The 56,431-nt window shown below is 69.3% G+C and carries 58 protein-coding genes (2 of these 58 running past the window's edge); 41 read left to right on the forward strand and 17 right to left on the reverse strand.

From position 1 onward, the window contains the following. A protein-coding gene (locus N5095_RS21440) for a hypothetical protein (RefSeq protein WP_267625227.1) crosses the window boundary here: on the forward strand, positions 1-43 show its end. The gene continues 167 nt to the left of window position 1, outside the view; the window shows 43 of its 210 coding nt (coding positions 168-210); the start codon falls outside the window, past its left edge; its stop codon occupies positions 41-43. Positions 44-72: 29 nt separating this feature from the next. Here the strand turns inward: N5095_RS21440 and N5095_RS21445 are convergent, their stop codons facing one another. From N5095_RS21445 to N5095_RS21460, 4 genes are all read right to left on the reverse strand, one after another. Further along, on the reverse strand, positions 73-693 hold the full coding sequence (locus N5095_RS21445; protein WP_267625228.1) for a hypothetical protein: 621 nt from the start codon (positions 691-693) through the stop codon (positions 73-75). Positions 694-916: 223 nt separating this feature from the next. Further along, positions 917-2,524, reverse strand: a complete 1,608-nt coding sequence (locus N5095_RS21450; RefSeq protein ID WP_267625229.1) for a TrkH family potassium uptake protein — start codon at positions 2,522-2,524, stop codon at positions 917-919. 135 nt (positions 2,525-2,659) lie between these two features. Next, the gene (gene trkA, locus N5095_RS21455) at positions 2,660-3,997 is read right to left on the reverse strand and encodes a Trk system potassium transporter TrkA (RefSeq protein WP_267625230.1); all 1,338 of its coding nucleotides are present in this window, start codon (positions 3,995-3,997) and stop codon (positions 2,660-2,662) included. A 99-nt stretch (positions 3,998-4,096) separates the two neighbouring features. Further along, positions 4,097-4,636: an SRPBCC family protein gene (locus tag N5095_RS21460; protein ID WP_267625231.1), complete on the reverse strand. Its 540-nt coding sequence runs from the start codon at positions 4,634-4,636 to the stop codon at positions 4,097-4,099. A 119-nt stretch (positions 4,637-4,755) separates the two neighbouring features. On the opposite strand from N5095_RS21460, the gene N5095_RS21465 reads away from it, so the two are divergent. The 14 genes from N5095_RS21465 (at position 4,756) to N5095_RS21530 (ending at position 22,128) form a co-directional block, all read left to right on the forward strand. Next, positions 4,756-5,967 carry an ABC transporter substrate-binding protein gene (locus N5095_RS21465; RefSeq protein WP_267625232.1) on the forward strand — a complete coding sequence of 404 codons (1,212 nt, stop codon included), beginning with the start codon at positions 4,756-4,758 and terminating at the stop codon, positions 5,965-5,967. Between the two features lie 79 nt (positions 5,968-6,046). Further along, positions 6,047-7,288, forward strand: a complete 1,242-nt coding sequence (locus N5095_RS21470) for an ABC transporter substrate-binding protein (RefSeq protein WP_267625233.1) — start codon at positions 6,047-6,049, stop codon at positions 7,286-7,288. 6 nt (positions 7,289-7,294) lie between these two features. Then, positions 7,295-8,257, forward strand: a complete 963-nt coding sequence (locus N5095_RS21475) for an FAD-binding protein (protein ID WP_267625234.1) — start codon at positions 7,295-7,297, stop codon at positions 8,255-8,257. A gap of 416 nt (positions 8,258-8,673) precedes the next feature. Next, positions 8,674-9,822 (forward strand): FecCD family ABC transporter permease, encoded by a 1,149-nt coding sequence (locus N5095_RS21480; RefSeq protein ID WP_267625235.1) that lies wholly within the window; start codon positions 8,674-8,676, stop codon positions 9,820-9,822. After that, on the forward strand, positions 9,822-10,724 hold the full coding sequence (locus tag N5095_RS21485) for an ABC transporter ATP-binding protein (protein ID WP_267625236.1): 903 nt from the start codon (positions 9,822-9,824) through the stop codon (positions 10,722-10,724). The genes N5095_RS21480 and N5095_RS21485 overlap by 1 nt, the downstream gene beginning before the upstream one ends. 107 nt (positions 10,725-10,831) lie before the next feature. Next, the gene (locus tag N5095_RS21490) at positions 10,832-12,799 is read left to right on the forward strand and encodes an ABC transporter ATP-binding protein (protein ID WP_267625237.1); all 1,968 of its coding nucleotides are present in this window, start codon (positions 10,832-10,834) and stop codon (positions 12,797-12,799) included. 138 nt (positions 12,800-12,937) lie between these two features. Beyond that, a complete protein-coding gene (locus N5095_RS21495) occupies positions 12,938-13,603 on the forward strand; it encodes a DUF7344 domain-containing protein (protein ID WP_267625238.1) in 666 nt (221 codons plus the stop codon). A 114-nt stretch (positions 13,604-13,717) separates the two neighbouring features. Beyond that, positions 13,718-14,581, forward strand: coding sequence for an FAD-binding protein (locus N5095_RS21500; protein ID WP_267625239.1), 864 nt, complete (start codon positions 13,718-13,720; stop codon positions 14,579-14,581). Positions 14,582-14,675: 94 nt separating this feature from the next. Then, complete coding sequence (gene gatB, locus N5095_RS21505) at positions 14,676-16,166, forward strand: Asp-tRNA(Asn)/Glu-tRNA(Gln) amidotransferase subunit GatB (protein WP_267625240.1); 1,491 nt, start codon at positions 14,676-14,678, stop codon at positions 16,164-16,166. 127 nt (positions 16,167-16,293) lie between these two features. Beyond that, complete coding sequence (locus N5095_RS21510) at positions 16,294-17,097, forward strand: hypothetical protein (RefSeq protein ID WP_267625242.1); 804 nt, start codon at positions 16,294-16,296, stop codon at positions 17,095-17,097. A gap of 108 nt (positions 17,098-17,205) precedes the next feature. Next, positions 17,206-18,642, forward strand: coding sequence for a serine hydrolase domain-containing protein (locus N5095_RS21515; RefSeq protein WP_267625243.1), 1,437 nt, complete (start codon positions 17,206-17,208; stop codon positions 18,640-18,642). Positions 18,643-18,916: 274 nt separating this feature from the next. Next, positions 18,917-21,421 (forward strand): DNA topoisomerase I, encoded by a 2,505-nt coding sequence (locus N5095_RS21520; protein WP_267625245.1) that lies wholly within the window; start codon positions 18,917-18,919, stop codon positions 21,419-21,421. Positions 21,422-21,487: 66 nt separating this feature from the next. Then, the gene (locus tag N5095_RS21525) at positions 21,488-21,739 is read left to right on the forward strand and encodes an antitoxin VapB family protein (RefSeq protein ID WP_267625247.1); all 252 of its coding nucleotides are present in this window, start codon (positions 21,488-21,490) and stop codon (positions 21,737-21,739) included. After that, the gene (locus N5095_RS21530; RefSeq protein ID WP_267625248.1) at positions 21,736-22,128 is read left to right on the forward strand and encodes a PIN domain-containing protein; all 393 of its coding nucleotides are present in this window, start codon (positions 21,736-21,738) and stop codon (positions 22,126-22,128) included. The genes N5095_RS21525 and N5095_RS21530 overlap by 4 nt, the downstream gene beginning before the upstream one ends. Before the next feature lie 69 nt (positions 22,129-22,197). Here the strand turns inward: N5095_RS21530 and N5095_RS21535 are convergent, their stop codons facing one another. Together N5095_RS21535 and N5095_RS21540 are read right to left on the reverse strand one after the other, a co-directional pair. Continuing rightward, positions 22,198-22,326: a hypothetical protein gene (locus N5095_RS21535; RefSeq protein WP_267625249.1), complete on the reverse strand. Its 129-nt coding sequence runs from the start codon at positions 22,324-22,326 to the stop codon at positions 22,198-22,200. Between the two features lie 42 nt (positions 22,327-22,368). Continuing rightward, positions 22,369-22,569, reverse strand: a complete 201-nt coding sequence (locus N5095_RS21540) for a DUF433 domain-containing protein (RefSeq protein ID WP_267625250.1) — start codon at positions 22,567-22,569, stop codon at positions 22,369-22,371. Between the two features lie 119 nt (positions 22,570-22,688). Here N5095_RS21540 and N5095_RS21545 point away from each other — a divergent pair, with 119 nt between their 5' ends. Next, positions 22,689-23,420 carry a phosphoglycerol geranylgeranyltransferase gene (locus N5095_RS21545; protein ID WP_267625251.1) on the forward strand — a complete coding sequence of 244 codons (732 nt, stop codon included), beginning with the start codon at positions 22,689-22,691 and terminating at the stop codon, positions 23,418-23,420. Between the two features lie 35 nt (positions 23,421-23,455). Here the strand turns inward: N5095_RS21545 and N5095_RS21550 are convergent, their stop codons facing one another. Further along, positions 23,456-24,544: a DUF7972 family membrane protein gene (locus tag N5095_RS21550; RefSeq protein ID WP_267625252.1), complete on the reverse strand. Its 1,089-nt coding sequence runs from the start codon at positions 24,542-24,544 to the stop codon at positions 23,456-23,458. 254 nt (positions 24,545-24,798) lie between these two features. On the opposite strand from N5095_RS21550, the gene N5095_RS21555 reads away from it, so the two are divergent. Together N5095_RS21555 and N5095_RS21560 are read left to right on the forward strand one after the other, a co-directional pair. Next, positions 24,799-25,197, forward strand: coding sequence for a hypothetical protein (locus tag N5095_RS21555; RefSeq protein ID WP_267625254.1), 399 nt, complete (start codon positions 24,799-24,801; stop codon positions 25,195-25,197). A gap of 96 nt (positions 25,198-25,293) precedes the next feature. After that, entirely contained in the window at positions 25,294-26,142 is an 849-nt protein-coding gene (locus N5095_RS21560) for an inositol monophosphatase family protein (RefSeq protein ID WP_267625255.1), read from the forward strand. A gap of 10 nt (positions 26,143-26,152) precedes the next feature. Here the strand turns inward: N5095_RS21560 and N5095_RS21565 are convergent, their stop codons facing one another. After that, the gene (locus tag N5095_RS21565; RefSeq protein ID WP_267625256.1) at positions 26,153-27,139 is read right to left on the reverse strand and encodes a DUF4349 domain-containing protein; all 987 of its coding nucleotides are present in this window, start codon (positions 27,137-27,139) and stop codon (positions 26,153-26,155) included. Between the two features lie 162 nt (positions 27,140-27,301). Between N5095_RS21565 and N5095_RS21570 the strand changes: the two genes are divergently transcribed. From N5095_RS21570 to N5095_RS21585, 4 genes are all read left to right on the forward strand, one after another. Further along, the gene (locus N5095_RS21570) at positions 27,302-28,021 is read left to right on the forward strand and encodes a YqjF family protein (protein WP_267625257.1); all 720 of its coding nucleotides are present in this window, start codon (positions 27,302-27,304) and stop codon (positions 28,019-28,021) included. Positions 28,022-28,460: 439 nt separating this feature from the next. After that, a complete protein-coding gene (locus N5095_RS21575) occupies positions 28,461-28,592 on the forward strand; it encodes a hypothetical protein (protein WP_267625258.1) in 132 nt (43 codons plus the stop codon). Further along, positions 28,589-29,050: a PH domain-containing protein gene (locus N5095_RS21580; protein WP_267625259.1), complete on the forward strand. Its 462-nt coding sequence runs from the start codon at positions 28,589-28,591 to the stop codon at positions 29,048-29,050. Before N5095_RS21575 ends, N5095_RS21580 begins: the two co-directional genes overlap by 4 nt. Then, positions 29,047-30,783, forward strand: a complete 1,737-nt coding sequence (locus N5095_RS21585) for a PH domain-containing protein (protein WP_267625260.1) — start codon at positions 29,047-29,049, stop codon at positions 30,781-30,783. The genes N5095_RS21580 and N5095_RS21585 overlap by 4 nt, the downstream gene beginning before the upstream one ends. A gap of 12 nt (positions 30,784-30,795) precedes the next feature. Here the strand turns inward: N5095_RS21585 and N5095_RS21590 are convergent, their stop codons facing one another. After that, positions 30,796-31,131, reverse strand: coding sequence for a VOC family protein (locus N5095_RS21590; RefSeq protein ID WP_267625262.1), 336 nt, complete (start codon positions 31,129-31,131; stop codon positions 30,796-30,798). Between the two features lie 60 nt (positions 31,132-31,191). Next, complete coding sequence (locus N5095_RS21595) at positions 31,192-31,857, reverse strand: bifunctional 4-hydroxy-2-oxoglutarate aldolase/2-dehydro-3-deoxy-phosphogluconate aldolase (protein ID WP_267625263.1); 666 nt, start codon at positions 31,855-31,857, stop codon at positions 31,192-31,194. A gap of 223 nt (positions 31,858-32,080) precedes the next feature. Between N5095_RS21595 and N5095_RS21600 the strand changes: the two genes are divergently transcribed. The 3 genes from N5095_RS21600 to N5095_RS21610 are packed head-to-tail and all read left to right on the forward strand — an operon-like array spanning position 32,081 to position 34,796. After that, positions 32,081-32,527, forward strand: a complete 447-nt coding sequence (locus tag N5095_RS21600; protein WP_267625264.1) for a DUF5788 family protein — start codon at positions 32,081-32,083, stop codon at positions 32,525-32,527. Between the two features lie 5 nt (positions 32,528-32,532). After that, complete coding sequence (gene polX, locus N5095_RS21605) at positions 32,533-34,281, forward strand: DNA polymerase/3'-5' exonuclease PolX (RefSeq protein WP_267625265.1); 1,749 nt, start codon at positions 32,533-32,535, stop codon at positions 34,279-34,281. Continuing rightward, the gene (locus N5095_RS21610; protein ID WP_267625266.1) at positions 34,278-34,796 is read left to right on the forward strand and encodes a Mut7-C RNAse domain-containing protein; all 519 of its coding nucleotides are present in this window, start codon (positions 34,278-34,280) and stop codon (positions 34,794-34,796) included. The genes polX and N5095_RS21610 overlap by 4 nt, the downstream gene beginning before the upstream one ends. A 16-nt stretch (positions 34,797-34,812) precedes the next feature. On the opposite strand, the gene N5095_RS21615 is transcribed toward N5095_RS21610, so the two are convergent. Then, the gene (locus N5095_RS21615) at positions 34,813-35,778 is read right to left on the reverse strand and encodes a cell division protein CdpA domain-containing protein (RefSeq protein ID WP_267625267.1); all 966 of its coding nucleotides are present in this window, start codon (positions 35,776-35,778) and stop codon (positions 34,813-34,815) included. 164 nt (positions 35,779-35,942) lie between these two features. On the opposite strand from N5095_RS21615, the gene N5095_RS21620 reads away from it, so the two are divergent. Both N5095_RS21620 and N5095_RS21625 read left to right on the forward strand, forming a co-directional pair. Further along, positions 35,943-36,236: a DUF5789 family protein gene (locus tag N5095_RS21620; RefSeq protein WP_267625268.1), complete on the forward strand. Its 294-nt coding sequence runs from the start codon at positions 35,943-35,945 to the stop codon at positions 36,234-36,236. A 96-nt stretch (positions 36,237-36,332) separates the two neighbouring features. Then, positions 36,333-36,788 carry a DUF302 domain-containing protein gene (locus N5095_RS21625; RefSeq protein WP_267625269.1) on the forward strand — a complete coding sequence of 152 codons (456 nt, stop codon included), beginning with the start codon at positions 36,333-36,335 and terminating at the stop codon, positions 36,786-36,788. Between the two features lie 35 nt (positions 36,789-36,823). Here the strand turns inward: N5095_RS21625 and N5095_RS21630 are convergent, their stop codons facing one another. From N5095_RS21630 to N5095_RS21640, 3 genes are all read right to left on the reverse strand, one after another. After that, a complete protein-coding gene (locus N5095_RS21630; RefSeq protein WP_267625270.1) occupies positions 36,824-37,777 on the reverse strand; it encodes a hypothetical protein in 954 nt (317 codons plus the stop codon). 107 nt (positions 37,778-37,884) lie between these two features. Next, positions 37,885-39,174, reverse strand: a complete 1,290-nt coding sequence (nreA, locus tag N5095_RS21635) for a DNA repair protein NreA (RefSeq protein ID WP_267625272.1) — start codon at positions 39,172-39,174, stop codon at positions 37,885-37,887. Positions 39,175-39,496: 322 nt separating this feature from the next. Next, the gene (locus tag N5095_RS21640; RefSeq protein WP_267625273.1) at positions 39,497-40,516 is read right to left on the reverse strand and encodes a transcription initiation factor IIB; all 1,020 of its coding nucleotides are present in this window, start codon (positions 40,514-40,516) and stop codon (positions 39,497-39,499) included. A 148-nt stretch (positions 40,517-40,664) separates the two neighbouring features. On the opposite strand from N5095_RS21640, the gene rnhA reads away from it, so the two are divergent. Then, complete coding sequence (gene rnhA / locus N5095_RS21645) at positions 40,665-41,258, forward strand: ribonuclease HI (protein ID WP_267625274.1); 594 nt, start codon at positions 40,665-40,667, stop codon at positions 41,256-41,258. Further along, complete coding sequence (locus tag N5095_RS21650) at positions 41,251-41,988, forward strand: DUF7108 domain-containing protein (protein WP_267625275.1); 738 nt, start codon at positions 41,251-41,253, stop codon at positions 41,986-41,988. The genes rnhA and N5095_RS21650 overlap by 8 nt, the downstream gene beginning before the upstream one ends. Positions 41,989-41,993: 5 nt before the next feature. Here N5095_RS21650 and N5095_RS21655 read toward each other — a convergent pair whose 3' ends face one another. Further along, entirely contained in the window at positions 41,994-42,353 is a 360-nt protein-coding gene (locus N5095_RS21655) for a PadR family transcriptional regulator (protein ID WP_267625276.1), read from the reverse strand. Positions 42,354-42,730: 377 nt separating this feature from the next. Between N5095_RS21655 and N5095_RS21660 the strand changes: the two genes are divergently transcribed. The 6 genes from N5095_RS21660 to N5095_RS21685 all read left to right on the forward strand — a co-directional run bounded on the left by N5095_RS21660 (position 42,731) and on the right by N5095_RS21685 (position 48,061). Then, positions 42,731-43,264, forward strand: coding sequence for an inorganic diphosphatase (locus N5095_RS21660; RefSeq protein ID WP_267625277.1), 534 nt, complete (start codon positions 42,731-42,733; stop codon positions 43,262-43,264). A gap of 449 nt (positions 43,265-43,713) precedes the next feature. Continuing rightward, positions 43,714-44,619 carry a rhomboid family intramembrane serine protease gene (locus N5095_RS21665; protein ID WP_267625278.1) on the forward strand — a complete coding sequence of 302 codons (906 nt, stop codon included), beginning with the start codon at positions 43,714-43,716 and terminating at the stop codon, positions 44,617-44,619. Next, complete coding sequence (locus tag N5095_RS21670; RefSeq protein ID WP_267625279.1) at positions 44,620-45,438, forward strand: endonuclease V; 819 nt, start codon at positions 44,620-44,622, stop codon at positions 45,436-45,438. 78 nt (positions 45,439-45,516) lie between these two features. Continuing rightward, positions 45,517-46,359: an SDR family oxidoreductase gene (locus tag N5095_RS21675; protein ID WP_267625280.1), complete on the forward strand. Its 843-nt coding sequence runs from the start codon at positions 45,517-45,519 to the stop codon at positions 46,357-46,359. Between the two features lie 61 nt (positions 46,360-46,420). After that, positions 46,421-47,776, forward strand: coding sequence for a glycosyltransferase family 2 protein (locus N5095_RS21680; protein WP_267625281.1), 1,356 nt, complete (start codon positions 46,421-46,423; stop codon positions 47,774-47,776). Between the two features lie 57 nt (positions 47,777-47,833). Further along, positions 47,834-48,061 (forward strand): hypothetical protein, encoded by a 228-nt coding sequence (locus N5095_RS21685; RefSeq protein WP_267625282.1) that lies wholly within the window; start codon positions 47,834-47,836, stop codon positions 48,059-48,061. A gap of 30 nt (positions 48,062-48,091) precedes the next feature. Here the strand turns inward: N5095_RS21685 and N5095_RS21690 are convergent, their stop codons facing one another. After that, positions 48,092-49,315 (reverse strand): ArsA family ATPase, encoded by a 1,224-nt coding sequence (locus N5095_RS21690; RefSeq protein WP_390203734.1) that lies wholly within the window; start codon positions 49,313-49,315, stop codon positions 48,092-48,094. A 246-nt stretch (positions 49,316-49,561) separates the two neighbouring features. Between N5095_RS21690 and N5095_RS21695 the strand changes: the two genes are divergently transcribed. The 4 genes from N5095_RS21695 to N5095_RS21710 all read left to right on the forward strand — a co-directional run bounded on the left by N5095_RS21695 (position 49,562) and on the right by N5095_RS21710 (position 52,052). Next, complete coding sequence (locus tag N5095_RS21695) at positions 49,562-49,837, forward strand: hypothetical protein (RefSeq protein ID WP_267625286.1); 276 nt, start codon at positions 49,562-49,564, stop codon at positions 49,835-49,837. Between the two features lie 106 nt (positions 49,838-49,943). Continuing rightward, positions 49,944-50,927 carry a DUF7972 family membrane protein gene (locus N5095_RS21700; protein WP_267625288.1) on the forward strand — a complete coding sequence of 328 codons (984 nt, stop codon included), beginning with the start codon at positions 49,944-49,946 and terminating at the stop codon, positions 50,925-50,927. Between the two features lie 61 nt (positions 50,928-50,988). Continuing rightward, positions 50,989-51,519: a Mov34/MPN/PAD-1 family protein gene (locus N5095_RS21705; protein WP_267625290.1), complete on the forward strand. Its 531-nt coding sequence runs from the start codon at positions 50,989-50,991 to the stop codon at positions 51,517-51,519. Further along, a complete protein-coding gene (locus N5095_RS21710) occupies positions 51,516-52,052 on the forward strand; it encodes an FAD synthase family protein (protein ID WP_267625291.1) in 537 nt (178 codons plus the stop codon). Before N5095_RS21705 ends, N5095_RS21710 begins: the two co-directional genes overlap by 4 nt. A 36-nt stretch (positions 52,053-52,088) precedes the next feature. Here the strand turns inward: N5095_RS21710 and N5095_RS21715 are convergent, their stop codons facing one another. Beyond that, entirely contained in the window at positions 52,089-52,589 is a 501-nt protein-coding gene (locus N5095_RS21715) for a DUF5793 family protein (RefSeq protein WP_267625292.1), read from the reverse strand. A 339-nt stretch (positions 52,590-52,928) separates the two neighbouring features. On the opposite strand from N5095_RS21715, the gene N5095_RS21720 reads away from it, so the two are divergent. Together N5095_RS21720 and N5095_RS21725 are read left to right on the forward strand one after the other, a co-directional pair. Beyond that, positions 52,929-54,656 (forward strand): type II/IV secretion system ATPase subunit, encoded by a 1,728-nt coding sequence (locus N5095_RS21720; protein WP_267625293.1) that lies wholly within the window; start codon positions 52,929-52,931, stop codon positions 54,654-54,656. Then, a protein-coding gene (locus N5095_RS21725) for a type II secretion system F family protein (RefSeq protein WP_417337698.1) crosses the window boundary here: on the forward strand, positions 54,653-56,431 show its 5' portion. Its footprint extends 474 nt past the window's final position; only the first 1,779 of its 2,253 coding nucleotides appear in the window; the start codon lies at positions 54,653-54,655; the stop codon falls past the right edge of the window. The genes N5095_RS21720 and N5095_RS21725 overlap by 4 nt, the downstream gene beginning before the upstream one ends.

The raw sequence follows: 56,431 nt of genomic DNA on the forward strand, positions 1-56,431 counted from the left end.
TGTCCTGCTCGGGACGGTGTTGGTGGCGATGGGGCACCGCTGACCGCCCACCTCCAGCCGGGGCGGCGTCGGTTACTGCGGGACCGTCCCCGAAGCCGCCCGTCCCGCTCGGCGCGACCAGAGGGCACGGCAGACGACCACCCACGCGAGTCCGAAGAGCACCAACGGACCGTTCCACGGCGTGTCGCCCTGCCCCAGGACGTACGTCGTGAACGCGACGGAGGCCGGGAGTCCGACGGGTAGCGCCGCGACGAAGAGCCACGCGCCGAGACGGGGGACCGTCAGGCCGTCGCTGCGGAGCATCAGGACGCCGAGGGCGAACGCGCCGAGCATCGCCACGAGCCAGCCGACCAGGAACGTCAGCCCGGCCAGGTCGACGCCGGCCGCCAACAGCGCGAGCGACGCGGCCGTGACGACCCACCCGACGGCGAGAGTGCCGAAGGCGACCCTCGCGAGCGTCCCGAACCAGTGGCGCTCGGCCAGGTACAGGGCGGGGAGGCCGGCCACGACGAGCAGCATCGCGACTGCCCCGACCCAGTTGATGACCGCGAACTGGGCGTCGGTCACCACGACGTGGATGAGGGCCGCGACCGCCGTCAGTAACGCGCCGCCGACCAGTCCGGCGACAGCGCTCGCCCGCATCCGTCGCCACTCGCTCGCCTCGACCGCCCGCATCCGTCCGTACTGCGCCATTTTCGTTCACTCCACTCGCCCGTTCGACGGGTCCGTGTTGAGTCACAGAACAATCGCTCGGTGCGGGCATAACCATGGTGGGATACTAGTCAGCACGGGGAGCGACCTCGATGGAGCGAGTTCACCCGACGACGGTCGCTGTCCCGAGCCACCGATACGTTCCCCGCCCGCCGACCAGGGGTTCCGCCCCCTCCCACCGTTCCGGCATCGCGCCGCTCCGGGCTTACCGCCGCCAGTACTCCGGCGTGAACAGTACGAGCACCGGAATGATCTCCAGCCGGCCGAACCACATCAGCGCGACCATGAACAGCTTCGAGAGGTCCGAGAGGCTGGTGTACCCACCCATCGGCCCGGCGAAGCCGAACGCCGGCCCGACGTTACCGATGGAGGTTGCCGCGATGCTCATCGCCTCGAGTACGGATAGCGACTGCTCGACCCGCAGGGAGTCGAAGAACAGCAGCGCTGCGGCGACGAAGAAGATGACGATGTAGAGGACGGTGAACGCGTAGATGCCGCGGATGGCGCGCTCGTCGACCGGGCGGCCGGCGAGCCGGACCGGGCGGACGGCGTCGGGGTGAGACGTGGTGAACAGCTCCCGGCGGATGGACTTCAGGATGACGTACCAGCGGACGATTTTGATGCCCCCACCGGTCGAGCCGGCGGAGCCGCCGATGAACATCGCAAAGAGCAGGACGTACTGTGCGAGCGGACTCCAGGCGTTGAAGTCGGTGCTCGCGTACCCCGTCGTCGTCACGATGGAGACGACCTGGAAGGCGGCGTGACGGAGCGCGGGTTCGACGTGGCCGATAGCGGCGTCGCGCACCTGCTCCAGGTACGTCAGGTCGTACGTCGAGCCGCCGGGGGGTACCCCCGTCGCGAACCCCGGTCCGGCGAACAGCACGGCGGCGAGGACGGCCGTCAGCGTCGCGAGGATGCCGACGTAGAACTTGAACTCGGAGTCCCGCAGCAGGCGCTTCGGTTCGCCGGTGAGCACGTGCCAGAACAGCGCGAAGTTCGTCCCGGCGGCGACCATGAACGGGATGATTACCCACTGCACCGCGGCGGAGAACGCCTCGATACTGCGGGCCTCGGGGGAGAACCCGCCGGTCGGCATCGTCGTCAGCGCGTGGGCGACGGCGTTGTAGGCGGTCATGTTCGGCGCCATCCCGACGACGTTCAGCCCGTACAGGAGGAGCGCCTGGAGGACGGTGAAGCCGAGGTAGGCGCCCCAGAGCGCCCGGGCCGTCTCGGCGATGCGCGGGGTGAGCTTCTCGATGCCGGGGCCGGGCGCCTCGGCGTCCATCAACTGGGCCCCCCCGACCGAGAGTTCGGGGAGGATGGCGACGGCGAGGACGACGATGCCCATCCCGCCGAGCCACTGGGTGAGTTGGCGCCACATCATCACGCCGCGGGTGTGGGTGTCGAAGCTGATGTCGCCGACGACGGTCGCCCCGGTGGTCGTGAAGCCGGACATGGACTCGAAGAGCGCGTTCGCCGGGCTCCCGAGCGTCGAGGCGGGTGCGACGGGTGCGAGCAGTCCGGGGACCCCGTGGGCCTCGACGAGGTACGGAATGGCCCCGACGAGGGCGACGGCGAACCAGGTCAGGGCGACCATCAGGAACCCCTCGCGGGCGCGGAGGTCGGGGTCGGCGTCGAGCCGTTCGAGGCCGACGCCGAGCAGGAAGGTGACGGTCATCGTGACGAGGAAGGGAGCGACTGTCTCGCCGTAGGCGAGGGCGATGCCGAGCGGGAAGAGCAGCGGGACGGCGAGGTACTTCAGCACGCTCCCGACGAGGCTCAGACTCGCCCGGTAGTCCACGCGGATTCTCATACGACACGCTCCCGGCGGTTCACGTTCGTGGGTCCGGTGTCACCGGCTTGAATGTATTGAAACCCGACAGCCCGCCGCTGACGGCTCGACGGTCGACGGCGTGGCGGGACGGAGCGTGGCGACGCGCGCCGTCGTTCAGAGCAGGAGGCCGACGTCCTCGGCGACGGACGCGTCGACGAAGACGACGACGTGGTCGCCGGCTTCGATGACCGTGTCCCCGCGGGGAGTGATGAGTTCGCGGCCGCGCGTGATGGCGCCGATGACGACCCCCTGCGGGAGTTCGCCGACGGACTCCTGGATGGGTTTCCCGGCCAGCGCCGAGGCGTCGTCGATCTCTATCTCCAACACCTCGGCCTTGTCCGACTCGATGAGCGCGACGTTCTCGGCGCCGCCCTCCCGGGTGAATCGGGTAATCTCCTCGGCGACGACCTCGCGGGGGGAGACGCCCACGTCGACGCCGACGGTCTCGAACAGTTCGACGTAGGCGGTGTTGTCGATGACGGCGACGGTGCGCTCGACGCCCAGTCGCCGGGCGAGCAGACAGACGAGCAGGTTCTTCTCGTCGGAGTCGAGCGCCGAGACGACCATGTCGGCCTCGCCGACGTGCTCGCGTTCGAGGAAGGCCATGTCCGTGGCGTCCGACTCCATGACGACCGTCCCGGGGAGTTCCTCGGCGCACTCCCGAGCGCGGTCGGGGTCCTGTTCGATGAGCCGCGGGCGGAACCCTCGGTCCTCGAGCAGTCGGGCGACGTGGTAACCGATTTCGCTCCCGCCGACGACGACGACTTCCTCCGCCGTTCCGGGGGACTCCTTCGGGGCCACGTCGCGGGCGAACCCCTGGACGGACTTCGGCGAGCCGATGACGACGACGCGGTCGCCGGGGTTGATGACCGTCTCCCCGCGGGGAATCTCGACGGAGCCGTTCCGGAGGATGGCCGCGAAGGTGAGCGAGTCGTAGCGGTCCGCCTCCCGTATCGTCTGGTTTGCGACCGGGGAGCTCTCGCCGACCTCGAACTCGGCCATCTGGACTCGGCCGCCGGCGAAGGGGTCCACGTCGCGCGCGGCCGGGAGGCCGACGACGCGGACGATAGACTCGGCCGACAGGAGGTTCGTACACACCATGAAGTCGATGCCGAACGCCTTCTCGGAGCGCTCCCACGTCCGGAGGTACTCGGTGTTCTTGATGCGGGCGATGGTGAACGCGTCGCTGATGGCCTTCGCCGTCGAGCAGACGACGATGTTGGTCTCGTCGTTGTCGGTGGAGGCAATTACCATGTCCGCCTGGCCGATGCCGGCGTCCTCGAGCGTCGAGACGGCCGTGCCGTCGCCTTGGATGGCGAGCACGTCGAGCGAGTACGTCAGCTCGTCGGCGCGCGCCTGGTCCTGTTCGATGACGACGACCTCGTGGGTGTCGTCCAGGTCTGCGGCGATGCTCGAGCCGACCTGTCCGGCCCCGACGATTATCACGCGCACGGGAGACGACCCCCGGAAATCATGTCGCGCTCTTCAGGTGGCGCAGGTATCACGCTTTCCCTTCGGCCACGACGTCGCAGAACGCGTCCTCCAGGCCCTTCAGACCGAATCCGGCTCCTCGCGCAGTTCGAGGTGGACCTCGCGGTCCCGCCCCTCGAGGTCCCTGACGATGCGTCGGACGACGCGTTCGGCCTCCTTGACGACCACGGGCTTCACCTTCTTCAACACCCAGTCGAAGGAGACGAACCGCGGGAGGTCGAGCGCTCCCTCGTCCGCCGAGTGCGGGTCGAAGACGACCTCCAGGAAGACGCGCGAGCCCGTCTCGGCGTCGTCGGGGGCGTCCGCGGGGAGCTGGTCGAGTTCGGCGACCCGCCACCGGCCGTGGGCGTCGATGTCCTTGACGATGCGCCAGTCGATGCGGGTCGGCGGCTCCACCTCCGTCACCCGGGAGCGGGCGGTGTAGGTGAGCTTCCACCACGCGAGGTGGAGCCCGTACTCCGTGCCGGGGGTCCCGTCGCCGTCCTGCGTGACCTCCGTGAGGTGCTTCGAGTACTTCGCGTATCGCGGGAAGTCTATCAGGAACTCGTACACCTCGTCGGGCGGCAGGTAGACGACGGTGCTGACGACGATTTCGTCCACGAGAGCGCTTCGGATGGGGGCACCAAAGCTGTGTGGGCGTCGAACTGGGGCCGGGGCATATGGATTTCGGCCGGCCTAAAAACCGGTGCCTATTAGTGATTTAGGTGAGCCGAAATCGTATGGACAGACGAAAGTTCCTGGCCGGGGCGGGGACGTTCGCCGCGGCACTGGCTGGCTGTACCGGCGACTCGGGTAGCGGCGCAAACGAGACTGGCGGGTCGAACGCGACGGCGGAGTCGACTACGACCGCCGAGACAACCGCGTCGACGACGGAGTCGACCGCGACTTCGGACGGGGAGGAGACGACGGCGTCCGGCGGCTCCTACACCGTCTCGATGGCGCCGGTCGGCGACGTGACGTTCGAGTCGGTCCCGGAGACGTGGTCGACGTACTTCCCCGGTTACGCCGACATGGGTGTGGCACTCGGGATGGCCGACAGCCTACAGGCGGTCGGCAACGTCGGGCGGTACTACACCAGCTACTACGACGAACTCGACGGCGTCTCCCTCGACAAGGAGCGCCTGACCGAGCAGGTCGGCGACAGCGGCATCGACAAAGAGATTTACTACGAACTCGACAGCGACGTCCACCTGACGGACCCACGCTGGCTGTCGAACAACTCCTTCTTCGGGCTGGAAGCGGCGGACGTCGACGCCATCGCGGAGGAGGTCGGTCCCTTCGTCGGCAACACCATCTTCCGGCGGACCGACGAGTGGCACGACTACCGCTACTACACCATGTACGAGGCCTTCGAGAAGGTCGCACAGGTGTTCCAGCGGACCGACCGCTACGAGGCGTTCTCCGCCGTCCACGACTCGATGCTCTCCAACGTCCAGGGGAAGCTCCCGACCGCCGAGGAGCGCCCGGCCGGCCTGCTGGTGTTCGCCGCGAGCGACGAACCCGAGACGTTCTCGCCGTACCGCATCGCGGACCGGGGGACGAACAAGAAACACTTCCACGACCTCGGCGTGAGCGACGCGCTCGACGGCACCGGCGTCGAGGGGCTGTCGACGACCGAGCGCGGGAAGATAGATTACGAGACCATGCTCCAGGTCGACCCCGAGGTGCTGTTCGTTCGCGGCCACGAGACGAAGAGCCGCGCGGAGTTCCAGGACACCGTCGTCGCGTTCATGGAGAACCACGACGTCGCCAGCGAGCTGACCGCGGTGCAGAACGGCGGCGTGTACCGGGGCGGTCCCATCTACCAGGGCCCCATTCAGAACCTCTTCATCACCGAGCGGTTCGCGAAGCGGCTGTACCCCGACGCGTTCGGTGAGGGCGAGCTGTTCGACCGCGCCGAAGTGGCGGCGGCTATCAACGGCGAGGCCTGAACCCGCCGGCCGAAGGTCACGATTTTAGGCTAGCCTAAAATGCGGCGCATTTTTATACATTTAGGTAGGCCTAAAACACATGACGGACGACAGCGGTCGGACGAGACGGCGGTTTCTGACGGCGAGCGGTGCCATCGTGGGCGCCGGACTCGCCGGTTGTACCGGCTCGACGACCGACTCCCCCGCGGCGGCGAACGGGACGGCGGCGACCGGCACCACGTCGGCAACGACGGGAGACGAATCGACGGAGGGCACGACGACCGACGAAGGGTCGGCGGACGACGGCTCCTACTCGGTGTCGATGGCGCCGACGGGGACCGTCGAGTTCGACGCGGTCCCGGAGGAGTGGGTCACGTACAAGACCGGCTACGGTGACATGGGCATCGCGCTCGGGATGGCGGACGGACTCGTCGGTCTCGACCGGCCCGAGGAGTCGCTCGCGCTGTTGGAGGAGCGCTTCTACAGCCAGCTTCCGGGGTTCGAACTCGACACGGACGGCATCACGAGCATCCGGAGCGACGACGCCATCGACAAGGAGGTGTTCTACGAACTGGGCGCGGACCTCCACCTGATGGACCCGAACCTCCCGCTCGTCTACTTCGAGTGGGACGAGGCCGACGTCGAGGAGGTTTCGGAGACCGTCGCTCCGTTCTTCGGCAACTTCATCCGTCGACCGCGTGACGACGCGTGGGGCGAGGAGTACGCGTTCTACACGCTCTACGAGGCGTTCGAGAAGGTCTCGAAGGTGTTCCGACGAGGAGACCGCTACGAGGCGTTCGCCGAGGTGCACGACGGGATGCACACTCGCATCGCCGACGCGTTGTCCCCGGAAAGCGAGCGTCCCTCGGTGGGCCTCCTCAACGGCGGCTCCGACCCCTCGAAGGGGAAGTTCTACGCGATGGACCCGACGGCGAAGGGGTACGAGATGAAGCAGTACCGCGACCTCGGTATCCGGAACGCCTTCGAGGGCGTCGAGACCGGCGAGTACGGGCTGGTCGACTGGGAGACGCTGCTCGAGGTCGACCCCGAAATCCTGATTTTCCACTGGGGCGTGACGTACCCGACCGACGAGTTCCGGTCGCAGTTCGTCGACCCGATGCGAAACGACGACATCGGCCAGCGGCTCACGGCGGTGCAGGAGGGGAACCTCTACCCCGGCGGCACCGCCGAGCAGGGGCCCATCATCAACCTCTTCCAGACGGAGATGCTGGCGCGCCAGCAGTACCCCGACGAGTTCGGCGAGTTCACCGGCTTCGGGACGCCCGAGGACCCGCTGTTCGACCGGAAGCGCGTCGCCGACATCGTCGCCGGGGACCTCTGAATAGCGATGACGACGAAGCCGACGGAGACTGCCGCGAACCACCCCGAGTCGCCCGTCGACCGCGACGTCGTCGTGGTCGGCGGCGGCGCGGGCGGGCTCTCGGCGGCGGTGTTCACCGCACGCTACGGTCTCGACACGCTGGTGGTCGCTCGCGGCCGGTCGGCCATCCACCAGTGTGCACATCTCGAGAACTACCTGGGGTTCCCGGGCGGCGTCACCCCCGAGCGGTTCGTCGCGCTCGGCCGCACGCAGGTCGAAGGCGAGGGCGGAGAGGTGGTCGAGGACCGCGTCGTCCGCGTCGCTCCGGCGAGCGCGGCGGGGGACGGTGCGTCCGACCCGGTCGACGCGGCCGGCGGCGCCGAACCTGCTCGATTCCGTGTCGAGACCGAAGACGGCCTGACGCTGGGGGCGACGTACGTCGTCGCCGCCTCGGCGTACGACGGCGAGTTCCTCGACGCGTTCGCGGACGACCTCGACCGCGACGAGGAGACGGGGTTCCTCGCGACCGAAGCGGGTCGGACGCCGGTCGACGGCCTGTACGGCGTCGGCTGGTTGACCGACGAGACGGTCCACCAGGCGGTCGTCAACGCCGGTCACGGGGGACGGGTGGGAGTCGCACTCGCCCGTGACGACCTCCGCGAGCGGTACTGGGACGCCGTCGCCGACCGGTACGTCGACTGGGTCGTCGAGGAGGGTCGGTACGGCGGCGACGGCTGGGAGGAACACGTCGACGAGTGGTTCGAGTCGGAGATGCTCGACGGTGTCGACGTGGACCCCGAGACCGCCCGACGTGCCCGGGACGACCTCGCCGCGGAGTTCCTCGACCGACAGCTCTCGTCCGACGAGAAGCGCCGGCGGGACCGACTCGGACAGCGACGCCTGCTCGAAGCGCTCGACGACGAGGTCGTCCGGAACTACGCGGCCGAACTCGACGGCGAGGACGGTACCGTTTCCGTGAACGAGGGCTGACGGGCCTTCTCCGACGCCCGTTCGTACCGCTTCCGGTCGGCTCTGTCGCCGACTCCGAGAACCGAAGGGTCACGTCCTCTCACGGGACAACCCCTCTCACAGGACGAACCGGTGGCAGAGTCGACGGGAGTGGGTTGTTTCTGTCCGGGCTGAAATCACGCGCCGAACGGCGGTGACCGAACGCGTGACCGGCCGCAGAGCGCGGCCGGAACCGCACCCGCGCTCGGCCCCGCCGGGCGTACCGGGACCGAAAACGGGGTCGGAGCGACGGCGAGCGGAGGCACCGGACTCCACGCCGTTCGACCGCCGCCGGCGAAGGCGGTCGCTATCACAGTGCTTTTCAACTCTTAGGTTGGCCTAAAACGTATGTACGAGAGGAGACGTCGGACCCCGCTTCGGCGACGGAGGGGACGCTGATGGCGGGCGACGTCGGGACCACGCAGTCGCGCGAGAAGCGCCGACCGGCCTGGCTCGACGGCTCGCTCGGGCTCGTCGCGGTCGGGAGCCTCGCGGTCGTCGTCGCCGCCGGGCTCGTCCAGGTGAGCTTCGGGGCGTTCACCATGCCCGTCTCGCAGGCGTGGCTGGCCGTCGTCGACCCACAGGTGTGGACCAACCCGCAGTTCCTGCTGCGGCTGTTCCTCGGCGACGGACTCGGGACGACGGTCGCCGGCGCGCTCGGCCTGTCGACGGCCGAAGTGGACTTAGCGAAGGAGACGCTCGTCGTCTGGCGCATCCGGATGCCGCGCGTGCTCGTCGCCGTCCTCGTCGGCGTGAACCTCGCGATTTCGGGGGCCATCTTCCAGGCCGTCACCCGTAACGAACTGGCGAGCCCGTACATCCTCGGGGTCTCTTCGGGCGCCGGCCTCGCAGTCCTCCTCACGCTCGTCGTCTTCTCCGGGTTCGCGACGCTCCTGCCCCTGACGGCCGCCCTCGGCGGCGCGCTCGCGTTCGTCCTCGTCTACGCCATCGCGTGGCAGAACGGCACCAGCCCGGTCCGACTGGTGCTCGCGGGGGTCATCGTCTCGATGGTGTTCCAGTCGCTCCAGACCGCCCTCTACCTGCTCGCCTCGGACCTCGCGGTGGTCCAGAGCGCCATCGCGTGGACGACCGGCTCGCTCACCGGCGTCGACTGGGAGCAGGTGCGGCTCGTCCTCCCGGGGACGGTCGTCTCGTTCGTCCTCGCTCTCGCCGGGGCGCGACAGCTGAACGTGCTCCTGCTCGGCGAGGACACCGCACAGTCGCTGGGCATGTCCGTCGAGCGCGTCCGGTTCGCGCTCTCGGCCGTGGCCATCCTCGCGGCGAGTTCGGCCATCGCCGTCGCCGGCATCGTCGGTTTCGTGGGACTCATCGTCCCGCACGTCGCGCGCATCCTCGTGGGGAGCGACTACAAGCGGCTGATGTTGGCCTGTGCCTTCGCCGGCCCGGCCCTGATGGTCGCGGCCGACGTGGGCGCACGTCTCGCGCTCAACCCCACGCAGCTCCCGGTGGGCATCGTCACGGGACTCATCGGCGGCCCGTACTTCCTCTATCTGATGCGCCGGCGGTCGAACCTGGGTGACCTCTGATGTCGGACGCGACTCCCACCACGGACGGAGAAGAGACGGCGAGCACCGGGGACGCCGGGAGCAACGACACCGACCGCCCGGCCGACGGCGAGTCGGCCGCACCGGAACTCGTCGGCGAGGCTCTGGCGGTCGGCTACCCCGGCACCGAGGAGCCAGTCGTCGAGTGCGAGACGCTCGTCCTCCCCCGGGGGGAGGTGACGGCGCTCGTCGGCCCGAACGGATCCGGGAAGTCGACGCTGTTGAAGGCGCTCTCGAACCGGCTCGACCCCGAGACCGGGAGCGTCGTTCTCGACGGCACCGAGGTTCAGTCGTTCGGCTCGAAGGAGCTCGCCCGCAAACTCGGCCTGCTCTCCCAGGAGAACGAGTCGCCCGGGAGCCTCACCGTCGAGGAGCTGGTCCACCACGGCCGCTACCCCCATCGCGGCTTCTTCGACTCGGTGGACGAGACGGACCGCCGGGCGGTCGAACGCGCGCTCGAACTGGCCGGCGTCGAAGACCTCCGCGACCGGCCGATGGACGGGTTGAGCGGCGGCCAGAAACAGCTCGCGTGGATCGCGATGGCGCTGGCACAGGACACCGACGTGCTCCTGCTGGACGAGCCGACGACGTACCTCGACCTCCACCACCAACTCCGGGTGATGGAGGTGCTGCGGACGCTCGTCGACGTGCGCGAGGTGACCATCGGCGTCGTCCTCCACGACATCGGCCAGGCCGCCCGCTTCGCGGACAACCTCGTCGCGATGAAGGACGGCGAGCCGTACGACTGGGGGCCACCCCGAAAGGTCGTCGACGAGGCGCTCCTCCGGGACGTGTTTCGGGTCGAGGCCGACGTGGACGTCGACCACCCGACCGGCCCACACGTGTCGCCACACCGCGCGCTGGACGAAACCGAGGGACGGTAAACCCCGACTCGGTCGGCGGCCGTCGCGCTCGGCTTTCCGACCTCCCCCACCTCCCTCTCCGGAGCCGTCGGCTACTTGACCTTCGCGTGGGTCGGAGTGGACAGTACGTGAGTTCTTCCGACGAGTCGAGCGCGTTCGACGCCTACCGCGAGCGGGTGGACCGACCCATCTACCGCCTGTTCGTCGAGTACGGCCTCCCGCGCAAGCGGTGGTTCGTCGCCGGGATGACCGCGAACGTGCTCGCCCGGGGAGCGAGCCTCCTCCCGCCGCTCGTGCTCGGTGTCGCCATCGACGCGGTGTTCTCCGGCGACAACCCCTACGACCTCCCGCTCGTCCCCGCCTCGTGGCTGCCGACGACCGACGCGGCCGAGTTCCGCCTCTCGGTCGCGCTCATCGTCGGCTCCTTCCTCGCGACGGCGCTGTTCACGTGGGTGTACGGCGTGACGGCGAACAACTTCGCCCACCGAGTGATGCACGCCGTCCGCACGGACTGTTTCGCGAAGATGCAGCGCCTCGACATGCCCTTCTTCGACGACAAGCAGACCGGGGAGGTGATGGCGATTCTGAACAACGACGCCACGAACCTGGAGCGGTTCCTCGACGACGCGCTCCACGACTCGGCGCGCCTGCTGGTGATGGTCGGCGGCATCGCCGCCATCCTGTTCTGGGAGAACGCCCAACTCGCGGCGCTGACGCTCGTGGCCGTCCCCCTCATGGCGGTGTTCACGCGCTGGTTCATGCGGGCCGCCGAGCCGCGGTACGCCGCCCAGCGCGAGAGCGTCGGCGCGCTCAACACGCGCCTGGAGAACAGCCTCTCGGGAATCGGGCTGGTGAAGACGAGCGGCACCGAGGAGTACGAGACCGACCGCGTCGCCGACGCCTCCTACGACTACTTCCAGAAGACCCTCGCCATGCTCCGGCTCTCGTACGTCTACCGGCCGGGGATGGAGTTGCTCGCCGGGCTCTCGTTCGCGGTCACGTTCGCCGTCGGCGGCTGGTGGCTGGTGAACGGCCCGCCGTGGTTCTTCACCACCCCGCTCTCCCCCGGCGCGTTCGTCACGTTCCTCTTTCTCTCCCAGCGTTTCGTCACGCCCCTCGCCGAGGTGAGCAACATCGTCGACCAGTACGAGAACGCGAAGGCCTCCAGCGAGCGCGTCTTCGGGCTGATGTCGATTCCGGTGACCATCGAGGACGGTCCCGACGCGGTCGACCTCGGGACCGTCGAGGGGCGCGTCGAGTACGACGACGTCGGGTTCGGCTACGGGGACCACGTCGCGCTCGCGGACAGTCCTGCCGGAGGGGGCGCCGACGACGAGGATGACGACCGGTACGAGCGCGTCCTCGACGGCGTCTCCTTCGTCGCCGAACCGGGTGAGACGGTCGCGCTGGTCGGGCCGACCGGGGCCGGCAAGTCGACGCTCCTCAAGCTCCTCCTGCGACTGTACGACGTGGACGAGGGCGCCGTTCGGGTCGACGGCCACGACGTGCGCGACGTGACGCTGTCGAGTCTCCGCGAGTCGGTGGGGTACGTCAGTCAGGACACGTTCCTCTTCGACGGCACCGTCGCCGAGAACCTCCGGTACGGCGAGTTCGACGCCACGGAGGAGGCGGTCGTCGCCGCCGCCGAGGCCGCCGAGGCCCGCGAGTTCATCGAGGCGCTTCCGGACGGGTACGACACCCGCGTCGGCGAACGCGGGGTGAAGCTCTCCGGCGGTCAGCGCCAGCGCCTCTCCATCGCCCGCGCGATGCTGCAGGACCCCGAGGTTCTCGTCCTCGACGAGGCCACCTCCGACGTGGACACCGGGACCGAGCGGCGCATCCAGGAGAGCCTCGACCGGCTCACCGAGAACCGCACCACCCTCGTCATCGCTCACCGACTGTCGACCGTCCGCGAGGCGGACGAGATTCTCGTCGTCGAGGACGGCCGAATCGTCGAGCGTGGCACCCACGAGGCCCTGCTCGCCCGGGAGGGCCGATACGCCGACCTCTGGAACGTCCAGGCGGGGACGCTGGACGCGGCGCGGTCGCGGACCGACGGCGGGAGGCTCGACGACGGCGCCACCGACGACGTGTGACCGACACGACCGAGGCTCCGCGAGGCTCCGCGCCGACGGTGGGTGTCGAGCGCCGCCGACGGAGAAACCGAGCGTCGCTCATAAGCGACCGGATATAGACGGCGGAACGACCTCCCACCACCCGTCCGAGAACCGCACATGAGCTCGTCGAGAGGCACGGCGCAGACCGGAGACGGGAGCGGCGGGGCCGACGCCGCCGCCGATTCGGGGAGCCGGGAGCCGACGGGGAGTCGTCGCCACGACACTCGGTGGGCGGGCCGGGAGCGGCCACGTCGGGAAGGAGCCGACGCCGAGCCGGTCGAGGAGTCGGAGGCCTTTCGACTGCTCGGGAACGACCGTCGGCGGGCTGTGCTCCGGCAGGTGGCCGACGACGGAGGGTCGACCCTCTCGGAGGTGGCGACCCACGTCGCGGCGACGGAGACGGCCGAGACGGCGGACGACGACGCGGCGGCTGGCGGGGTCGACAAGAGCCTGTACAAGAGCGTCTACGTCTCGCTCCAGCAGACCCACCTGCCGAAACTCGACGACGCCGGCGTCGTCGACTACGACACCGAGACGAACGAGATTCGGCCCGGACCGCGGCTGGACGACGTGCGAGCGTACCTCCACCCGTCGCCGCGGCTCCCGTCCCGCCCGTCGGTACGGGCGGTCCTCGCGGCGAGCCTGCTCGGACTTCTCTCGGTCGTCGCGTCGGGGCTGGGGGTGCCCGCCATCTCGGCGGTGAGTGCCGGGGTCTGGAGCGTGTTGAGTCTCACCGTCGTCACGCTCGGACTGGCGCTGACGGTCACCGGCGTGGTCGACTGAGCGCCGGCCGAGGAACGGACTCCCTCGACGGGGGAACGGACTCCCTCGACCGAGAAGCACCGACTCGGGCGCGAGCGGACAGAGTGATGTACTTTGGTGCCCCCAGTGGCGACTATGAGTGGCCGTTCGGAGTCCGACATCGAGTGGAACGGAGCATCGACGACCGGTGTCCGAGAGGTCCTCGTCGTCGGCGGGGGCGTCGCCGGACTGACGGCCGCGCTGTTCACCGCCCGCGCGGGCCTGGACACGCTCGTCGTCAACCACGGGGAGTCGATTCTGCGACGTAACGCCCACTTGGAGAACTTCCCCGGCTTCCCCGCCGGCGTCAACCCGCGGCTGTTCGCGGACATGCTCGAAGCGCAGACGACCCGCAACGGCGTCGACCATCGGACGGGCCGGGTCGCCGGACTGGAGCACTTCGAGTCCGCGGACGGGGAGGGAGACGGCGCGTCCGGCGACGACGCGAGCGGGCCGGGGTTCGTCGCGACCGTCGGGAGCGCCGAGGGCGACGACACCCACGAGGTCGCCGCCGAGCGCGTCGTCGTCGCCTCGTGGTCGGACGTCGACTACCTCGACGGCCTCGACGTCGACCTGCGCGAGGCGGGGAGCAAGACGTACGTCGACGAGGACGGCTTCGGCCGCACGTCGGTCGCGGGGCTGTACGTCGCCGGCCGGAGCGCCGAGCGGTACCACCAGGCAATCGTCTCGGCGGGCCACGGGGCGGAGGTGGGAATCACGCTCGTCCACGACTCCGAGACGCCGTTCTACCACGACTGGGTCACGCCGGAGGGGTACTTCACCGACCGGGGACGGGAGGTGCCCCCGGGCTGTGAGGAGGTGAGCGAGACGGAGCGCCGGGCCCGAGAGCGCGAGTCGATGGCGGCGATGCGGGAGTACTTCTCCGAACTGCACGCGGAACGACAGCGGACACACCCGAGTCTGGTCGAGGACGAGGTGGGGCGCGTAGAGGAGGAGTGAGTTCGAACGGGGTGACAGAAGACTCGGTCGAGAAGCACACGACCGAACTCCGAAACCCGTTACCCTTTACTCCCCGAGAATCGAACCCCTCCCAATGACCGCGCAGACGCTCGAACAGCGGGACCTCGCCGCCGTCATCGGCCTCGAGGTTCACGTCCAGTTGGAGACGGACACCAAGATATTCTGCGGGTGTTCGACCGAAGCGACGGAGGACGAGGAGCCCAACACCCGGACCTGTCCCACCTGCCTCGGCCTGCCGGGTGCGCTCCCGGTGCTGAACGAGGGTGCCGTCGAGGCGGCCGTCAAGATAGGGAAGGCGCTCGACGCCGACATCCCCGAGGAGACCAGCTTCCACCGGAAGAACTACTACTACCCCGACCTCCCCAAGAACTTCCAGATAACGCAGTACGACGCTCCCATCTGTCGGGACGGACGCATCGAGGTCGAAATCGAGGACGAGCGCCGGGAGATTTCGATTCGGCGCGCCCACCTCGAAGAGGACCCCGGAAGCCTCCAGCACGCCGGCGGGAGCATCGACACCGCGGACTACACGTTGGTGAACTACAACCGCGCGGGGACGCCGCTGATGGAGGTCGTCACCAGGCCGGACTTCCGCTCGCCGAAGGAGACCCGCCGCTTCCTCGCGAAGATGGAGGAGGTACTCGAGTACCTCGGCGTGTTCGACGCGACCCGCGACGGCTCCCTGCGCGTGGACGCCAACATCTCGATGGTGCCCGCCGACGAGGTGGCCGAGGACGGCTCCATCGCCGAGGAGACCCTCGAGTCGGCCAACCGGACCGAGGTGAAGAACATCTCCAGTCACAAGGGCGCGGAGAAGGCGCTCGCCTACGAGGTCACCCGCCAGAAGAACGCCATCAAGCGCGGCCGCGCCGTCGAGCAGGAGACGCGACACTGGGACGAGTCCCGCGGTGTCACCGTCTCGATGCGCTCGAAGGAGGAGGAGAAAGATTACCGCTACTTCCGCGAAGCCGACCTCCCGCCCCTCCGGGTGTCGGGCTGGAAGGAGGAGATTCCCATCCCCGAACTCCCGGACGCCCGGCGCGACCGCTTCCGCGAGGAGTACGGTCTCGACGAGGAGTCCGCCGACAAGCTCACCTCGACCAAGGAGGTCGCGGACTTCTACGAGGAGGTCGCGGAGCGTTTCGACCCCGACCTCGCGGCGACGTGGGTCGCCGACAACCTGCTCGGCGAACTCAACTACCGCGACATGCGGATTACGGACGTGACGGACCGCCTCGACGAGTTCGCGCGCCTGGTCGAACTCGTCGACGAGGGGGAAATCACGACGAAGAACGCCGAGGAGGTCGTCCTCCGACGGATGCTCGACGAGGGGGAGGACCCCGACGCCGTCATCGAGGCCGAGGGACTCGGGACGGCGGACGACGACGAGGTCGCCGTGGCGGTCTCCGAGGCCATCGACGAGAACCCCGACGCGGTCGAAGACTACCACGCCGGCGAGGGCGGCGCGCTCAACTTCCTCGTCGGCCAGGTGATGGGAAAGACGGGCGGCAGTGCGGACCCCGGCGACGTGAACCGACTCCTCCGCGAGCGACTGGAGGACTGACCCGCCCGAGCCCCGGCCGTACGGCCCCCGGAGTACCTCACGGTCCTCCCCCCTACGCCGACACCGGCGTATCAGTACTGATACCACCTGGGATACATTTAAGATAGTGAGACTGTTCTACCAGGTGATGACCGTCGGTCCCGTCGCGGTGGTCGGGGCCGAGGGCGAGACCACGGCCCGCTCGAGGGTCGACGGAGGACACATGGCACTACAGGGACTCAGACGATTGCTCGAACCGCGGTCGGCCGACACGGACGAACGTTCATCGGCGTCGAAATCACCGGCGTCGGCCGGAGAGCCGGTCGGCCGGCGCGGACCGGCGGAGGCGACGCCCGACGAGTCGCTCGACGACGTCGCCCGGCGGATGGCCGAGGGGGTCTGTGCGGGGTTCAAGTACCACGACCAACGCCGGCACGAGGAGGCCGTCGAGGCGTTCTACGTCGTGGACATCAACCAGTTCCCGGGAGTCGAAGACGAGGTCGCCTACAACGCCGCGGAGGCGTACGTCGACGCCCTCTGGGAGAAGGACGCGGTCGAAGAGCGCCACCTCGTCGACGGCGAAATCGACCCCGGGTCCATGGCCGACGCGGACTACACGAGCGTCTACGACCCGCTCGCACGCCGGGCGAACCTGCTCGGCGTCGACGAACTGTACGCCAGCCGGACCGCCGAGGCGTGGCACCTCCACAAGACCGGCGACGACTACTGGACCCCGTTTCTCGAAGCACAGGACCTGGAGCTTCAGGTCGCGATGGGCGAGGCGTACCCCGATAAACCTCGCGGCGGACAGGGCGGGTACGGCCCGCTCGCGACCCGCTACCTCGTCGGCGTCGAACTCCACGACATGCACGAGCCGGAGTGTTGGGAGCGAGCGGTCGACGTGATGGCCCCGTACTACCGGCAGATTCTCGACGCCCACGAACGACGCTGAGTTCCGTCCGTCGGACCGCCGACCCGCCGCACTCGGTGTCGAGCCTCGTCTGACAGCGTTTTCGACGCCGACCACCCACCTTTTGTCCTCGGCGACGGAACTCCGGGCATGAACCCTTCGAGCGAGGCGACCGCCGCCGTCGACGCCCTCTGTCGCGACGTGGTCGGCTCCGAACGCGTACCCGGGCTGAGCGTGACCGTCGCCGACGCCGACGGGACGGTCTACGCGTCGGGGTACGGCTCGCGCGACCTCGCGGGCAACCGCCCCGCCACCGCCGACACCCTCTACGGCGTCGGTTCGGTGACGAAGTCGATGACCGCCCTCGCCGTCGCCCAACTCGCCGAGGCGGGGATGCTCGCCGTCGACGACCCCGCCGCCGACCACCTCGACGCCGACCTCGACGGCGCGCTCGACCACGACGGCGAGCCGGTTCGCCTGCGTCATCTCCTCTCACACACGTCCGGTCTCCCCTCGCTCGGAACGAGCGAGACGCTCATCGGTCGTCGCCTGCGCCGGAGCGTCGACACCCTCCCGATGGGCGACCGCGAGGACTTCTACGCCCACCTCCGGGGTGCCGTCGACGAACGGACCGGGCCGCCCGGCGAGCGCTTCGCCTACAGCAACGCGGGGTACGTCCTGCTCGGCCACGTCGTCGAGGAGGCGACGGGCCGGCCGTTCGCCGAGTACGTCGAGGAACACCTGTTCGACCCGCTCGGGATGGAGCGGGCCACGTTCGACGACTTCGCGTTCTCGACCGACGACGACCACGCGACGCCCTATCTCTTGGAAGAGGGCGAACCGACGGCCGCGAGCCTCCCGGTCAGGGAGCTGAGCCACCCCGCCGGCGGCGCGCTCGCCTCGACAGCCGACCTCGCGCGCTACCTCCGACTCTACCTCGGCGACGGTGACCTCGGGGGACAGCGCCACGTCGACTCCGCCACCGTCGGCGACCTGCTGGAGCCGCGGGTCGAGACGCCGTACGGCCCCTACGGCTTCGGCTGGTGGCGCGAGTCGGTCGCCGGTCACACGCTGAACGGCCACGCCGGCGACGTGGCGGTGTCGAGCGCCTACGCCGGCTTCTGTCCGGAGGAGGGGGTCGCCGTCGCGGTCGGGGCCAACACCGCCCCGCCGTTCCCGCTCAGTCGGGTCGGTCACGGCGTCTTCGCCGCGGTCCTCGGCGAGAACCCCTACGAGGCGGTGCCGTACTTCCGGCGGCGGGCGCTGTTCGGCGACGTGACCGGCGAGTACGCCGTCTACCGCGGCGTGAAGCGCGCGGTCGTCCGCCGTGACGGCGGGACGGTGCGGGTCGACTTCGACGGCCCGCTCGGCGGGGAGTCGACGCCGCTGGTCCCGGCCGACGACGCCGGTCGGACGTGGGTCGAGGACGGCGAGGCGGACTTCGAGGCGGTCGACGACGGCGGCGAGCGTCGGCCGGCGCGGTTCGTCGACGGCGAGGACGGCCCCGAGCTGCTGTTCGACCGCTGGCGACTCCACCGGGTGAGCGGGCACGTGCCGAGAGAGTCTCGTGCAGAGAGAGGGAGATAAGGTGGAAAGAGAGAGGGAGGTAAGGTGGAAAGAGAGAGGGAGGTAAGGTGGAGGGGGAGGTAGGTCGAAGTCGACGAGTCGCGTTCGGACGAGCACGGAGTGCAGGGTCCGCACCCCGTCCCGCACGGCATTGGGTCCTCGCGCACGCGCGGCTCGCGGGCCCGCTGCGTCGCGAACGTGTACGGGCGAGAGACGCACGCAGGGGGCCGAATTCGGGCGATGAGTGGGTAGAGTTGCGAAAGGTTTAGGCCCCCCGTCGGCTTAGGGCGGAGCAATGAGTCGTGGGCCCTCGTTGATAATCACGGAGAAGGACAACGCCGCCCGCCGCATCGCGGACATCCTCAGCGGGGAGTCCGCCGAGAGCGAGCGAATCAACGGCGTGAACGTGTACAAGTGGGGTGGAAAGCGCGTCATCGGGCTGTCGGGTCACGTCGTCGGCGTCGACTTCCCGCCGGAGTACAACGACTGGCGGGACGTCGAGCCCGTCGAGCTCATCGACGCGCCCATCGCCAAACATCCGACCCAGGAGAACATCGTCAGCGCCCTCCGACGGTTGGCGCGAAAGGCGGGCAAGGTCACCATCGCGACCGACTACGACCGCGAGGGGGAACTCATCGGGAAGGAGGCGTACGAACTGGTACGCGAGGTCAACGACGACGTCCCCGTCGACCGCGTGCGCTTCTCCTCCATCACGGAGAACGAGGTGAAGAACGCGTTCGACAATCCGGACCAGATAGACTTCGACCTCGCCGCCGCCGGCGAGGCCCGGCAGGTCATCGACCTCGTGTGGGGCGCCGCCCTCACCCGGTATCTCTCCCTGTCGGCGCGCCAACTCGGCGACGACTTCATCTCGGTCGGCCGGGTGCAGGGACCGACGATGAAGCTCATCGTCGACCGCGAGCGCGAAATCGACGCGTTCGACCCCGAGGACTACTGGGAGCTGTTCGCGGACCTCCAGAAGCAGGCCGACGACCCGGCGAACTTCGAGTCGCAGTACTTCTACCTCGACGAGGACGACAACGAGGCCGAGCGGGTGTGGGACGGCGACGAGGCCGAGCGCGTCTACGAGACGCTGTCGGGCGCCACCGCGGCGGAGGTGACGGACGTAAACCGGCGCAGTCGGACCGACACGCCGCCGGCGCCGTTCAACACCACGCAGTTCATTCGCGCGGCCGGCTCCATCGGTTACTCCGCCCAGCGCGCCATGAGCATCGCGGAGGACCTCTACACCGCCGGCTACATCACCTACCCGCGGACGGACAACACGGTGTACCCCGAGGACCTCGACGAGCGCGAACTTCTCGAAGCCTTCGACAACACGCAGTTCGAGGACGACGCCGACCTCCTGCTCGAACAGGAGGAAATCGAAGCCACGGAGGGCGAGAAGGAGACGACCGACCACCCGCCCATCCACCCGACCGGCGAGTATCCGGGCGCCTCCGACCTCGACGAGGACGAGTGGGACGTGTACGAGCTCGTCGTCCGGCGCTTCTTCGCCACGGTCGCGGAGGCCGCCGAGTGGGAGCACCTGCGCGTCGTCGCAGATGTAGAGGGCCTCTCACTGAAGGCCAACGGCAAACGCCTCGTCAAAGAGGGGTACCACGCCGTCTACCCGTACTTCAACAACACCGAGAGCTTCGTCCCCGACGTGGACGTGGGCGAGGCGCTCGACGTGACCGACACCCGCCTCGAAGCCAAGCAGACCCAACCGCCGCGTCGCTACGGTCAGTCCCGGCTCATCGAGACGATGGAAGACATGGGTATCGGGACGAAGGCCACCCGCCACGACGTGATTCAGAAGCTGTACGACCGCGGGTACATCGAGTCCGACCCGCCTCGTCCCACGCGGCTGGCGCGCTCGGTCGTCGAGGCCGCCGAGGAGTTCGCCGAACTCATCGTGAGCGAGGAGATGACCGCCCAACTCGAATCGGACATGGCTGCCATCGCCGAGGGCGAGAAGAACTTCGACGAGGTGACCGACGAGTCCCGCGAGCTACTGGAGGAGGTGTTCGACGCCCTGATGGAATCCGGCGACGAACTCGGCGACCACCTCCAGAAGTCACTCAAGGCCGACAAGACCCTCGGCCCCTGCCCGGAGTGTGGCGAGGACCTCCTCGTCCGGAAGAGCCGCCACGGCTCGTACTTCGTCGGCTGTGACGGCTACCCCGACTGCCGGTACACCCTCCCGCTCCCGTCGACGGGGAAGCCGCTCATCCTCGACGAGACCTGCGAGGAACACGAGTTGAACGAGGTGAAGATGCTCGCCGGGCGCAAGACGTTCACCCACGGCTGTCCGCAGTGTAAGGCCGACGAGGCCGACGAGGCCGACGACGAGGTCATCGGTGTGTGTCCGGAGTGCGGCGAGGAGCACGGCGGCGAGTTGGCCATCAAACAGCTTCGCTCCGGCTCCCGGCTCGTGGGCTGTACGCGCTACCCCGACTGTGACTACTCGCTGCCGCTGCCCCGGCGCGGCGAAATCGAGGTGACCGACGAGATGTGCGAGGAGCACGACCTCCCCGAACTCGTCGTCCACAGCGGCGACGAGCCGTGGGAGCTCGGCTGTCCCATCTGCAACTACCGCGAGTTCCAGGCCCGACAGGTCGACGCCTCCGAACTGGAGAGCATCGAGGGAATCGGCGAGAAGACCGCCGAGAAGCTGAAGGCCGCCGGTATCGAGGACGTGCCCAAGCTGAAGGAGTCGGACCCCGATGATTTGGCGGCGAACGTGGAGGGTGTGAGTCCCGACCGGGTTCGGGACTGGCAGGCGAGCGCGGACTGAACCTTCCTCGCGCTTTCGGGATTCCGGACCGTCCCTGCGACGTAACACCGAAGTATACGTAGACGTATGAGTTCGACGACCATCCGCGTCTCCGAGCGGACCCGCGACTTCCTCGAACGACACAAACGGGAGGGCGAGTCGTTCGACGACGTAATCAACCGGCTGTTGGCGGACGACACCGACCCGATGTCGGGGTTCGGCGCGTGGGCGGACTCGGGCCTCGCCGACGCTGTCGAGGAAGTTCGCGAGGAGATGGACGAGGAGTTCGAACGCGGCGGCGAAGCGGCCTTCGGCGGCCAGGAGCACCCCGACACGTGAAACTTCTCGATACGAGCTTTCTCGTCGACTACCTCCGGGGCCACCCCAGCGCAGGCGAGTACGTGACCGACCACGACGGCGAGGCGTTCGTCGGCTCCGCCGTCGCGTTCTACGAACTGTACCACGGCGCGGTGAAGGTCGGTCGTCCGGTCGAGGACGTCGACCGTGACCTCCAGTGGGTCGACCGCGAACCGTTCGGTTTCAAACACGGACAGGAGGCCGCGCGAATCCGCGAGGAACTCGAATCCTCGGGTGAACGCATCGAGCACTCCGACATGGTGCTCGCAGGCGTCGCCCGGTCCCTCGGCGCGCCGGTCGTGACGGCGAACGCCGAGCACTTCGAGCGGGTTTCCGGAATCGTCGTCGAGAACCACCGAGAGCTGTACTAGCGGGGTGGTTCGAGAGGTGGGCTGATACGGCGCAAGCTTGCAGTGACGACTGGCTTACTCCCGCGACCGCTACTCTCCCGCCGCCTCCTCCACGATCTCGATCTCCTCGTCGGTCAGGCCGTACAGTTCGCACACGATGTCGTTGACGAGGTCGTTCCCACACGGAGCTAAGAAGACGCGTGGACCATCGTACCCCATTCGGCAACATCGTCCGGCCCGCACGTCAAGTAGCTATCCAGTCTACACCGCCACCAACCCGAACTCCTCGGGGTACTCGTAGTAGTACGCCAACGCATCCTCGACCTGCTCGACGGTGAGGCCGTACTTGTGGGCGATGTCCTCTGGACCGAACTTCAGGAACTCGTAGGCGCGGACTACGTCGACGACGCGAACGTCGGTGTCGTCGACGGTCGGAACGGGAGTGTGAACGATGCGGTTCATGCTAGACACTCCGCGCTCTCGGTCGATAACCACCCACCGCGGTTCCCGGGTGGTGGGAACCGCCCCACCACCGGGTCGTTCCGCGCCCTTTTTACCCCCACACGGAGGTAGCTCTGCCAATGAGCGCACCGTGGAGCGAGTGGGACCACGTCACGAAGGTGGACCCCGACAAGTCGCTGGCCGACGGCGAGACGTTCGAGGACGTCTGCGAGACCGGGACCGACGCGCTGGAGATCGGCGGGACGATGGACATCACTCAGGAGAAAATGAACCGGGTCGTCGAGGCCTGCTCGAAGTACGACGTGCCGCTGTATCAGGAGCCGTCGAACCCGGGCGTCGTCGTCGAGTCGGACGCGCTGGACGGCTACCTCATCCCGACCGTCTTCAACGCGGAGGACTCCTTCTGGATAACGGGCGCCCACAAGGAGTGGGTCCGCATCGAGGACGGGATGGACTGGGCGCGCACCCACACCGAGGCGTACATCGTCCTGAACCCGGACGCCTCCGTCGCCGAGCTGACGAACGCCGACACCGACCAGTCCGCCGACGACGTGGCCTCCTTCGCCCGCGTCGCCGAGAAGATGTTCGGCCAGGAGATCGTCTACGTCGAGTACTCGGGCACCTACGGCGACACCGAAATCGTCGGCGCCGCCCACGACGCACTGGACGAGGCCACGCTGTTCTACGGCGGCGGCGTCCGCGACTACGACGCCGCCTACGAGATGGGGGGCGTGTCGGACGTGGTCGTCGTCGGCGACCTGCTCCACGACGAGGGCGTCGACGCGGTCCGCGAGACGGTCGAGGGGGCGAAGGATGCCCACGCCGAGGTCGTCGACGCCACGGCGGAGTAGAACTAGAACACGGGGAGCGTGCGCCGGGACCCCCGTCAGTACTGCGAGTCCCGCAGGATGAACGGTCCGATGTCGAGGGTCCGTTTCGCGACGGTCGCGATGCGGGCCACGTAGGAGATGAGCAGGAGGAAGGGGAGCGACGTGGTCGCGAACGACCCGGAGACGACCCACACGAGGTTCGACACGCCGAGGGTCTCCCCCACGAGCGAGCTCCCGCCGAGGTAGGTCGTCACGAAGCCGGCGACGATGAGCGCCGGGACGGAGAGGTAGAGGATGTTCTGCGAGAGGCTGATGAGCTCCCACTGGAAGTACAGCGTCTTGACGTGCTCGCGCGCCGGGCCGAACATCGAGAGCACCGTCTTCAGTTCGCCGAGTACGTCGGCGGTCTCCGACGGGAGTACGTCCTGGTGGTCGTCGGCGATCCGCTCGACCTGGTAAATCTTCCAGCTGTAGTTGAAGTCGAGCGCCGCCGACAGCACGTCGTAGTCGCCGAACGAGCGCCCTTCGAGCTTCTCTGCCGCCGCGTCGGCGTTCCCGATGAGGCTCTCCGAGAACTCCGCGACCTCGCCGCGGAGCGCCTCGTCGTCGCTCTCGACGACCGTCTCGCGGAGCTGTCGGCCGTACTCCTTCGTCTCCAGGATGAGCGCCCGGAGGAACGCGGAGGGGTCGGCCGGCGTCGGACTCCCGATAATCTGCTCGGTGTACTCCCGAAAGTCCATCGTGTCGCTCATGCGCTGGTGCTGGTCGCCGAGCGGGCCGTTCTCCTGTGAGATGACGATCTGCGAGATAGTCAGGGTGAGCGTGACGCCGGTGATGATGGCGGCGATCATCGTCGAGAACACCGTCTCGACGGTGTCGGCGGTCAGCGCGTCCGTGAGCAGGTACTGATAGAAGAACGTCCCGCCGAAGACGAAGGCGCCGAACACCAACAGACCGAGCAGGCCGGTGACGACCAGCCGGTTGCCCTCGAGGAAGAGCCACACCTTGAGCTTCGTCTCGCCGCTTCGCTCGCGCATGGTGTTGGCCGTGCCGACCTCGTCGACGTCGGTCGCCTCCAAGTTGGGGTCCTCTTCCTTGGTGTCGATGCTGCTCGACGGGTCGTCGGTCGACGTGTCGTCGCTCATCGGGGGCGACACCTCGGTTGCCGGCGGCCGTCCTCACCACGTCGCGTCGCTTCAGGTCGTCGGTGCTGCGGCCGTCCGCGACCGTGGCCGGCCACGGTCGGCCGCCGGTAGTGGCGGGTCATCCGTCGTCACGTGAGGACTGGCGACGACCACTTTACCGCTCGGGCCCCGCCGACAGTTTGCGGAGGGGTACGACTCGGGAGACCGACGCCGGGCCAGCGGAGTCATAAGCCGCCTCGCCGACCACTCGTGTGATGGACTCGAGTTCGACGCACGGAGGTCGCGGAACCGTCTTCCTCTGTCTACTCCTCGTCCTCGGGAGCGGCTGTCTGACGGTCGGGCCGACCGTCGGCTCGGACGCCGCCGACTCGCCGGTGTTCGAGGGCGTCTCGACGACCGACGAGTGGGGGACGAACTCGGTGCAGGTGTCGCTGCGGCTGACGCCGACGGCGACGACCGACTCCGGGGTGACGAAGCTGTCGGTGGTCTCGCCGGACGGCGGGTCGTTCTACTCGACGACGGTCGACGCCGGTCAACAGTCGGTGTCACTCCCGCTTCCCACCGGCGAGTCCCGCATATACGCGGTGAACACCGTCAACGGGACGGTGGTGGGGACGCTGAACGTGACCGTCGAGGGGTCGACGTACCCCTGAGGACGGGTCGGCCAGTCCCGTCGAGCGGCGGGGAACTCCGGACAGCCGCGCCGACGGACCGAACGGCTCTTGTCTTCCAACGGACTGTCCTCCGGTATGAGCGATTCCGACGCCGCCGACGAGACCGGCGGCGACGACACCGCGGGAGACACCTCGGAGTGGTCGCTCCCGCTCGACGACCTGGCCGACGTGGCCGTCGAGGCCGCCCGCACCGGCGGCGAGTACCTCGCCGCGGAGTTCCGGGACGGCCCCGTCGCGGGCGACTACGGCGCCGACGACGTGAAGGCCGTCGCCGACCGGGAGGCTGAGGCGCGCGTGCTGTCGGTCGTCCGCGAGGCGTTTCCCGAGCACGCCCTCCACGGCGAGGAGTCGGGCCACGACGGCAACGGCGACGGGAGCCGGTACGAGTGGGTCGTCGACCCGCTCGACGGCACCAACAACTTCGCGGCCGGACTGCCGGCGTTCGCCACCGCCGTCGCCGTCGTCCGCGACGGGGAGCCGGTCGTCTCGGCCATCTACGAGCCCCTGCCGGACGACCTCTACCTCGCGACCGCCGACGGCGGCGCGACCGTCGGCGGGCGGCGCATCGAGGTCGGCAGCGACGTCTCCCTCGACGCCGGTACCGTCTCGTTCGTGCGGGGCCTACCCGCCGTCCGCGACCCCGACCTGTGCGCCCGCGGCGACGCGATGTACGACGCCCTCGAAGCGCGGTGCAAGCGCGTCGTCTCGACGTGGTCGCCGTGTGTCGACTGGGGACTGCTCGCTCGCGGCTCGCTGGAGGGAATCGTCTGTTACCACCCGGACGTGTACGAACAGTACGCGGGCGAGTTGCTCGCCGAAGAGGCGGGCGCGGTCTCCCACGCCGAGGAGGGGCTGTACGTCGGCGCGGGCGACGAGGAGACGCTGGCGGCGCTCAGAGCGGCGCTCGACGCCGAGGGCGCGTAGTCGGCGTCCCCTACCTCAGCCGGCGCCGGGCCAGCACCGCCACACCCACGACCGGCACGCCGAAGGCCAGCGCGTACGGCGCGAGGTAGGCCGCGGCGACGACCGCGGCTCGCAGGGTCGTCGCCACGCCGTCGACCGACTGGAGAAACGCCGCGACGACCGGCGTGTCGTACCACTGGGGCCGAGGCTGGATTTCACGCTCCGGCGGCTCCTCGCGCAGCGTCACCGTAATCGTCGAGTACGCCACCCGGTTCTCCAGCGTCCGAAGCCGACCCTCCAGGCGCTCTATCTCGGACTGCACCTCCGAGAGTCGCTCCTGTACCTGCAGTACGGACTCGGTGTCGTTGGCCGACTCGTACAGCTCTCGCAGGCGGTCGCGCTGGGTACGGAGGTTCGTCAGCCGCGCCTCCGTGTCGACGACCTCCTCGGTCACGTCCTTCGTCTCGGTGTTCGCCGAGTCGACCCGGCCCTGGGCCTTGGTCTCCTCCATCGCCGCCGAGAAGTTCTCGTTCGGCACCCGAACGACGAGCGTCCCGGTGGTCCAGGAGTCGTTGCCGCGCTCGTGAACCTGCTCGCTCGAGTCGCTGACGAACCCGCCGTAACGCGCAGTCGCGGCGGTGACGTTCCGTCGGGCGGCGTCGTAGTCCTCGACCCGGAGGTCGACCGTCCCCAGCCGAATCTGGACCCGGCCCTCGGCGAACCCCGACGCGCTCGCCGTAGCCGACCCGCTCCGTTCGGCCGCGCTGTCACCGGCGCTGGCCGTCGCCTCGCTCGCCGCGCCGTCCGCCGCGCCGCCGGCGGCGCCCGATTCGGCGCCCGTGTCGACGCTCCCACTGCCCCCTCCGCCAGCCGCGTCGTTGCCGGCACCTGAACACCCCGCGAGCACCACCAGCGCCGCGAGGGCGACCACCGCGACCGCCCGCAAGAGGCGGCGGCCATCCGGCCCCGGTCCGTCGCTCCGTTCGTCGGTTCCACCACACCTTGGCTCCCGTGACATGGATACCAGTCGTCCGTCTGATGTGTTAAGGGCTCGCTTGGCACAAAGGGCCGTTTTACCCTCTCGATAGCCGTCCTGCGTCGACGGTCCCGTGAAGCCCCGAACCCGGCACGCGACTCCGCGGTCGGTAGGCCGAAGGCGGCGCCCTCCGTAGTCGAACCGATGCGCCCGTTGCTCACCATGCGCTGGGAACACCTGCTCTTCCTCCACTGGCCCGTCGACCCCGACCGGGTGGGGGAGACGCTCCCCGAGGGGCTCTCGGTCGCGACCCACGACGGTCGGGCGTGGCTCGGCGTCGTCGCGTTCACGATGCCCGATATTCGTCCCCGAGGGAGCCCCTACGGCCTCTCCTTCCACGAGGTGAACCTCCGGACGTACGTCCGCCCCGAGTCGGGCGGGCCGAAGGGGGTCTACTTCTACAACCTCGACGCGAACGACTGGCTGGGCGTCCTCGGGGCCCGCGCGGCGTTCCGGCTCCCCTACTACCACGCGGAGATGCGCCTCTCTCGGGTGGACGCCGACACGACCGGCGGGAGCGTCGACCACGACCCAACCTTCCGGTTTCTGAGCCGGCGCCGCCACCCGGGGGCCGACCCGGCCCGCGTCGACCTCGTCTTCCGCCCGACCGGCGACCCCGCGCCGGGTGAACCGGGGAGCCTCGACGAGTTCCTCGCCGAGAACTACCGGTTCTACACCGGGTCGCGCCCGTGGTACTGCGAGATACGCCACGACCCGTGGCCGCTCCAGTCGGCGGCCGTCACCGTCCGGGAGAACGGCCTCTTCGAGGCCAACGGGTTCGAGCCGCCGGAAGGCGACCCACTCGTCCACTACACCGCCGCACTCGACGTGCGTGCGGGCCGGCTCCGACGCGTCGACGACTGAGCGGGGAGCAGTCCCGGAAGCGGGCACCGCTCCCCCTCTCCGGAGCACTCCCGAGAGCTGAGGAGGTGGCCGTAACAGTCACCGGTGTTACCCCTCCGCAAATATAATCTGTACGATATCTTTATGACCGAGACGGACGTGGCCTCCACCGATGAGCGTCGACGACTCCCGACCGATGCCGCTCACGATAGAGTTCGACCACGACACCGGCGAAATCCGCATCGAACGGTCCACCCCGTTCGGCACCTACGCCCGAACTGTCGACCGGTAGGCGACGCACCGACGACCGGGTGAGCCGGGACAGGGTGGGGCGGCACGAGGTGGGCCGGAACCCAGTGAGTCGGAGCCCAGCGAGTCGGAACAGGGGTGGCTCGCGACGGGCCGGCGACCCTCACCGATTCCTGTATGTTTTAAGCCACGTCCGCCGGAACGACCGGACATGAACGAACGTCGGGGAGCGACGACGTGGGTCGGGCTCCCGACGAAGCGCGAGGTTCGGCTCGCCGCGGGGTCCGCGACCGCGCGCCGGCCCGAAGTCGGCCGAGGCGTCGGCCGCGGGGCCGAGCGATGAACCGGCTCCACCCACGGGTGCAGGTGCTCTGGGCGGTGCGTGCCGCGCTGCTCGCCGTCGTCCTCGGCGCGATTACGTGGGTCGTGAGCCGCGTCGCACTCGACCTCCCGACGCTGCTCCCCGTCGGCGTGTTCCTCGTCGCGCTCGTCGTCGGTGTCGCCTACGCCGCCGTCAAGTACCGGCTGTGGGGGTACGAGGTGCGCGAGGACTCGCTGTACCTCGAACGCGGCGTGTTCACCCGCGTCCGGACCGTCGTTCCCTTCGTGCGCATCCAGCACGTCGACTCCGCCCGGGGGCCGGCGGAGCGGTTCCTCGGCCTCGCCAGCACTGTCGTCTACACGGCCGGCTCGCGGGGGGCCGACGTGTCGATTCCGGGGTTGACGCCGGACGGCGCCGACAGCCTGCAGGACCGGCTGAAGCGCCTCGCCATCCGCGCGGAGGGCGAGGACGCGGTATGAGCCCCCGGCTCTCCCCGCTGTCGGTGCCGTACCGGGCGGCCCGGAAGGGGGGAAGCCTCCTCTTCACGCTCGTGTTCGCGCTGTTCTCGGGCGCGATGGCGGTCACCAACGACCTGGGCGGGCCGCTGCTCGTCCTCGGACTCGTGGTGCTGCTCGTCCTCGCGCTCGTGGGGTACGAAGTGGCCTACTACCGGCGTTACGAGTACGAGTTGACGGCCGAGTCGCTCGACATCAGTTCCGGCGTGTTCTCCCGGCGGAACCGCGAGATTCCCCTGCGACGGGTGCAGAACGTCGACATCAGTCGCAACGCGCTCCAGCGCGCCCTCTCCATCGCCGCCGTCAACTTCGAGACCGCCGGCGGCTCGACCACCGAGGCGGCCATCCGGTTCGTCTCCTTCGAAGAGGCCAAACGCCTCCAGCGGGAGGTGGCCCGGCTGAAGCGCGGCGAAGAGCCAGGAGCGGGTGAGGCGGGCGAGGAGGACGTCGAGGAGCTGTTCGCCCTCTCGGCGGACGAGCTGGCGCTCGTCGGGCTCCTGTCGTTCGACCTCCGCGGCCCCGGCATCCTGCTCTTTCTCGCCTCCGGGTCGGTGCCGGTGGTGTCGGGGCTGTTCGCCGACGTGGAGGGGCCGCTGCTGGCGCTCGGGGGCGTCGCGGTCCTCCTGCTCATCGTGCTCGTCTCGTGGCTGGCCGGCATCGCGGTCGCCGTCGCCAACTACTACGGGTTCACCCTCTCGCGGGCCGACGACGAACTTCGCTACGAGCGCGGGCTCCTGCGGCGCTACGACGGCTCCATCCCGCTCGACAAGGTCCAGACCGTGACGGTCGAGGACAACCCGCTCAAGCGCCGTTTCGGCTACGCCTCGCTCGCCATCGAGACGGCGGGGTACGGCCCGGGCACCGGTGGCGACCGCGGCTCGGAGTCGGCCGTCCCGCTCGCGAGCGTCGAGCGGGTGCTCCAACTCGCGAACGACGTGGAGCCGTTCGGCGACCCCGCCTTCGAACGCCCGCCCAAGCGGGTTCGCCGACGCTACGCGATGCGGTACCTCATCGCCCTCGCCGCCGTCACGGCGGCCTTCTTCGGCGTCGAGTACGTCCTCGCGGTCGGCTTCCCGTGGTGGATTCCGCTCGTCCTCCTCGCCGTCGTGCCCGTGGCGGCCCACCTCAAGTGGCTCCACCGGGGCTACTGGCTCGGTGCGGACCACGTCGTCACGCGCAACGGGTTCTGGCGCCGGCAGACCAAGGTCGTCCCGTACTACCGTATCCAGACCGTCATCGAGTCGCGGACGCCGTTCCAGTGGCGCTGGGACCTCGCGACCGTCGTCGTCGACACCGCCGGCTCGAACTCGCTCGTGGGCAACGACGCCGCCGCCGTCGACGTAGACGAGTCGACGGCGGCGACGCTCAGAGACGAACTGGACGAACGCCTGCGGGCGTCGCTGGCGACGCGACGCGACCGTCAGCGTGCAGAGGCGACGGAGCGCCGACCGGCCGACGCCGACGAGTCGGTCGGTCGAGCGGCCGACGAGGGAGCCGGTCCAGTGGCCGACGACGACGACGGACGCAATCGCGACCTCGACGGCGACGAAGCGGTCGAAGGGAGCGACCCCGACGCCGACGGCGAAGGCGAGCACGGAACTAGCGACGACAGGAGGAACAAACCGGGCGACGACAGCGAAAACGAAGTCGACGGCGACACCGACGGGGTCGGGTTCGGCGCCGACTCGTCGAACTGAGCACCGGCGCGCTCAGTCCTCGAACACCTGGAACTCCGTCGTTCGGCCGTCCGGGTCCTCGGCGAAGAACTGGTAGATATCGTACGTCTCGTTCCCGTGTGGATCCTCCACGGCCGCGTCGCCGACGCGTTCGTGCATCGCGTCGACCGCCTCGCGGGAGTCGAAGACGAAAGTGAGAATCCCACAGTCGTCGGTGTGGTCGCGGGCACAGAAGCCGAAGCGGAAGCCGTCGTACTCTAAAATCGTGCAGTCGGGCTGTTCGAGCCACACCTCGGCGCCGACGGTCTTGCGGTAGAAGTCGACGACCGCGTCGCGGTTCTCGGTGGCGAAGAAGACGATTCCTGACACGTTGGTGGGTCGGGACGGGCGGTGAAAAAGATGCGCGTAGGGCGCGAGCGCGGTCGGCCGTTACTCGTCCCGGGCGTCGGCGACGACCTGCGAGAACTCGCGGGCGCGCTCGGTGACGGCCTCGAAGTCGCCGGCCTGCACGGCCTCGTCGTCGACGAGGGCGCTCCCGGCGCCGACGCAGACCGCGCCGGCGTCGATGAAGTCGGCGGCGTTGTCGAGGTCGACGCCGCCGGTGGGCATGATGGGAACCTGGCCGAGCGGGCCCTTGATGGCGCTCACGTGCTCCGGGCCGCCGGTCTTTGCCGGGAACACCTTCACGAAGTCGGCGCCGGCCTCGTAGGCGTCGATGGCCTCGGTCGGGGTGAACACGCCCGGCGCGACGGGGACGCCGTAGCGGTTGCAGACGCGGACGACCTCCTCGGAGAAGGTGGGCTGGACGACGAACTCCGCGCCGGCGAGGATGGCCGACCGGGCGGTCGCCTCGTCGAGGACGGTGCCGACGCCGACGACGACGTCGCTCCCGGCGAGCGCGTCGGTCACGTCGTCGAGCATGTCCATGACGCCGGGCGTGTCGGCGGTGAGTTCGATGGCGGTGACGCCGCCTTCGGCGAGCGCCTCGGCGGTGTCGACGACGGTGTCGGCGCCCGCCCCGCGGAGGACGGCGACGACGCCCGAGTCGACTATCTTTCCGATGGTCTCCTGTGTGTCGAGTGTGGGTGCGGTCATCGTGTGTGGCTCCTCGGGGACAGGCCATAAAACGGTCCGTCCCGGTCCTTTTTCGTTCGTGGGTTCGTGTCGAGTGACGACGCCGATTAGCAGACGAGTCGAGCCGTCGGGGGCTTTCGAGGGTCGTCTCGGAAGTCTCGTCCTCCGAGACACCACCGAACTACTCCGCCAACACCGAGAGAGGGCGAAGGAGCAAAGACCGACCCGTACCAACTCGGAGAACGTGAAAGAGTACCAGCGGAAGCAACTGCTCGAGCGCGTCGGTCGGGAGAGCGCGACCGTTGGCGTCGACATCCCCGACGAAATCGAGGTGCAGGGGGAGACCATCGACCTCCGCACGTTCGTCTTCGAAATCAAGCGCCGCGACACGATTCCGGACGGCGAGCGCGAACGCGTCGAGCAGGCGAAGCGCAACCTCCGGCGCGAGCGCACGGAACGGTTGGCGAAAATCGAGGACAACGAGGTGAGCTACGAGGAGGGCGACGAACTCGCCCGGAGCATCATCGGTATCGACCGCGCACTGGACGCCCTGGACCAGCTTCGCCCCGTCGACCTCGAACAGGAGGCCCAGTTACAGGAGGCACAGGACCAGAAGCGCTGGATGAACTTTCTCAAACAGGCGCTCGGTCGGGACGGCGGCAGTAACGCCCGCGGTCGCGGAGGGCGGTGAGAAGCGTGAGCCGCAACGCCGAGGTCGCGACCCTGCTGGAGGAGATGGCCGACCTGCTGGAGGCACAGGACGTCGAGTACAAACCCCGCGCGTATCGCCAGGCCGCGGAGAACATCCGGGACCACCCCGGCGCCGTCGAGGACCTCGCGGCGGCGGGACGGGAGCGCGTCGAGGAGATAGACGCCGTCGGCGAGGCTATCGCGAGCAAGGTCGTCGAGTTCGTCGAGACCGGCGAGATAGCGGAACTCGAGGAACTCCGCGAGGAACTCCCGGTCGACATGGCCGGCCTCACCGCGGTCGAGGGCGTCGGTCCGAAGACCGTCGGCGACCTGTACGAGGCGCTGGGGGTCACGACGCTCGACGAACTGGAAGCGGCGGCCGAGGAGGGTAGAATCCAGGAGGTGAAGGGGTTCGGGGCGAAGACCGAACAGAACATCCTCGAGAACGTCCCCTTCGCCCGGCAGGCGAGGGAACGCGAGTTACTCGGTGAGGCCCGGCCGCTGGCCGACGACGCCCTTGGGTACGTCGGGTCGCTCGATTCGGTCGAGCGGGCGGAGGTCGCCGGCTCTATCCGCCGCTGGAAGGAGACCGTCGGCGACGTGGACGTGCTCGCCGCGAGCGACGACGGCCAGGCGGTCGTCGACGCCTTCGCCGACTGGGAGCGCGCCGACACGGTCATCGAGGCCGGTGCCGAGAAGGCCAGCGTCCGCGCGAGCGGCGTCCGGGTCGACCTCCGGGTCGTCGTCCCCGAGGAGTACGGCTCCGCGCTCCAGCACTTCACCGGGTCGTGGGACCACAACAAGCACCTCCGGAACGTCGCCATCGAGCAGGGGCTCAAAATCAACGAGTACGGTATCTTCGACGTCTCGGACGTCGACGACCCCGAGGCCGGCCAGCGCGTCGGCACGAAGGTCGGCGGGAGCCACGAGGACGAAATCTACGAGGCGCTCGACATGGCCGTCCCCGTCCCCGAGCTGCGGGAGGACCGCGGCGAGATAGACGCCGCCCTCGACGGCGACCTCCCCGACCTGCTCGACGTCGACGACGTCCGGGGGGACCTCCACACCCACACCGACTGGTCCGACGGCAACAACTCCATCGCGGAGATGGTCGAAGGCGCCGCCGCGAGGGGGTACGACTACCACGTCGTCACCGACCACGCGACCGGCCCCGGGATGGTCGGCGGCGTCGGCCTCGACGACGACGAACTGCGCGAGCAGGCCGACGCCGTGGCCGAGGTCGCCGCCGACGCCTCCATCCCGGTGTTCCACGGCGTCGAGACCAACATCGACGCCGAGGGCGGCCTCTCGACGGCGGACGACCTGCTCGACGAACTCGACGTGGTCGTCGCCTCGCCACACGCCGCGCTCGACCAGGACCGCGAGACCGCGACGAGTCGGTTGGTCACGGCCGTCGAGCACCCCGCCGTCGACATCCTCGGACACCCGACGGGGCGCCTGCTCAACCGCCGCCCCGGGCTGGACGTGGATTTCGACCGGGTCGTCGAGGCGGCTGTCGATCACGGGGTCGCCCTCGAACTCAACGCCAACCCCCACCGCCTGGACGTCCGCGACGAGGTCGTCCGCCTCGCCGTCGAGGCCGGCGCGACGGTCGCCATCGACACCGACGCCCACTCGCCGAGCGAGTTCGAGCACGTCAGATACGGGGTGCACACCGCCCGTCGCGGGTGGGCCGAACCGGACGACGTGCTGAACGCGCGGAACGCAGACGGACTCCGCGAGTTCCTCCATTGAGCGGCGTCGAAGGGGCCGAGTCCGACTGCGAGGACCGGCCGCGACTCCTCCTCGACGTGATGCTCGGCAAGCTCGCGACGTACCTCCGGATGTGCGGCTACGACACCGCCTACGCGCTCGACCGGGACGTGGAGGCCGACGACCGGCTGCTCCGGATGGCGGCCGAGGAGGGTCGGACGCTACTCACCCGGAACGTACGCCTCGCCGAGCGCGCAGGCCGGGACGAGGGCGTACCCGGCGCGCTCCTCCTCGAAACCCGCGAGGTGGTCGACCAGCTCGCCGAGCTCCGGGCCGCCGGCTTCGTCCTCGCGCTCGCCAACCCGCCGCGGCGCTGTAGCGTCTGCAACGGTCGCGTCGAGGCGGTCGCGGAGGGGGAGAGTCGCCCGGACTACGCCCCGAACGACGGGTCGGCGTGGCGCTGCCGGAACTGCGGCCAGCTGTTCTGGAAGGGGAGCCACTGGGACGACGTTGCCGCGACGCTCGCGTCGGTGTCCGTCTCGGAAGAGGAGTCGTAGAACGGGGGTCGACCCGTCAGCGACCGTCGCCGCGGCCGCGAGGTGTCCACTGCCGGCAGGCGTCCATATCCTCCATGGTCTCGTCGTGGAGACCGCAGTACGGCTGCATCCCCTGCCCGGTCTTGACGTAGTCGAAGTGCGCACAGGAGCCGCAGTAGGAGTCGCCGGTGGGGTCGGCCCGGGGCTCGTCGTCGCGCATAATCTCGGCGTCCGTCGACGACGAACCTGAGGACGACGGCGTCAACGACCCCGAGGACGACGGCTCCGAGGGCGACTGCGTCGTCGCCGGCCCCCGAGCGTTCGACCCCTGTGGCTCCCGGATGTCGGTGTCGTCGGCGCCGCCGTCGCTGACGGCGCCGCGGTTGGTCTGGGTCTTCACGTCACCGTCGGGAGTGTCGCCGAAAAAGCCGATGCCGCCGAGCCCCGACGCCTTCTCGGCGGGCACCTCGACGTACCGCGTCTCGCCCTGGCGGGTGACCTCCATCGTCACCGTGCCGCCGGGGTCGTTCCGGGTCTTGAAGTTCGCGACGCCGACGAACAGACACCAGAAGGTGGTGATGACGCCGAGGAAGTACGTCCCGACGGTCGGGAGCGTCAGTTCGGTCTGGCCGGCGAGGCAGTTCGACCCCGACCACTGGCAGGGGTAGGCGTGCCAGAACATGGCGACGCCCACCATCGCGATTCCGGCGCCGACGACGGCGGCGGCGCGGGTCCGGCGCCCCGCAGGGAGGATGGTCGAGATGCCGAGCAGGACGGCGGGGATGCCGACGCCGGCGAGGAGTCCGCCGACGTGACGTGCCCACGTGAGCTGCATGACGGCGTTCTGGTTCGGGGGGGCGAACGCCTCCGTCGTACCGACGACGAGTCCCGCGACCGCGAGCAACGTTCCGACCACGAAGAGGGCGACGCCGAGGTAGAGTCGGCGGCTCTCGCCGCCACTACCCCGGTCGCCGCCGGTGTACGCATCCGCGAGACTGGTCATGGGCGCGCCTACGGGAGGGGTACACAAAACGGTACGTCAGACGGCCGCAAGACGTCGTGCCGTCGGTCGATTCTCGTTCCCGCCACTACGGGAGCGGCGTCCGTGGGGCGACACCCCCACGGAACTCCGAAAGGGTTACCCTCCACGGTAGGGAACGTCCGGACATGTCCGACGACGATGCGGAAGAGGAGGAGGAGGCGCCCGCCGTCGAACTCGGCGACCGCGAGCCGGTCGAGGGACAGCCGGTCGCCCGCGTCGCCTCCCGGCTGACGTGGCCACAGGAAGCGAGCCGCGTACTGGAGAAGGAGGGCGACTCGACGGTGAGAACCCCCGACGGTCCGCAGACGCTCGACCAGGTGCTCGACGCCGTCGACGAGACGTACTTCGACTCTCGGCAGACGTTCGTACACGAGGTCCACGCCGTCATCGGCGACGGCCCCGTGCAGACCGAGGAGTAGGCGCTCGACCGTTCCGGCGGCTCACGCCCTCACACACGCCTTCGTGCCACTCCGGCCCCAACACGCTTTTCGCGGTGCCGTGCCCAGTACTCCCGTATGTCGCTCCCAATCGACCCCGCGGCACTCGAGTCCGGAGACATCGGCGAGAAGCGCGCGACCCTCCACATGGACCACGCGGAGGCCATCGAGCACGTTCGCGAGGTCTTCACCGACGCCGGCTTCGGCGTCCCGGTCGAGTTCTCGCCCGCCGACCTACTGAACGAGAAGGTCGACGCCGACCGCGACCCCTACTACGTGCTCGGCGCGTGCAACCCGAACGTCGCCGACGAGGTGCTTACCGTCTCGGAGAACCGGATGGGCGCGCTCTTTCCCTGCAACGTCGTGATTTGGGAGGAGGAACCGGGCGTCCAGACCGTCTACCACGTGAGCATCATGCGCATCGGTCGGCTTGTCGGGGTCGCCCCCGACGACGAGGAGATGGCCGAGATAATCGCGACGACCGGCGAACTGGTGGACGAAGCGTTCGCGAACCTCGACACGGCCGAGCACTGAGGCCGCCGAACGGTCCCGGGGTGCACACGGTGCGTTCACGTCGCGAGCACCGTCATCGACTCCGCGTAGACGACGACGCCGACCGCGACCTCGAACGTAGCGAGCGCGAGCACCGGCGTCAGTACGGACCGCGTGCGCTCGTAGCCGTACGCGCCGACGCCGACGGTCGCGACTCGGAGGAGGTCGTAGCCGGCCCGAGGGAGGTCGACGGCGGCACCCAGCGCGGTGACGAAGCCGAGCAGACCGAGCGCCAGCAGCGGGACGTACATCGGTCTGACGAGGCGCTTCGGCGTCCGTTCGACCCAGGCGCGGTAGCAGAGTCCCGTCCCGAACCAGAGCCCGACCGTCGCGGCGACCCCGAGCGAGAGGGCGAGCATCGGGGGCACTCCCTCGCGGACGATAGTCCGGAAGCCGGCGGCCGGAATCGGCTCCGAGAACCAGACGAGAAGCGGCGTGAGGGCCGCCGCGTGCGAGTGCGGCAGGAGCCTCCGGAGGCGGCCCTGGACGGCGCCGTGGTACAGCAGGCCGTAACCAGCGGCCCCGAAGGCGGCCGACGGGAGCACCGACCCGACCACGAACCCGAGGTCGGCCTCCGGTCCGTATCGCGTCCCGACCATCGAGGCCAGCGACGTGTCGGTCACGACAGTCCCGACGACGGTCGCGACGCAGACGAGCACCGGCGGTGTAACCGCCGCGACGAGGAGCCAGTGCCGGTCTCGGGTCGGCCAGCCCATCGGCAGCCCGACGTCACGAGCGCGGGCGTAGACGACGGCGCCGAGTCCCAGTCCGCCCAGGTGCCAGACTACGGCGCCGAGGAGGAACGGTGAGCCGACACGAGGTGGCAGAGACGCCAGGAGCGGACCGGCGGCGTCCGCGAGAAGCGACGACCAGAACGTCACTCCGGCCACGAACAGGGCCAGGAGGCCGAACACGAACGCTTCCGTATCACGCTCGTGCGGGAGTCGGTCGCGAAGCCGAGTGCCGGCCATGTCACTACAGAAGATATATTAGGTAACTGTCTTTCGGTGGGTGGCAGAGCCGGTGGGGGCGGCGGAACTGACGATGTAACCGGTGCTGGCGGCGCCGGCGGGACGCCTTACGGCCCGAAGTCCGCGAGGTTGGTCTGGAGGCCGGAGACCATCCCCGACTTGCGACGCAGGTCGTTCGTGGAGACCGGGAGGTGTTCGGTCACCCCGCGAACCGCGTCGCCGAAGGTCTCGGCTTCGGCGCCCTCGTCCCCGAAGGCGTTCCGCACCGTCTCGCGGACCTGCCAGACGCCGACCGGGCCCCAGTAGTCGTCGGAGACGTGCCGGAGGACGAGCACCTTCGCTTGTCGACCGATGTCCGAGAGGTGCTCCAACACCCCGAGTCGCGCGGCGTAGTAGGCGCCGGCGGTCTCGTCGACGTACCCCGTCCGACCCTCGTACCCCTCGCGGTCGCTGGACATCCACAATCCGGCCTGCGGGTCGGGGTTCCAGATGCTCCCCGGCGCCTTCATCTCGACGAGTTCGTACTCCCACTGGCCGGGCGCGAGCACGACCCAGAAGGCGTTGCCGAGGTACTCGTTGCGGTACACCTGCACGCTGTCGACGCTCGGTGTGTCGCGAATCGTCCCGCGGAGGAACTGACCGACCGTATCGTCGACGGCGGTGATGGACCACCGCGTCGGGACGAGCCGGCGGTTCTCCCCGCGGCCGAGCGCCCCCGCGGAGAGAATCGAGTTTATCTCGTACACGTCGAAGCCGCGGCGGTAGAGGTAGTTCATCGCGCCCTGGGCCTGCCAGTCGTCGTCCTCCAGGGTCTTCTTCACCGGCCGGGGGACGTGCGGGTTCTCGCCGAGTGCCGCCGACTCAGCGCGGGCGCGCGGGCCGGTCGGCGTGGCGATGTCGTCGTCGGAGACGTCGAAGTCGATTTCGGGCGCGCCGTCGAGGCCGATTTCGACGCTCACCGGTCGGTCGGCGATGGCGACCTCGCGCTGGACGCCGACGAACCCTTCCCAGGCGTCGTGGACCGAGGTCGAGGCGTCCGCGCCGACGCGCCGGACGTCCGTCGCCTGGTTCGAGTTGAGGAGACTGGTCCGGCGCTGGAACACGTCCTCGATGCCGACCCCCTCGTCGTACCAGGCGCCGCTGGTCTCGAAGCGGTCGGCCTGCTCCTCGTGGCCGACCGGCGAGAGGATGCCGGTGGCGACGTTCGGGTAGTTGCCGGAGCCGACGAAGATGGAGGGGGAGACGGAGCCGAAGGTCGAGTCGCCCTGCACGGCCTCGTCGAAGCGGTGCTGGAACCGCTCCAGCTGGTCCATAATCGCGTAGGACTTCTCCTTCGCGAGGCGCCGACGCTCGGCGCGTTCGTTGGCCTCTATGTCGACGTACTCGTCGAGGCGCATCGTCCTTTATACCGGACGGACGGGCAAGAACCTTCGGCTGGTCGTCTCCGGGCGGTCGCGTCCGGCTGTGTCGCACGCTCCGTCGCTGGCGAGCAGGCGACGCTCCTCGGAGCACGGGACGGCGCGTCGCGCACTTCGGGCCTCGCGGCCGACGACCGGGGACCGGCCTCGTTGCGTCCCGTGGCGTGGGTCAGGCCACGTAGGGTCTGGTCCCGCTCTCGCATTTGAACGTCGGGGCGAGACGAACGCGAAGCTAGCCGGCGGTAGTCGGTGACAGAAAACCGGTCGTCGAGTGGAATCGGTTACGTCGCGAACGACGCGCTCAGCCGTGGATGCCCATCGCCTCGATCTGCTCCTGATACCGATTGCGGATGGTGACCTCCGTCACCTGCGCGACTTCGGCGACCTCGCGCTGGGTCTTCTTCTCGTTGCAGAGCAGCGAGGAGGCGTAGATGGCGGCGGCGGCGAAGCCGGTCGGGGACTTCCCCGACAGCAGTCCCTGCTCGGCCGTCGTCTCGATGATGTGCTTGGCCTTGCTCTGGACCTCCTCGCTCAGTTCGAGTTCGGAGGCAAAACGCGGGACGTACTGCTTGGGGTCGACCGGGCGCATCTCCAGGCCGAGCTCCTGGGAGACGTACCTGTAGGTCCGACCGATTTCTTTCCGCTCCACGCGGGAGACCTCCGAAATCTCCTCGAGGCTCCGCGGGATGCCCTCCTTCCGGCAGGCGGCGTACAGACACGCGGTGGCGACCCCCTCGATGGAGCGCCCGCGGATGAGGTCCTCGTCGAGCGCGCGGCGGTAGATGACCGACGCGACCTCCCGCACGGAGCGGGGCACACCGAGCGCGGAGGCCATGCGGTCGACCTCGGAGAGCGCGAACTGGAGGTTGCGCTCGCCGGCGTCCTTCGTGCGGATGCGCTCCTGCCACTTGCGCAGGCGGTGCATCTGCGAGCGCTTCTTCGAGGAGATGGAGCGCCCGTAGGCGTCCTTGTCCTTCCAGTCGATGGTCGTCGTCAGCCCCTTGTCGTGCATCGTCTGGGTCGTCGGCGCGCCGACCCGGGACTTCGACTGGCGCTCGGAGTGGTTGAACGCGCGCCACTCGGGCCCGCGGTCGATGTTCTCCTCCTCGACGACCAGACCGGTCTCCTCGTGGATGAGCTCGCCGTCGGCCGTTCTAGTGAGCTCGTCCGGGTCGAGTTCCTCCGGGTCGAGCGTCTCGGCGTCGGGGTCCTCGGTGGACTCCGTCGACTCCGTCGACGCGCGCGACCCGTCGGTCGTGTCCGCGTCGCGCCACGCTCGCTGCCGCTGGTCCCCGTTCCGCTGGCGAGTGGGCCCTGTCATCGTATTTATGTGGGGCACCCGGCTCACTGATAAAGGCGGTGGCTAATCTCACAGGTTGGCGGCAGGGTTCCCCGGAGACCCCCCGACCCACGAGTCGCCGGCGACCGGAAGCGACCCGTTTTACTGCCGCCGTCACCTCCCCCCCAACGTGCCAACCATCGAGTGCGACCCGGACGACGCGCGCGCTCGTCTCTCCGAGGCGGGCGTCGACATGGAGACCGGGAACACCGACCACGAACGCTGGCGGGCCAGCCGCGGCGACGCCACCGCCGTCGCCTACGAGGGCAAGGTCGTCGTGCAGGGCGCCGAACCGAGCGACCTGACGATGCTCCTTCGCGACGGAGGCGGCCGCGGCCACGTCTACTTCGACGGGGCGTGCCGAGGGAACCCCGGCCCCGCCGCGGTCGGCTGGGCCATCGTCACGAGCGACGGCATCGTCGCCGAGGGCGGCGAGACCGTCGGGCGGACGACGAACAACCAGGCGGAGTACGAGGCGCTCATCCGCGCCCTGGAGGCCGCCCGCGACTACGGGCTGGACGAGGTCGACGTGCGCGGCGACTCACAGCTCATCGTCAAGCAGGTCCGCGGGGAGTGGAACGCGAACGACCCCGAACTCAAGGAGTACCGCGTCCGCGTCCGGAGCCTCCTGGAGGGGTTCGACAGCTGGACACTCGAACACGTCCCTCGGGAGGTGAACGAGCGCGCGGACGAACTGGCGAACGAGGCGCTCGACGATGCCTGAGCCGCCGACCCCCGAGGACGGGAACGACGCGAACGATGCGAGCGACACGCACGACGCGAACGACGGGAGCGAGTCCGCGACAGGCGAGTCGGGCGGGGCGAACGATACGGCCGATTCGAACGACACGCCCGACACGCCCGAGGACCCGCCGTCGTTCCACCCCGCCGCGGAGTCCGAACTTCCCGAGCGGGTCGTCGACGAGGCCGAACGGCTCACCCGGCTCGCCGAGAGCGCGGTCGACGGGAACGAGCGGGAGGCGCATCTCGACCGGCGCGCGACGCTGCTCTCCGAGTTCGACTTCACCGCACGGGTCCGCGACGAGGACGACACGCTCGTGCTCCACCCGGCAGAGTGGGTCGTCGACGGCACGGTCCGGGTCGACCGCATCGACGACACCGGCCGGGCGGTGGAGGTGCCCCTCTCGGGCGCCGGCGACGAGGACGACTACGAACACGTCGAAGCGCACAACGCGGGGCTCGTCCGGGAGGTGGAGGCCGAACACGGCGCGGTCCACGCGGCCAACGCACGCGCGTTCGCGGACTACATGTCGAACCACTACGTGCGTCGGCTGGAGGAAGCCTCCAACGAGGAGGTAGCGGTGTTCCTCAGGGAGTACTACCCGCGTAACGCGTGGCCGTCGACAGAACAAAAATCGGAGGTCGAGGCGTCACTCGCACACCTGTTCGAGGTGGCCGGGACGGACGCGCCCGGAGCCGTCCGCCGCGACTGACCGGTCTACAGGTGAGCGTCGACGAGTTCGCGAACGTCGCCCGCGCGCTCGTCGTCGGTGACGTACTTCGACAGCATCCAGTCGAGACGGTCGAGAACGGCGTCGACGCCCTTCTGCGTCAGTTCGTACTGGTTCGTCCGCTTGTCCAGTTCGCTCTTCTCGACCAGGTCCATCTCGACGAGGTCGTCGAGGTTGGGGTAGAGCCGCCCGTGGTTGACCTCGGTGCCGTAGTAGTCCTCGAGGTTGCGCTTGATGGCGAGCCCGTACATGGGTTCCTCGGCGAGGATGACGAGGATGTTCTGCTGGAACGCGGTAAGATCGCGTGCGATGCCCGAACCGTCGTTGATCGATTGTGCCTCTGACATTGTTTCTTCGTTCGTGTCTGTGGTTGTAAGTCTTCGTGTCCGTTCGCTGCTTCCATCGTGCCCGGACGCGACGGGGTACCCCCCGAGCCGTCCGGCAGACGACGGCTCGGCCGTATCATTCGGCCGATGCGTCGGCGGCCGGGGGAATATCCGCCACGGATGGTGCTTGGATTCGCGAGGGAATATTAGCTGGCAGAGTGAAAGAATCTTTTGGAGACATGCGGAGGGTGTGCCATGTCGACAGTCCTACATTCGGGAGTGTCAACGCGCCGGGACGGACACCGGGTTCGGGGCCGTTCGCCGGTGCTCCCGGCCCGGACGGGCGCCGACGCCATGTCGAAAGGCATTTTCCCTCACTGTTCGACCGAAAGGACGCAATGACGAACCTCTGGGAAGACCTCGAGACCGGCCCGAACGCGCCGGAGGAGATCTACGCTGTCGTCGAGTGTCTGAAGGGCGAGCGCAACAAGTACGAGTACGACAAGGACGTCCCCGGCGTCGTACTGGACCGCGTGCTCCACTCGAACGTCCACTACCCCTCGGACTACGGGTTCATCCCGCAGTCGTACTACGACGACGAGGACCCCTTCGACGTGCTCGTCCTCGTCGAGGACCAGACGTTCCCCGGCTGCATCATCGAGGCCCGCCCCGTCGCGCTCATGAAGATGGACGACGACGGCGAACAGGACGACAAGGTCATCGCCGTCCCCTCCGAGGACCCCCGCTTCGACCACATCGAGGACCTCGAGGACATCCCCCAGCAGACTCAGGACGAGATAGACGAGTTCTTCTCGACCTACAAGAACCTCGAGGAGGGCAAGGAAGTCGAGACGCTCGGGTGGGAGGACAAGCAGGCCGCCCACGACGCCATTGAACACGCACAGGAGCTCTACGAGGAACACTTCGGGTAGTCGGTCGACCGGCTCCGGGCGACTCGGACCGTCCGTCTCGACACGACCACGTCCGACCAGACCCGACTCGACTCGACTCGACTCGACTCCACCTGACCCGACGATATTCTTCACGATTATGGACGCGGGCCGGACGATGAATTATGCGCATGGGTAATCTTTAGTCCGTCCCCGTGCAACGAACGACCGTCATGAGTGCCAAGCGTCCACGGCTCGGCCTGAACCACCTGACGGTCGTCCCGACCAACTTCGAGCGGTCCGACGACGTCGGCGACGCGGGTGGGGACCCGCCGGACTCGGTCGACGACTGAGACCTCGGGCCGACCGGCCGGCGTGGGAACCCGCCGGCGACGACAGTCGCTGGCCACGACCGCCGCCCTCGACGGTCGTCGGGAGACGGGTCGCAGCCGAGCCAAACCCCTTTCACCACGGGGCAGGTAGAAACGCCAATGGCCGAATGTGACGAGTGTGGCAGGTACGAGAACCTGCCGTATCAGTGCCGTCGATGTGGGCAGACCTTCTGTGCGGAACATCGGTTGCCGGAGAACCACGACTGTCCCGGGTTGCAGGAGTGGAACGACCCGAGCGGCGTCTTTGGGACCGGCTCCGACGACGAGACGGGCGGTGCCACGGGACGGGCGAAGGGGACTCTCGACCGGGTGACCGGTACCGGGGGGCCGTTGAGCTACTTCCGCGGCAACATCTCGTACGTCTTCCTCGCGGTGATGGTCGTCACGTTCCTCCTCGAATGGATCGTGCTACTCACGGTCGGGCAAGGGGCCTTCCTCGCCCTGTTCGTCCTGCAGGCCGACCGCCTCGGCTACGTCTGGACGTGGGTCACCTCCGTCTTCTCGCACAGCCCCTCCACCTTCTGGCACCTCGCCGGCAACAGCATCGTGCTGTTCTTCTTCGGGCCGCTCGTGGAGCGGTACGTCGGCTCCCGGAAGTTCGCGGCGCTCTTCCTCGTCAGCGGCGTCCTCGCCGGACTGGCCCACGTGGGCGTCAGTCTCCTCATGGGAGGCAACGCGGCAGTGCTCGGCGCCAGCGGCGCCATCTTCGCGGTCCTCGGCGTCCTCACCGTGCTGAATCCGGGCCTTCGCATCTACCTCTACTTCCTCATCCCGGTGCCGCTGTGGCTGTTCACGCTCGCGTACGCCGGCATCTCGGTGCTGTTCTTCATCGAGCCGTCGGTGGCGGGCGCCGCCGGGCAGGGGAACGTTGCCCACTTCGCCCACCTCATCGGTCTCGTCATCGGCCTCGCCTACGGTCAGCACGTGAAGGGTCGCCGTAGCGTCCCCAACCAACTCCAGTTCGGCGGCGGTGGCGCCGGCGGTCCGGGCCGCGGCCGGTTCTGAATGCGTCCCGCCCGCCCCGACCTCGCGCCCGACCCGGCCCTCTCCCGTGCGGAGATGGAGGCTCTCCAGGACGAGGTGCGCGCCGCCGCCGTCTTCGAGGACGACCTGCCGTTCGACCCGGCGCACGTGTCGGCCTCGGCGTCGCTCACGGCGGCGACGGGGACGGCGTCGGACGAGCAAACCACGCTGGGCGGGGGAGAGAGCGACGCCGCCGACCGCCCGCTCGTCGCCGGCGTCGACCAGGCGTTTCTCGACGAGCGGGCGGTGTCGGCGGTCGTCGTCGCCCGCGGCGACGAGGTGGTCGAGCGCGCACACGCCGTCTCGCCGCTGTCGGTGCCGTACATCCCCGGTCTGCTCTCGTTCCGGGAGGGCGGACCGATTCTCGACGCCTTCGCCGAACTGGACTGCGAACCGGACCTCGCGCTGTTCGACGGGAGCGGTCGTATCCACTACCGGGAGGCCGGACTCGCGACCCACATGGGCGTCGTGCTCGACCTCCCGAGCGTCGGCGTCGCGAAGGGGTTACTCTGTGGCCGTCCCGCCGAGTCGACAGACGGTCGGCCGGCGGGGTGGCGGACGCCGATTCGTGCCGACGGCGACGTGACGGCCCCCGAGGGGACGGTCGTCGGCTACGCCTTCCAGTCGCGACAGTACGAGAACTCGCGGTCCATCAACCCGCTGTACGTCAGCCCCGGTCACCGCGTCGCCGCCGACACCGCGGTCGACCTCGTCGAGCGCCTCGGTGGCGACTACAAGCTCCCGGAGCCGACGCGCCTCGCCGACGCGTACGCCGACGAAGTGAAGCAGGCGGTCGAGTAGCGCACGGCGGCCCGAACCGGGCCGGTTCTCGACCCGCAAGCAACCATTCTTAACACCCCTCCCCCCGACTCGCGGAACGTGCACCCGGACACCGTGCTTATCACCGGCTGTTCGTCGGGTATCGGCCGCGCGACGGCGCGGGCGTTCCTCGACGAGGACTGGACGGTCTACGCGACGGCTCGCAACCCCGCCGACATCGAGACGCTCGGCGACGCCGGCGCGAAGATCGCGACGCTCGACGTGACCGACGACGACGACGTGGAGCGCGTCGTCTCGCGAATCGTCGACGAGGACGGCGGCGTCACGGCGTTGGTCAACAACGCCGGCTACGGCCAGCTCGGCGCCGTCGAGGACGTCCCCGTCGAACAGGTCCACCGCCAGTTCGACGTGAACGTCTACGGCCCCCACCGGCTCACCCGCGCCGTCCTGCCGCACATGCGCGACGCCGGCGAGGGGACCGTCGTCAACCTCTCCAGCCTCGCTGGCCGCGTCTCCTACCCCGGGAGCGGCGTCTACTGCGGCTCGAAGTTCGCCGTCGAAGCCATGACCGACGCGATGCGCGCCGAGGTCGAGGAGTACGGCGTCCACGCCGTCCTCGTCGAACCCGGCCCGGTCGAGACGGGGTTCGCCGAACGCGCCGCCGCGGAGGTCGAGGCCGGCGGCGACGTGCCCGGCGTCGAGCGCTCCGGCGCCTACCCCAAACTGTACGAGATTCTCGAGGACATGACCGCGATGGGCGACGACGGCCCCGGTGCGGTCCCGCCCGAGGCGGTCGCCGAGGAGATCGTCAACGTCGCCAGCATGACGAAGCCACCCGCGCGCGTGCCGGTCGGCCCCGTCGCCGCCTACGGTCAGTACGCACGGTTTCTCCCCGACGGGCTGCGCGACAAGCTATACGGGCTCGCGCGGAAGTTCCTGTAAGTCGAGTCCAGCCACGTAGACGGCCGGTCGACTTTCACGCTCGGCGACCCTCCTCACCGGCGTGGACGTTCTCACGCCCGACGAGACCTCGTTCTCCCGTCGAGCCCTCGGTACCGCCCTCGCGAGCCTCGGTGTCGGCGCCGGAGTGGGGCTGGCGGCCGTGCGGTCGCTGGGCTTCACGCGTCTGGCCGCGCTGGTCCTCCTCGCGTTCGGCGCCGCGTTCGCGGGCCGAACGCTCCTCTCGGTACTGGTCGCGTCGGCCCCTCGACGCCCGCCGACTGCCGACGGGCCCCTACCGACCGTCAGCGTCCTCGTGACCGCGTACAACGAGGCCGACGTGCTCGCGGACACCGTCGACGCCTGTCGGTCGCTCGACTACCCCGACGAGCGTCTGGAGGTGCTCGTGGGGTACGAGTCGGCCTCGACGGACGGAACCGCGGCCCTCGCCCGGTCGCTCGCCGACGACGACCCGCTGGTGCGGGCGGTCGCGCGCGAGGGGGCGCCCGCCGGGAAGGCGGCCGCGACGAACGCCCTCCTCGAGGAGGCGACCGGCGAAGTCGTCGCGAGCCTCGACGCCGACCAGCGGCCCGCGCCCGACGCGCTCCGCCGGGCCGTCAGCTGGCTCGGGGTGGAGAACGTCCAGTGTGTCAAGGGCCGCTGTTTCGGGACGAACTCCGACGCGTCCCTCGTGGCGCTGTGTGCGACCGTCGAGCGCGCGGTCGCCGAGCGCGTCGAGTTCTACGCCCGCGACCGGCTGGGCGGGTTCACCCTCTTCACCGGCGGACAGGCGTTCTTTCGCGCCGACGCGCTCGACCGGCTCGGGTCGTTCGACGAGTCGGTGCTCCTCGAGGACCTCGACATGGCGTACCGCATCGCCCGGGCCGGGGGAGCGGTCAGCGTCGACCCGGGAATCGTGACGCTGGAGGAGAATCCGACGGCGCTCGGAGCGTGGTGGCACCAGCGAAAACGGTGGGCGCGGGGCGGGATGCAGGTGGCGCGTCGGTACCTCGGTCGCGGTCTCCTGTCCGGACCACCGTCCCTGCCGGCCCGCGCGGACTTCGCGGGGACGTTCGGCGCCCTACTCGTCCTGCCGGCGCTGGCGCTCGCGGCTCCCGGCACCGTCGCCGGGCTCTGGCGCTGGGGCGCGACGGCGGTAGCGACGCCCCAGGGGTCGGCGCCGGCGCTCGGCATCCTCGTCGCCACGCTCCTCACACCCATCCTGGCCGTCTACGCGACGTTCGCCCTCGACCGACGACAGGGGTACCACCACGACACGCGGGAGTACGTCGCCCCCTTCCTGCTGTGGCCGTACTTCGCCCTCCAGAGCGCCGCGGTCGTCGCGGCGGCCGTCGAGGAGTTCGTGGCTCGGGCGCCGACCGTCTACGTGACGAGCGCCACCGGCGACTCGGAGGGGTGAGCGCCGGAACCGTCGGTGGGGGTTAGCCTTTTCTCTCCCGCTTCGCTGGTTCGGCGCATGGCAGCACTCGACCGACTCCGGCGCGCGCTGCGGCGATTCCTCAGCCGACGATACGAGCACGCCGTCGTGTACGGTAGTACGGCGGACTCGACCGTGCTCTACGAGGGCGCGGTTCGGGTTCACCTCGACGGATGGGTGGAGTTCGAAAGCGGAGAGTTGCTCTCGCCGAACGCGGTCGACCGTATCGAGGACCGGAGCCTTCCCGACCCCACGCGGTCCGACTGACAGCCGACGACGGCGTCGGTTCCGGGCCGACTACGCCAGACAGGCTGCCACGACCGCCAGCGCCCGCTCACCCTGTACCTCGTCGGCGAGGAGGGGAACCCGTTTCACGTCGCGTCCGCGGAAGAGGTCGGTCGCGCGGCCGAGCGCGTTCTGCTGGACCTTCCAGCGGCGCTGGCAGAACTCGCAGTCCTCCAGACTGGGCGAGACCACCCAGTCCTCGAACGCCTCGGACGCCTCGACGTCGGCGACCTCGCGCAGGTCCTCCATCACTCGGTTGACGACCAGCGTCTGGACCGGGATGCCGAACTCCCCGAGTCTGGAGACGAGCCGTTCAGACTCGACGACGCTCATCTCCTCGGGCACCATCACGACGCGGAAGTCCGTGCGCTCGGGGTCCTGCAGCACCCGCCGGAGGCGCTCGATGCGCTCCTGCAGTTCGTCGAGGCCGGGGGCGTCCGTGGGGTCCGCACCCGCACCGAACATCCCCTTCATCCCGTCCATCATCCCGGAGAACCGTTCGCGGAGCTTCGCGATTCGACCGACCATCGAGTCGAGCATCTCGGGGAGTTGGAGCAGGCGCAGGGTGTGGCCCGTCGGCGCGGTGTCGACGACGACCCGGTCGAAGCGGGGGTCGTCGAGGTACTCGAGCAGTTGGCGCATCGCGGCCGCCTCGTCGGCGCCGGGCATCGCCCCGCCGCCGGTGCCCATCCCGGGCCCCGGCACGTCGTCGTCGCCGAAGGGGTCGAACCCCTCCCCGTCGTCGGCGCCGCCCATACCGGGCATCCCGGCCATACCGCCCATGCCACCCATACCGCCGAGTCCGCCGAGGGGTCCCTCCCCGTCGCCGCCCTGACCGAACATGCCCTCCTCGCCGGCCGCCTCGGGGTCGATTTCGGCGGCGTACAGCGGCACGTCGTCCCGGATTCGCGTCGGCTCCGGCGGCACGTCGACGCCGAGCGTGTCCGAGAGGGAGTGGGCCGGGTCGGTCGAGACGACGAGCGTCGGGGCGTCGCCGCGGGCGGAGGCGAGCGCCGTCGCCGCCGCCATCGTCGTCTTGCCGACGCCGCCCTTCCCGCCGTAGAGGACGTAGTCGGGGGCGTCGACCCCCTCGGGCGTCGCGTCGTCGGTCGCCTCCACCGGGATGTCGGCGGGCCCTTCGCTCGGGTCCGACGAACCGCCCCCGTGCTCGCCGCCGTGGTCCACGGTGTCGTCGCCGCCGGCGTCGTCGACGGCCTCGACGTCGATGTTCGTCATGGTCGGGTGGTCGCCGTGCGGACTTGTGTACTTCTCGGTCTCGCTCTCCGGCATCCGGGTCCTCCGAAGGCGTCCTTCGCACCCGGGTGCCGGAGCGGCGGCCCCGTCGGGAACGCCGGGCGCCCTCGAACCGCCGACGGACCCGGGGCGGGCCTCGCCGGTGTGCGTGACACTCGCGGCCGAGGTCCAGGTATTTACAGGCCCAGCGAATACGGGTTCGTCGCGAGCGAACTCCAACGAGCGAACGTGCAGACGGGTTCGGCCGACGACGGCGACCAGTTCGGAACCGACCAGCGACGGCTCCGGTGGGTCGGCCGGCTCCGGAGGCACACGAAGCGCCTCGTCGCGGGGCTCCTGACCCTCGCCGTCGTGGGGAGCGGGCTCGCGCTGGCGGGCTTTCTGTTCTTCACGTACACGGAGCCGGTGCTGTTCGCCCTGCTGGTCGGCGTGGTGCTCGCGGCCGCCTACGGGGTCGGAACGGCGGTCGAAGGGGTAGGGGTCCTGAACAGGGAGGAGCCTTGACATCCCTGAACCGCCGACCGCCGGCACGCGTATCCCGGAGGCGACCGTTCCGCCCGAGCACGTCACCGTTCTCACGATGAGTCCTCCGTCCGTCCTTCCCGCGTCAGTGGTAGCGGAACTACGAACGTTTCGAGAGAGCCCGCAACGATGGGTCTACCTCGTCGGGAGCCGCCCCGTCGTGGGGGTCGGCCTCTTCGCCGCGTTCCTCTCGATTTTCTACGGGCTGTACGCGGTCGGACTGGTCCGCGTCCAGAACCCGACGGCGATACTGTACGTCCTCAGCAGTCTAGTCGGCGGCAACCTCACCCTGGTGACGCTCGTCATCACCATCAACCAGGTCATCATCTCCAGGCAGTTGGGTTCGCCCGGCGAACTGAGAGAGGAGATAGAGAATGTCAACGAGTTCCGCGAGCGGCTGTTCGACTCCGAAGACCGGCAGGTCGTCCCGGTGACGCCCTCCGACTTCCTGAAGGTGGTGCTGGAGAACGTCAGGCGCGACCTCCAGCGACTCGGCGGCCTGACCGCCGACGCCGCGGACGACGGGCTCAGGGAGGACGCGAACCGGCTCGTCACCGACCTCACCGACCACGTCGACACCGTGACGACCCTCATCGAGGAGTCCGAGTCGGGGACGTTCAACACGCTCTCGGTGCTGTTGACGACGAACTACGCCGACCGTATCTACCAGCTCCGACGGCTGAAGTCGAGCTACCGGGAGTCGCTGTCCGACGAGGCGACCGCCGCCTTGGAGGAGGTCGTGGCCGGACTCCAGGAGACCGACGTCGCCCGGCAGTACTTCAAGACGCTGTACATCCAGACGGAGCTGGCGTACGTCTCACGCGTGCTCCTGTACGCGGGGGTCGTCAGCGAGACCGTACTCCTGTCGGCGCTGCTCGTTCTGAGCTCGTCGAGCGGGACGACGACGCCCGAAGCGCTCCCACCCGCCGTGGCGCCGGGGCTCGCCGCCGTCGGCCTTCTCCCGCTCTCCGTGCTGTTCTCCTACGTGCTCAGGCTGGCCGTGGTGACCCAGCGCACCGTCGCCATCACCCCGTTTACCACCCCAGAGCAGGAGGACGAACTCGACGTCTGACCCACACCCGAGGACGGCACCATCCGCAACCCTTAGTTGCCGAGCCACCCGACAGTCGGGTATGCGACTGTTCCGGTCGAGCGAGATTATCGGCATCGCCGCCGACACGCTCGACTTCGCCCTCGAAGCGTCCGAGGAGACCCATCCGAACGAGTACATGGGACTGCTCCGCGGCGAGTCGGCCCGGAAACTCGGTCTCGACCGGAAAGGGACGGTGATAACCGACGTGCTCATCATCCCGGGGACGCGCTCGAACCCGGTCAGCGCGACCGTCCAGACGAGCATGATTCCCAACGACCGCAACGCGGTCGGCTCGGTCCACTCCCACCCGAACGGCGTCCTCAGGCCGAGCGACGCCGACCTCGCCACTTTCGGCAACGGCGACGCCCACATCATCATCGGCCACCCGTACGGCCGCGAGGACTGGCGCGCGTTCGACCGCGAGGGCCAACCCCGCGACCTCCCCGTCCTGGACGTGGAACTCCCGGACGCCGAGTCGTTCTTCGACTTCACGCAGGAGGACATCGACGCCGAACTGGGCGAGTCGGCGACCGACACCGGACGGGACCCCGACTTCTGGGAGGACCGATGAGCGGAAGCGACGGCGCGGAACCGACCGACGGCGCCGACGAGAACGACGGAAACGTGGGGGCCCCCGGGTCGACGACGCCCGGGGGACGACCCACGCGGGCGGTCGCACAGGGTACCTTCGACCTCCTGCACCCCGGACACGTCCACTACCTCTCGGACGCGGCGGCCCGCGCGGACGAACTCCACGTCATCGTCGCACGCCGCCACAACGTGACCCACAAGTCGCCACCCGTGTTGCCCGACCGCCAGCGCCGGGATATGGTCGCCGCGCTCGGCGTCGTCGACGAAGCCCACCTCGGCCACCCCGAGGACATCTTCGTCCCCATCGAGGAGATAGCCCCCGACGTCATCGTCCTCGGCTACGACCAGCACCACGACCCCGACTCGCTTCGGGCGGCGCTCGACGAACGAGGTCTCGACTGTCGAGTCGAGCGCGCGTCGGGCCGGGAGCCGCGCTACGAGGACGAACTGCTGTCGACCGGGCAGATAATCGACCGCGTGCTCGAGGAGCGCGGCGGGCGAGGGAACGAGTGAGGAGAGCGGCGTGCGGCCGAACCGGCCCGTGGACCGCTACAGTTCGACGCCCGAGGGGATGAGGCTCCGACCGCGGAGCAGGCCGCCGTCGGCGTCGTAGACGAGGAACGTGCTCTTCTCGTAGACGACGAGCGGCTCGCCCGAGACGTCGACTTCGACCCGGTAGCGTCCCTCGCCGTCGGCTCGTTTGCCGTACTCGCGGGCCGCGCGGATGAACGGGAGCACGTCGTCCGCGTCCTCGTTCAACTCGAGGATGAAGTCGCCCGTGAGTCGGTTCGTGACGGCGACCACCCCGGTCGCCGTCGGGTCGTCCGGGTCGCCCTGGAGGCGGAAGGCGACGTCCGTCTCCGCTGCGTCCAGCAGTTCGCCGTCCGCGCCGGTGAACCGTTCGCGGAGGGAGTCCGCCGGACGGGAGTCGTCGGTCGTAGCGTCGTCGGCCCCGTCGAAGTCGATTCGGACCAGCGGCTTCTCGGGGGAGCCGCCGTCGTCGACCCAGTCGACGTTCTCGACTGTCAGTTCGAAGTAGTCACGCCGCATTCGGTGTCCGACGATTGGGTGCCACGGCGTAAGAACGTAACGCCCTGTACCCGTTTTCGCCGTCCCCGACTCGCCGCCCCCACGAGTCGTCTTCGGTCGGCCCCGTCCGTGTCACGCAGTCCGCGGACGACTCGCACTGCTGGGCCGTCCAGACCAGTGACCTACGGAGAGACTCACTATTGGCGACAGGTTTATCCCCCTCTCCCCCTCGATACGTGCATAGTCCGGGCTCGGGCCGTCGGCCGCGAGTCCGAGTCGCAGCCACCGCGGCCCCGAGGCCAGTCCGGGGCCGGCGGTCGGCGACGCGTCGGAGGCGGGCCGACTCGGAGACAGCCACCTATGGACGAGGATACGACACAGCGACGACGCACCGGTAGGGGCACGGGGGCGACCGACGGCGGGGAGACGGGACGAATCGACAACGAGGGGCGGAGAGGCGCCGGGGACGCGACGACACTCGCGTCGCTCCGCCAGCGGCTCCGCCGCGTCGCGGACGTGCTCACTGGGTCGGCGGTCGACGTCCGGCCGCTCGACCCCGTCCGGGACGGGCCGCTCGGCACGTTCGACCCGCCGGTCGGCCAAGAGGTGCTCGAGCGCTACTGGGTGGACGCGCCCTACGCATACGTCGTCGTCACCTACGACCGACGGGAGAACGAACACCGCTACCACGCCGTCGAACCCGACCTCGATGCCTTCGAGCGCGACCTGCTCGAACGCGTGCGCGTCGACGTGCGCGAACCGCTCCTCTTTCGCGACGGGATGCCCGACTCCGAGGCGGCGCTCGTCGAGACCCTCCGCGAGGAGATTCGCGGCGTCGTCGAGGGGTACGGCGTCGAACTCGACATGGGCACGTTCCACTCGCTCGCGTACTACCTCGACCGCGACTTCCGCGGCTACGGGAAGGCCGGGCCGCTGTTCGACGACCCCCACATCGAGGACATCTCCTGTGACGGCTACGGGCGGCCGCTGTTCGTCTACCACGACGAGTACGACGACGTGGAGACGAACGTCGTCTTCGGGAGCGAGGAGCTCGACAGCTACGTCGTCCAGCTCGCCCAGCGGTCGGGCAAACACGTCAGCGTCGGCGATCCGGTGGTGAGCACGACCCTCCCCGACGGCTCCCGCGCCGAACTCGCCCTCGGCGAGGAGGTCACCCCGCACGGCTCCGCGTTCACCGTCCGGCAGTACGCCGAGGAGCCGTTCACCCCCATCGACCTCGTCGACTACGGCACGTTCTCCGTCGAGATGATGGCGTACTTCTGGCTCTGCATCGAGCACAACAAGTCGCTCATCTTCGCCGGGGGGACGGCGTCGGGGAAGACCACCTCGATGAACGCCGTCTCGATGTTCGTCCCGCCCCGCGCGAAGGTGCTCACCATCGAGGACACCCGCGAACTCGCGCTCCACCACGACAACTGGCTCTCCTCGGTCACCCGCGAGCGGCTCCACGACGGCTCCGACATCGACATGTACGACCTCCTGCGCTCCGCGCTCCGTCACCGTCCCGAGTACATCGTCGTCGGCGAGGTGCGCGGCGAGGAGGCCGTCACCCTCTTTCAGGCGATGAACACCGGACACACCACGTTCTCGACGATGCACGCCGACAGCGTCGAAACCGTCATCACCCGACTGGAGAACGAACCCATCAACGTCCCCCGGGCGATGGTCCAGAGCCTCGACCTGCTCTCGGTGCAGACGCTCACCCGCCACGCCGGCGAGCGGGTCCGTCGGGCGAAGGTCGTCGGCGAAATCGGCGGCATCGACGGCCGAACCGGTGAACTCGACTACGCCTCCTCGTTCCGCTGGGACGCCGTCGAGGACACGTTTCAGAAGAACGACAGCGGGCTGCTGGAGGAGATTCGGAGCGAACAGGGGTGGTCGCGCTCGGAGCTGCTGCGCGAGCTCCGGAACCGAGAGCGCTTCCTCACGACCCTCTCCGAGGCGGGGGTCGCCGACTACCGGCGATTCACCGCGCTCGTCAACGAGTACTACGCCGACCCCGACGCCGTGATGGACCGCATCGAGGACGAAGAACTGGTGGACGGGCGAGGGGTCGTGAGTCACTGACCGTGCTCGGGCTCCACCTGCTCCCGCTCCTCGTCGCGTTCGGCCTCTGTCTGAGCGTCGTCCTCGACCGGCTGGACCGACGGGTCGCCCTCGGGCTCACCCGCCTCGCCCTCGTCCTGTTCGGCGACTACGTCGGGCAGGACACCGCTCGGCGGACGCGCCAACTGCAACGGATGCGCGGGGCGCACGTCGCCGCCACGCACCGGACGTACGCCGCGCGGACGCTCCTCTTCAGCGGTGTGTACGGCGTCGCCGGCGCGGTCATCGGGGTGTACGCCGCCGGCTGGCTCGTCTCGACGCTCGGCGCGGAAGCGGCGCTCGCCGGCGCCCTCCCCGCTGCGCTCTCGTTCGTGACGAACCTCGGGAACCTCTCTGCGGCCGGCTTCGGTGGATTGTTCCTGCTCCTCCTGCTGTCGAGTGCCACCATCGGCGCCGGGTTGGCGGCCGCCACGTACTGGGGTCGGTGGGTGGCGCTCGACTCCCACGCCGCCACGCGGGCCCGCGCCATCGACGTCACGCTCCCCCGGTCGGTCGCGTTCGTGTACGCCCTCTCGCGGAGCGGGATGCCGTTCCCCGCCGTGATGCGCACCCTCGCCGCGAACCGTGAAGTGTACGGCGAGGCGGCGACCGAGTTCGGCGTCGCCGTCCGCGACGTGGAGACGTTCAACACCGACGTGCTCACCGCGGTCCAGCACGTCGCCCGGTCGACGCCGAGTGACGGCCTCCGGGAGTTCTCGGACAATCTCGCCAGCGTCCTCGGGAGCGGACAGAGCGTCTCGACGTTCCTGCGCGACCAGTACGAGCGCTTCCAGTCCCGCGCGGAGGCCCAGCAGGCGCAGTACGTCGAACTGCTCGCGACCTTCGCCGAGGTGTACGTCACCGTGCTCGTCGCCGGCCCGCTCTTTCTCGTTACCATCCTGGCCGTCATCGGCCTCGTCCTCGCGGACACCCTCCCCCTCGTGCGGGCCGTCGTCTACGTCGGCCTCCCGCTCGCGACGGTCGCCTTCGCGCTCTACGTCGACGCGATGACCACCTCGCTCCAGGGGCCGGCCGGCGGCGGCGAGGCGGGAGCGGTCGACGAAACCGGGGCGGTCGGCGGGGGGCGCGACGGGTCGACTCTCTCGGCGCCGGCCGCGGCCGACGACGACGAGGTCGGTGTCGCAGCCGCGGTCGCCGACGGCGGCGTCACCGCCGGGGCCGACCGTTGGGCCGAGAACCGCCGTCGACTGGGACTCCACCGGAGACTCGCCCCGCTCAGGGGCGCCGTCGCCGACCCCCTCGGGACCGTGCTCGGACGGCCGACGACGACGCTCGCCCTCACCGTCCCGGTCGCACTGCTGTGGGTGGCGCTGACGGCCGACTTCCCGGCCGAGGTCGCGTCGGCCGGCGTCGACGCCGTCGCTCTCTCAGCGCTCGACGTCACCGCGGCCCTCGGCGCCGTCGACGACGCCCTGATTCAGGGAGCGGCACTCGTCCTGCTCGTCTTCACGGTCGTCCACGAGCTTCGCCGCCGCCGACAACGGGCGATAGAGGCGGCGATGCCGGACCTGCTCGACCGGCTCGCGAGCGTCAACGAAGCCGGGATGACGGTCGTCGCGAGCGTCGAGCGGGTCGCGAAGAAGGATTCCGGGGCGCTCGCACCCGAACTGGAGCGGACGTGGCGGGACATCCGGTGGGGTGCCGACGTGTCGACCGCCCTCCGCCGCCTCGACCGCCGAGTCGGCTCCACGACGGTCACCCGGGCGGTGACGCTCGTCACGAACGCCATGCGCGCG

The organism is Halobium salinum, assembly GCF_026586625.1.
Lineage (GTDB): Archaea > Halobacteriota > Halobacteria > Halobacteriales > Haloferacaceae > Halobium > Halobium salinum.

Coding starts and splice junctions, on each gene's coding strand:
- N5095_RS21445 (WP_267625228.1), bottom strand. CDS start 693: ATGGCGCAGTACGGACGGATGCGGGCGGTCGAGGCGAGCGAGTGGCGA.
- N5095_RS21450 (WP_267625229.1), bottom strand. CDS start 2,524: ATGAGAATCCGCGTGGACTACCGGGCGAGTCTGAGCCTCGTCGGGAGC.
- N5095_RS21465 (WP_267625232.1), top strand. CDS start 4,756: ATGGACAGACGAAAGTTCCTGGCCGGGGCGGGGACGTTCGCCGCGGCA.
- N5095_RS21470 (WP_267625233.1), top strand. CDS start 6,047: ATGACGGACGACAGCGGTCGGACGAGACGGCGGTTTCTGACGGCGAGC.
- N5095_RS21475 (WP_267625234.1), top strand. CDS start 7,295: ATGACGACGAAGCCGACGGAGACTGCCGCGAACCACCCCGAGTCGCCC.
- N5095_RS21480 (WP_267625235.1), top strand. CDS start 8,674: ATGGCGGGCGACGTCGGGACCACGCAGTCGCGCGAGAAGCGCCGACCG.
- N5095_RS21485 (WP_267625236.1), top strand. CDS start 9,822: ATGTCGGACGCGACTCCCACCACGGACGGAGAAGAGACGGCGAGCACC.
- N5095_RS21495 (WP_267625238.1), top strand. CDS start 12,938: ATGAGCTCGTCGAGAGGCACGGCGCAGACCGGAGACGGGAGCGGCGGG.
- N5095_RS21500 (WP_267625239.1), top strand. CDS start 13,718: ATGAGTGGCCGTTCGGAGTCCGACATCGAGTGGAACGGAGCATCGACG.
- gatB (WP_267625240.1), top strand. CDS start 14,676: ATGACCGCGCAGACGCTCGAACAGCGGGACCTCGCCGCCGTCATCGGC.
- N5095_RS21510 (WP_267625242.1), top strand. CDS start 16,294: ATGACCGTCGGTCCCGTCGCGGTGGTCGGGGCCGAGGGCGAGACCACG.
- N5095_RS21515 (WP_267625243.1), top strand. CDS start 17,206: ATGAACCCTTCGAGCGAGGCGACCGCCGCCGTCGACGCCCTCTGTCGC.
- N5095_RS21520 (WP_267625245.1), top strand. CDS start 18,917: ATGAGTCGTGGGCCCTCGTTGATAATCACGGAGAAGGACAACGCCGCC.
- N5095_RS21525 (WP_267625247.1), top strand. CDS start 21,488: ATGAGTTCGACGACCATCCGCGTCTCCGAGCGGACCCGCGACTTCCTC.
- N5095_RS21535 (WP_267625249.1), bottom strand. CDS start 22,326: ATGGGGTACGATGGTCCACGCGTCTTCTTAGCTCCGTGTGGGAACGAC.
- N5095_RS21540 (WP_267625250.1), bottom strand. CDS start 22,569: ATGAACCGCATCGTTCACACTCCCGTTCCGACCGTCGACGACACCGAC.
- N5095_RS21545 (WP_267625251.1), top strand. CDS start 22,689: ATGAGCGCACCGTGGAGCGAGTGGGACCACGTCACGAAGGTGGACCCC.
- N5095_RS21550 (WP_267625252.1), bottom strand. CDS start 24,544: ATGAGCGACGACACGTCGACCGACGACCCGTCGAGCAGCATCGACACC.
- N5095_RS21555 (WP_267625254.1), top strand. CDS start 24,799: ATGGACTCGAGTTCGACGCACGGAGGTCGCGGAACCGTCTTCCTCTGT.
- N5095_RS21560 (WP_267625255.1), top strand. CDS start 25,294: ATGAGCGATTCCGACGCCGCCGACGAGACCGGCGGCGACGACACCGCG.
- N5095_RS21565 (WP_267625256.1), bottom strand. CDS start 27,139: ATGTCACGGGAGCCAAGGTGTGGTGGAACCGACGAACGGAGCGACGGA.
- N5095_RS21570 (WP_267625257.1), top strand. CDS start 27,302: ATGCGCCCGTTGCTCACCATGCGCTGGGAACACCTGCTCTTCCTCCAC.
- N5095_RS21575 (WP_267625258.1), top strand. CDS start 28,461: ATGAACGAACGTCGGGGAGCGACGACGTGGGTCGGGCTCCCGACGAAG.
- N5095_RS21580 (WP_267625259.1), top strand. CDS start 28,589: ATGAACCGGCTCCACCCACGGGTGCAGGTGCTCTGGGCGGTGCGTGCC.
- N5095_RS21585 (WP_267625260.1), top strand. CDS start 29,047: ATGAGCCCCCGGCTCTCCCCGCTGTCGGTGCCGTACCGGGCGGCCCGG.
- N5095_RS21595 (WP_267625263.1), bottom strand. CDS start 31,857: ATGACCGCACCCACACTCGACACACAGGAGACCATCGGAAAGATAGTC.
- N5095_RS21615 (WP_267625267.1), bottom strand. CDS start 35,778: ATGACCAGTCTCGCGGATGCGTACACCGGCGGCGACCGGGGTAGTGGC.
- N5095_RS21620 (WP_267625268.1), top strand. CDS start 35,943: ATGTCCGACGACGATGCGGAAGAGGAGGAGGAGGCGCCCGCCGTCGAA.
- N5095_RS21625 (WP_267625269.1), top strand. CDS start 36,333: ATGTCGCTCCCAATCGACCCCGCGGCACTCGAGTCCGGAGACATCGGC.
- N5095_RS21630 (WP_267625270.1), bottom strand. CDS start 37,777: ATGGCCGGCACTCGGCTTCGCGACCGACTCCCGCACGAGCGTGATACG.
- nreA (WP_267625272.1), bottom strand. CDS start 39,174: ATGCGCCTCGACGAGTACGTCGACATAGAGGCCAACGAACGCGCCGAG.
- N5095_RS21640 (WP_267625273.1), bottom strand. CDS start 40,516: ATGACAGGGCCCACTCGCCAGCGGAACGGGGACCAGCGGCAGCGAGCG.
- N5095_RS21650 (WP_267625275.1), top strand. CDS start 41,251: ATGCCTGAGCCGCCGACCCCCGAGGACGGGAACGACGCGAACGATGCG.
- N5095_RS21655 (WP_267625276.1), bottom strand. CDS start 42,353: ATGTCAGAGGCACAATCGATCAACGACGGTTCGGGCATCGCACGCGAT.
- N5095_RS21660 (WP_267625277.1), top strand. CDS start 42,731: ATGACGAACCTCTGGGAAGACCTCGAGACCGGCCCGAACGCGCCGGAG.
- N5095_RS21665 (WP_267625278.1), top strand. CDS start 43,714: ATGGCCGAATGTGACGAGTGTGGCAGGTACGAGAACCTGCCGTATCAG.
- N5095_RS21670 (WP_267625279.1), top strand. CDS start 44,620: ATGCGTCCCGCCCGCCCCGACCTCGCGCCCGACCCGGCCCTCTCCCGT.
- N5095_RS21685 (WP_267625282.1), top strand. CDS start 47,834: ATGGCAGCACTCGACCGACTCCGGCGCGCGCTGCGGCGATTCCTCAGC.
- N5095_RS21690 (WP_390203734.1), bottom strand. CDS start 49,315: ATGACGAACATCGACGTCGAGGCCGTCGACGACGCCGGCGGCGACGAC.
- N5095_RS21705 (WP_267625290.1), top strand. CDS start 50,989: ATGCGACTGTTCCGGTCGAGCGAGATTATCGGCATCGCCGCCGACACG.
- N5095_RS21710 (WP_267625291.1), top strand. CDS start 51,516: ATGAGCGGAAGCGACGGCGCGGAACCGACCGACGGCGCCGACGAGAAC.
- N5095_RS21715 (WP_267625292.1), bottom strand. CDS start 52,589: ATGCGGCGTGACTACTTCGAACTGACAGTCGAGAACGTCGACTGGGTC.
- N5095_RS21720 (WP_267625293.1), top strand. CDS start 52,929: ATGGACGAGGATACGACACAGCGACGACGCACCGGTAGGGGCACGGGG.